At 68.5% G+C, this 57,671-nt stretch carries 46 protein-coding genes, 5 tRNA genes and 1 pseudogene (2 of these 52 cut by a window edge); 21 read left to right on the top strand and 31 right to left on the bottom strand.

What is annotated here, in order from left to right; all coding sequences use genetic code 11:
* From map to BG90_RS35105, 3 genes are all read left to right on the top strand, one after another.
* On the top strand, window positions 1–573 hold the 3' portion of the coding sequence (map, locus tag BG90_RS14790) for a type I methionyl aminopeptidase (RefSeq protein WP_010115925.1). 243 nt of this gene lie to the left of the window's left edge; the window shows 573 of its 816 coding nt (coding positions 244–816); its start codon lies off the left edge, out of view; its stop codon occupies window positions 571–573.
* A 107-nt stretch (window positions 574–680) separates the two neighbouring features.
* Window positions 681–3,257, top strand: coding sequence for a [protein-PII] uridylyltransferase (locus tag BG90_RS14785; protein WP_010115927.1), 2,577 nt, complete (start codon window positions 681–683; stop codon window positions 3,255–3,257).
* Between the two features lie 16 nt (window positions 3,258–3,273).
* The gene (locus tag BG90_RS35105; RefSeq protein ID WP_107950788.1) at window positions 3,274–4,932 is read left to right on the top strand and encodes a pseudouridine synthase; all 1,659 of its coding nucleotides are present in this window, start codon (window positions 3,274–3,276) and stop codon (window positions 4,930–4,932) included.
* A 108-nt stretch (window positions 4,933–5,040) separates the two neighbouring features.
* Here BG90_RS35105 and def read toward each other — a convergent pair whose 3' ends face one another.
* From def to BG90_RS14755, 5 genes are all read right to left on the bottom strand, one after another.
* Window positions 5,041–5,574, bottom strand: coding sequence for a peptide deformylase (gene def / locus BG90_RS14775; protein WP_010115937.1), 534 nt, complete (start codon window positions 5,572–5,574; stop codon window positions 5,041–5,043).
* Window positions 5,571–7,646 (bottom strand): NAD-dependent DNA ligase LigA, encoded by a 2,076-nt coding sequence (gene ligA / locus BG90_RS14770; protein ID WP_010115939.1) that lies wholly within the window; start codon window positions 7,644–7,646, stop codon window positions 5,571–5,573. Before ligA ends, def begins: the two co-directional genes overlap by 4 nt.
* A gap of 479 nt (window positions 7,647–8,125) precedes the next feature.
* Entirely contained in the window at window positions 8,126–9,388 is a 1,263-nt protein-coding gene (locus tag BG90_RS14765; RefSeq protein ID WP_038802676.1) for a cell division protein ZipA C-terminal FtsZ-binding domain-containing protein, read from the bottom strand.
* A gap of 81 nt (window positions 9,389–9,469) precedes the next feature.
* The gene (gene smc, locus BG90_RS14760) at window positions 9,470–12,982 is read right to left on the bottom strand and encodes a chromosome segregation protein SMC (RefSeq protein WP_045568317.1); all 3,513 of its coding nucleotides are present in this window, start codon (window positions 12,980–12,982) and stop codon (window positions 9,470–9,472) included.
* Between the two features lie 148 nt (window positions 12,983–13,130).
* Window positions 13,131–14,078, bottom strand: coding sequence for a DMT family transporter (locus tag BG90_RS14755; RefSeq protein ID WP_025989886.1), 948 nt, complete (start codon window positions 14,076–14,078; stop codon window positions 13,131–13,133).
* Between the two features lie 260 nt (window positions 14,079–14,338).
* Here BG90_RS14755 and dapC point away from each other — a divergent pair, with 260 nt between their 5' ends.
* The 7 genes from dapC to BG90_RS14720 all read left to right on the top strand — a co-directional run bounded on the left by dapC (window position 14,339) and on the right by BG90_RS14720 (window position 20,926).
* Window positions 14,339–15,577 (top strand): succinyldiaminopimelate transaminase, encoded by a 1,239-nt coding sequence (gene dapC / locus BG90_RS14750; RefSeq protein WP_010115953.1) that lies wholly within the window; start codon window positions 14,339–14,341, stop codon window positions 15,575–15,577.
* 56 nt (window positions 15,578–15,633) lie between these two features.
* Complete coding sequence (gene dapD / locus BG90_RS14745) at window positions 15,634–16,461, top strand: 2,3,4,5-tetrahydropyridine-2,6-dicarboxylate N-succinyltransferase (RefSeq protein WP_010115955.1); 828 nt, start codon at window positions 15,634–15,636, stop codon at window positions 16,459–16,461.
* Window positions 16,461–16,829 carry an ArsC family reductase gene (locus BG90_RS14740; protein ID WP_010104655.1) on the top strand — a complete coding sequence of 123 codons (369 nt, stop codon included), beginning with the start codon at window positions 16,461–16,463 and terminating at the stop codon, window positions 16,827–16,829. The genes dapD and BG90_RS14740 overlap by 1 nt, the downstream gene beginning before the upstream one ends.
* An 82-nt stretch (window positions 16,830–16,911) precedes the next feature.
* On the top strand, window positions 16,912–18,051 hold the full coding sequence (dapE, locus tag BG90_RS14735) for a succinyl-diaminopimelate desuccinylase (protein WP_010115957.1): 1,140 nt from the start codon (window positions 16,912–16,914) through the stop codon (window positions 18,049–18,051).
* Between the two features lie 13 nt (window positions 18,052–18,064).
* Window positions 18,065–18,988 (top strand): 50S ribosomal protein L3 N(5)-glutamine methyltransferase, encoded by a 924-nt coding sequence (gene prmB / locus BG90_RS14730; protein ID WP_010104659.1) that lies wholly within the window; start codon window positions 18,065–18,067, stop codon window positions 18,986–18,988.
* 137 nt (window positions 18,989–19,125) lie between these two features.
* Window positions 19,126–20,565 (top strand): cardiolipin synthase, encoded by a 1,440-nt coding sequence (cls, locus tag BG90_RS14725; RefSeq protein ID WP_010104660.1) that lies wholly within the window; start codon window positions 19,126–19,128, stop codon window positions 20,563–20,565.
* A 106-nt stretch (window positions 20,566–20,671) separates the two neighbouring features.
* The gene (locus BG90_RS14720) at window positions 20,672–20,926 is read left to right on the top strand and encodes a YciI family protein (protein WP_232238999.1); all 255 of its coding nucleotides are present in this window, start codon (window positions 20,672–20,674) and stop codon (window positions 20,924–20,926) included.
* 310 nt (window positions 20,927–21,236) lie between these two features.
* Here BG90_RS14720 and BG90_RS14715 read toward each other — a convergent pair whose 3' ends face one another.
* Window positions 21,237–21,716: a glutathione peroxidase gene (locus tag BG90_RS14715; RefSeq protein ID WP_010104664.1), complete on the bottom strand. Its 480-nt coding sequence runs from the start codon at window positions 21,714–21,716 to the stop codon at window positions 21,237–21,239.
* A 146-nt stretch (window positions 21,717–21,862) separates the two neighbouring features.
* On the opposite strand from BG90_RS14715, the gene BG90_RS14710 reads away from it, so the two are divergent.
* Window positions 21,863–23,800 carry an ATP-binding cassette domain-containing protein gene (locus tag BG90_RS14710; RefSeq protein ID WP_010104666.1) on the top strand — a complete coding sequence of 646 codons (1,938 nt, stop codon included), beginning with the start codon at window positions 21,863–21,865 and terminating at the stop codon, window positions 23,798–23,800.
* A 64-nt stretch (window positions 23,801–23,864) separates the two neighbouring features.
* Here BG90_RS14710 and BG90_RS14705 read toward each other — a convergent pair whose 3' ends face one another.
* The 3 genes from BG90_RS14705 to alr all read right to left on the bottom strand — a co-directional run bounded on the left by BG90_RS14705 (window position 23,865) and on the right by alr (window position 26,756).
* Window positions 23,865–24,131 carry a DUF2866 domain-containing protein gene (locus tag BG90_RS14705; RefSeq protein WP_010104668.1) on the bottom strand — a complete coding sequence of 89 codons (267 nt, stop codon included), beginning with the start codon at window positions 24,129–24,131 and terminating at the stop codon, window positions 23,865–23,867.
* A gap of 164 nt (window positions 24,132–24,295) precedes the next feature.
* Entirely contained in the window at window positions 24,296–25,675 is a 1,380-nt protein-coding gene (gene radA / locus BG90_RS14700) for a DNA repair protein RadA (RefSeq protein ID WP_010115959.1), read from the bottom strand.
* Between the two features lie 10 nt (window positions 25,676–25,685).
* On the bottom strand, window positions 25,686–26,756 hold the full coding sequence (gene alr / locus BG90_RS14695; RefSeq protein WP_010104672.1) for an alanine racemase: 1,071 nt from the start codon (window positions 26,754–26,756) through the stop codon (window positions 25,686–25,688).
* Window positions 26,757–26,967: 211 nt separating this feature from the next.
* Between alr and lplT the strand changes: the two genes are divergently transcribed.
* Entirely contained in the window at window positions 26,968–28,275 is a 1,308-nt protein-coding gene (gene lplT, locus BG90_RS14690; protein ID WP_025989887.1) for a lysophospholipid transporter LplT, read from the top strand.
* Between the two features lie 76 nt (window positions 28,276–28,351).
* Complete coding sequence (gene thiD, locus BG90_RS14685) at window positions 28,352–29,161, top strand: bifunctional hydroxymethylpyrimidine kinase/phosphomethylpyrimidine kinase (protein WP_010115962.1); 810 nt, start codon at window positions 28,352–28,354, stop codon at window positions 29,159–29,161.
* Between the two features lie 386 nt (window positions 29,162–29,547).
* On the opposite strand, the gene BG90_RS14680 is transcribed toward thiD, so the two are convergent.
* The 4 genes from BG90_RS14680 to tsaB are packed head-to-tail and all read right to left on the bottom strand — an operon-like array spanning window position 29,548 to window position 33,038.
* Window positions 29,548–30,522: a DUF1853 family protein gene (locus BG90_RS14680; protein ID WP_010115965.1), complete on the bottom strand. Its 975-nt coding sequence runs from the start codon at window positions 30,520–30,522 to the stop codon at window positions 29,548–29,550.
* On the bottom strand, window positions 30,519–31,787 hold the full coding sequence (locus tag BG90_RS35100) for a uracil-DNA glycosylase (RefSeq protein WP_045568192.1): 1,269 nt from the start codon (window positions 31,785–31,787) through the stop codon (window positions 30,519–30,521). Before BG90_RS35100 ends, BG90_RS14680 begins: the two co-directional genes overlap by 4 nt.
* On the bottom strand, window positions 31,774–32,271 hold the full coding sequence (rimI, locus tag BG90_RS14670; RefSeq protein ID WP_010104696.1) for a ribosomal protein S18-alanine N-acetyltransferase: 498 nt from the start codon (window positions 32,269–32,271) through the stop codon (window positions 31,774–31,776). Before rimI ends, BG90_RS35100 begins: the two co-directional genes overlap by 14 nt.
* Window positions 32,268–33,038 (bottom strand): tRNA (adenosine(37)-N6)-threonylcarbamoyltransferase complex dimerization subunit type 1 TsaB, encoded by a 771-nt coding sequence (gene tsaB / locus BG90_RS14665; protein ID WP_038801979.1) that lies wholly within the window; start codon window positions 33,036–33,038, stop codon window positions 32,268–32,270. The genes rimI and tsaB overlap by 4 nt, the downstream gene beginning before the upstream one ends.
* 158 nt (window positions 33,039–33,196) lie before the next feature.
* Between tsaB and BG90_RS14660 the strand changes: the two genes are divergently transcribed.
* The 3 genes from BG90_RS14660 (at window position 33,197) to aceA (ending at window position 37,137) form a co-directional block, all read left to right on the top strand.
* Window positions 33,197–33,466 carry an acyl-CoA-binding protein gene (locus BG90_RS14660; protein ID WP_010104699.1) on the top strand — a complete coding sequence of 90 codons (270 nt, stop codon included), beginning with the start codon at window positions 33,197–33,199 and terminating at the stop codon, window positions 33,464–33,466.
* A gap of 441 nt (window positions 33,467–33,907) precedes the next feature.
* A complete protein-coding gene (locus BG90_RS14655) occupies window positions 33,908–35,437 on the top strand; it encodes a DEAD/DEAH box helicase (RefSeq protein ID WP_010104705.1) in 1,530 nt (509 codons plus the stop codon).
* Between the two features lie 392 nt (window positions 35,438–35,829).
* On the top strand, window positions 35,830–37,137 hold the full coding sequence (gene aceA, locus BG90_RS14650) for an isocitrate lyase (protein WP_010104709.1): 1,308 nt from the start codon (window positions 35,830–35,832) through the stop codon (window positions 37,135–37,137).
* Window positions 37,138–37,370: 233 nt separating this feature from the next.
* Here the strand turns inward: aceA and BG90_RS14645 are convergent, their stop codons facing one another.
* Window positions 37,371–37,805, bottom strand: a complete 435-nt coding sequence (locus BG90_RS14645; RefSeq protein WP_010104711.1) for a universal stress protein — start codon at window positions 37,803–37,805, stop codon at window positions 37,371–37,373.
* A 228-nt stretch (window positions 37,806–38,033) separates the two neighbouring features.
* Window positions 38,034–38,936 (bottom strand): LysR family transcriptional regulator, encoded by a 903-nt coding sequence (locus BG90_RS14640; RefSeq protein ID WP_010104713.1) that lies wholly within the window; start codon window positions 38,934–38,936, stop codon window positions 38,034–38,036.
* A gap of 138 nt (window positions 38,937–39,074) precedes the next feature.
* Here BG90_RS14640 and BG90_RS14635 point away from each other — a divergent pair, with 138 nt between their 5' ends.
* Both BG90_RS14635 and aceB read left to right on the top strand, forming a co-directional pair.
* Entirely contained in the window at window positions 39,075–39,851 is a 777-nt protein-coding gene (locus BG90_RS14635; protein WP_010115972.1) for a haloacid dehalogenase type II, read from the top strand.
* Window positions 39,852–39,918: 67 nt separating this feature from the next.
* Window positions 39,919–41,511, top strand: coding sequence for a malate synthase A (gene aceB / locus BG90_RS14630; RefSeq protein ID WP_010104717.1), 1,593 nt, complete (start codon window positions 39,919–39,921; stop codon window positions 41,509–41,511).
* 341 nt (window positions 41,512–41,852) lie between these two features.
* On the opposite strand, the gene BG90_RS14625 is transcribed toward aceB, so the two are convergent.
* Together BG90_RS14625 and rraA are read right to left on the bottom strand one after the other, a co-directional pair.
* Entirely contained in the window at window positions 41,853–42,260 is a 408-nt protein-coding gene (locus tag BG90_RS14625; protein ID WP_010104719.1) for a gamma-glutamylcyclotransferase family protein, read from the bottom strand.
* 51 nt (window positions 42,261–42,311) lie between these two features.
* Window positions 42,312–42,809 carry a ribonuclease E activity regulator RraA gene (gene rraA, locus BG90_RS14620; RefSeq protein WP_010115973.1) on the bottom strand — a complete coding sequence of 166 codons (498 nt, stop codon included), beginning with the start codon at window positions 42,807–42,809 and terminating at the stop codon, window positions 42,312–42,314.
* Window positions 42,810–42,940: 131 nt separating this feature from the next.
* Here rraA and BG90_RS14615 point away from each other — a divergent pair, with 131 nt between their 5' ends.
* Window positions 42,941–43,804, top strand: a complete 864-nt coding sequence (locus BG90_RS14615) for an AraC family transcriptional regulator (protein WP_010104722.1) — start codon at window positions 42,941–42,943, stop codon at window positions 43,802–43,804.
* Window positions 43,805–44,176: 372 nt separating this feature from the next.
* On the opposite strand, the gene BG90_RS14610 is transcribed toward BG90_RS14615, so the two are convergent.
* The 7 genes from BG90_RS14610 to gltX form a co-directional block, all read right to left on the bottom strand.
* Complete coding sequence (locus tag BG90_RS14610; RefSeq protein ID WP_010104723.1) at window positions 44,177–44,647, bottom strand: GNAT family N-acetyltransferase; 471 nt, start codon at window positions 44,645–44,647, stop codon at window positions 44,177–44,179.
* A 160-nt stretch (window positions 44,648–44,807) separates the two neighbouring features.
* Window positions 44,808–44,884: transfer RNA gene (locus tag BG90_RS14605), tRNA-Asp, on the bottom strand.
* A gap of 82 nt (window positions 44,885–44,966) precedes the next feature.
* Window positions 44,967–45,042 (bottom strand) — tRNA-Glu (locus BG90_RS14600).
* Between the two features lie 64 nt (window positions 45,043–45,106).
* A tRNA-Asp gene (locus BG90_RS14595) sits at window positions 45,107–45,183 on the bottom strand.
* Between the two features lie 78 nt (window positions 45,184–45,261).
* A tRNA-Glu gene (locus BG90_RS14590) sits at window positions 45,262–45,337 on the bottom strand.
* 150 nt (window positions 45,338–45,487) lie between these two features.
* Window positions 45,488–45,563: transfer RNA gene (locus BG90_RS14585), tRNA-Ala, on the bottom strand.
* A 160-nt stretch (window positions 45,564–45,723) separates the two neighbouring features.
* Complete coding sequence (gltX, locus tag BG90_RS14580; RefSeq protein ID WP_010115979.1) at window positions 45,724–47,133, bottom strand: glutamate--tRNA ligase; 1,410 nt, start codon at window positions 47,131–47,133, stop codon at window positions 45,724–45,726.
* Window positions 47,134–47,602: 469 nt separating this feature from the next.
* On the opposite strand from gltX, the pseudogene BG90_RS14575 reads away from it, so the two are divergent.
* A pseudogene (locus BG90_RS14575) lies at window positions 47,603–48,684 on the top strand (patatin-like phospholipase family protein).
* 162 nt (window positions 48,685–48,846) lie between these two features.
* Here BG90_RS14575 and BG90_RS14570 read toward each other — a convergent pair.
* From BG90_RS14570 to BG90_RS14550, 5 genes are all read right to left on the bottom strand, one after another.
* On the bottom strand, window positions 48,847–49,551 hold the full coding sequence (locus BG90_RS14570) for a C40 family peptidase (protein WP_025989888.1): 705 nt from the start codon (window positions 49,549–49,551) through the stop codon (window positions 48,847–48,849).
* 135 nt (window positions 49,552–49,686) lie between these two features.
* Entirely contained in the window at window positions 49,687–51,321 is a 1,635-nt protein-coding gene (locus BG90_RS14565; RefSeq protein ID WP_045568191.1) for an ABC transporter ATP-binding protein, read from the bottom strand.
* On the bottom strand, window positions 51,318–52,415 hold the full coding sequence (locus BG90_RS14560; RefSeq protein WP_010116001.1) for an ABC transporter permease: 1,098 nt from the start codon (window positions 52,413–52,415) through the stop codon (window positions 51,318–51,320). Before BG90_RS14560 ends, BG90_RS14565 begins: the two co-directional genes overlap by 4 nt.
* Before the next feature lies 1 nt (window position 52,416).
* Entirely contained in the window at window positions 52,417–53,457 is a 1,041-nt protein-coding gene (locus BG90_RS14555) for a microcin C ABC transporter permease YejB (RefSeq protein WP_010104742.1), read from the bottom strand.
* Between the two features lie 97 nt (window positions 53,458–53,554).
* Window positions 53,555–55,510, bottom strand: coding sequence for an extracellular solute-binding protein (locus BG90_RS14550; protein WP_038802681.1), 1,956 nt, complete (start codon window positions 55,508–55,510; stop codon window positions 53,555–53,557).
* Between the two features lie 119 nt (window positions 55,511–55,629).
* Between BG90_RS14550 and fabI the strand changes: the two genes are divergently transcribed.
* Window positions 55,630–56,421, top strand: coding sequence for an enoyl-ACP reductase FabI (fabI, locus tag BG90_RS14545; protein WP_010116012.1), 792 nt, complete (start codon window positions 55,630–55,632; stop codon window positions 56,419–56,421).
* Between the two features lie 225 nt (window positions 56,422–56,646).
* Here fabI and BG90_RS14540 read toward each other — a convergent pair whose 3' ends face one another.
* Both BG90_RS14540 and BG90_RS14535 read right to left on the bottom strand, forming a co-directional pair.
* Window positions 56,647–56,997: a hypothetical protein gene (locus tag BG90_RS14540; RefSeq protein ID WP_010104749.1), complete on the bottom strand. Its 351-nt coding sequence runs from the start codon at window positions 56,995–56,997 to the stop codon at window positions 56,647–56,649.
* A 551-nt stretch (window positions 56,998–57,548) separates the two neighbouring features.
* On the bottom strand, window positions 57,549–57,671 hold the 3' end of the coding sequence (locus BG90_RS14535; RefSeq protein ID WP_025989889.1) for a molybdopterin-dependent oxidoreductase. It continues 2,211 nt past the right edge of the window; the window shows 123 of its 2,334 coding nt (coding positions 2,212–2,334); the start codon falls outside the window, past its right edge; the stop codon is at window positions 57,549–57,551.

Genomic DNA, 57,671 nt, shown 5'->3' with positions numbered 1-57,671 from the left:
ATCTGCCACGGCATCCCGGGCGACAAGACGCTCAAGAACGGCGACGCGCTCAACATCGACGTCACCGTCATCAAGAACGGCTATTTCGGCGACACGAGCCGGATGTTCATCATCGGCGAAGGCTCGATCCTCGCGAAGCGCCTCGTGCAGACCACCTATGAATGCATGTGGCTCGGCATCGACCAGGTGAAGCCCGGCGCGCATCTCGGCGACATCGGCCACGCGATCCAGAAGCACGCGGAGGCGCAAGGCTACAGCGTCGTGCGCGAATACTGCGGCCACGGGATCGGCACGGTGTTCCACGAGGATCCGCAGGTCGTCCACTACGGGCGGCCGGGCACCGGCATCGAACTGAAGCCTGGCATGATCTTCACGATCGAGCCGATGATCAACGCCGGCAAGCGCGACATCCGCACGATGCCCGACCAGTGGACCGTCAAGACCCGCGACCGCAGCCTGTCCGCGCAGTGGGAGCACACGATCCTCGTGACGGACACGGGCTACGACGTGCTGACGGTGTCGGCCGGCACGCCCGCGCGCCCGACGTTCGCCGCGCCGGCCACTGCGGTCTGAGCGCCGCCCGCGCGCCGCGTCCCGTTCCGTCCGCTTTGCCCGTTTAGCCAGGTAGCCGCTCGCGTCGCCGCGCGCCCCCGTTCAACCGCCCAATCCGATTGCCGTCCATGAGCGCTTCCGTCGCCGCGCCGCCTCCCGCGCTGTCGCACAAAGCCGAATTCAAGGCCGCGAAGGCCGAGCTGCTCGCGCGCTTCAAGGCCGCGGCCAACGTCACGCCGCTGATGCACGCGCTGTCGCGCACGACCGACGACGCGCTGCGCCACCTCTGGCAAGCGTGCGGGCTGCCCGCGACGCTCGCGCTCGTCGCGGTCGGCGGCTACGGGCGCGGCGAGCTGTCGCCGCATTCGGACGTCGACATTCTCGTGCTCCTGCCCGACTCGCACGCGAGCGAGCTCGACGAGCGGATCGAGCGCTTCATCGGGATGGCGTGGGATCTCGGGCTCGAGATCGGCAGCAGCGTGCGCACGGTCGATCAGTGCATCGAGGAGGCGTCGCAGGACGTCACCGTGCAGACGTCGCTGCTGGAGGCGCGCCGCATCGTCGGCAGCACCGCGCTCTTCGAGCGCTTCACGCTGCGCTATCGCGAGGCGCTCGACGCGCGCGCGTTCTTCCAGGCGAAGGTGCTGGAGATGCGCCAGCGCCACGCGAAATTCCAGGACACCCCGTACAGCCTCGAGCCGAACGTGAAGGAAAGCCCCGGCGGCCTGCGCGATCTGCAGACGATCCTCTGGATCGCGCGCGCGGCGGGCTTCGGCAGCAGCTGGCGCGAGCTCGACACGCGCGGGCTCATCACCGATCGCGAGGCGCGCGAGCTGCGCCGCAACGAAGGCTTCCTGAAGACGCTGCGCGCGCGGCTGCACGTGATCGCCGGGCGCCGGCAGGACATCCTCGTGTTCGATCTGCAGACGCAGGCGGCCGAGAGCTTCGGCTACCAGCCGACGCACGCGAAGCGCGCGAGCGAGCAGCTGATGCGGCGCTACTACTGGGCCGCGAAGGCGGTCACGCAGCTCGCGACGATCCTGATCCAGAACATCGAGGCGCAGCTCTTCCCGGCGACGAGCGGCGTCACGCGCGTGCTGTCGCCCGGGCGCTTCGTCGAGAAGCAGGGGATGCTCGAGATCGCCTCGGACGACGTGTTCGAGCGCCACCCGGACGCGATCCTCGAGGCGTTCCTGCTGTACGAGGCGACGCGGGGCGTGAAGGGCCTGTCCGCACGCACGCTGCGCGCGCTCTACAACTCGCGCGACGTGATGAACAACGCGTGGCGGCGCGATCCGCGCAACCGCCACACGTTCATGCAGATCCTGCAGCAGCCCGAAGGCATCACGCACGCGTTCCGCCTGATGAACCAGACAAGCGTGCTCGGCCGCTATCTGCTGAACTTCCGGCGGATCGTCGGCCAGATGCAGCACGACCTGTACCACGTGTACACGGTCGATCAGCACATCCTGATGGTGCTGCGCAACATCCGCCGCTTCGCGGTCGCCGAGCACGCGCACGAATATCCGTTCTGCAGTCAGCTGATCGTGAACTTCGAGCGGCCGTGGGTGCTGTACGTCGCCGCCCTCTTCCACGACATCGCGAAGGGCCGCGGCGGCGACCACTCGACGCTCGGGATGGCCGACGCGCGGCGCTTCTGCCGCGAGCACGGGATCGACGGCGACGACGCGGCGCTCGTCGTGTGGCTCGTCCAGCATCACCTGACGATGAGCCAGGTCGCGCAGAAGCAGGACACGAGCGATCCGGAGGTGATCAAGCGCTTCGCCGACCTCGTCGGCAGCGAGCGGCGCCTGACCGCGCTCTATCTGCTGACCGTCGCCGACATCCGCGGCACGAGCCCCAAGGTGTGGAACACGTGGAAAGGCAAGCTGCTCGAGGATCTCTATCGCTCGACGCTCGCGGTGCTGGGCGGCGCGCAGCCCGATGCGCATTCCGAGCTGAAGACGCGGCAGGAAGAGGCGCTCGCGCTGCTGCGCCTCGAAACCGTGGCGCCCGACGCGCACCGCGCGCTTTGGGATCAACTCGACGTCGGCTACTTCCTGCGCCACGACGCGGCCGACATCGCGTGGCAGACCCGCGTGCTGTATCGGCACGTCGAAGCCGATACGGCGATCGTCCGCGCGCGGCCGTCGCCCGTCGGCGACGCGCTGCAGGTGCTCGTCTACGTGAAGGACCGCTCGGACCTGTTCGCGGGGATCTGCGCGTACTTCGACCGCAACGGGCTGTCGGTGCTCGACGCGCGCGTGAACACAACGCGCCACGGCTACGCGCTCGACAACTTCATCGTCACGCAAACCGAGCACGACGTGCAGTACCGCGACATCGCGAACCTCGTCGAGCAGCAGCTCGCCGCGCGCCTCGCCGAATCGGCGCCGCTGCCCGAGCCGTCGAAGGGCCGGCTGTCGCGGCTGTCGCGCACGTTCCCGATCACGCCGCGCGTCGACCTGCGGGCCGACGAGCGCGGCCAATACTACATTCTGTCCGTGTCCGCCAACGACCGGCCGGGTCTTCTTTATTCGATCGCGCGCGTGCTGGCCGAGCACCGGGTCGGCGTCCATGCGGCGCGGATCAATACGCTCGGCGAACGCGTCGAGGACGTCTTCATGCTCGACGGTAGCGGCTTGTCCGACAACCGTCTGCAGATCCAAGTCGAAACCGAGTTGCTGCGCGCGATCGCAGTGTGAGTGTGTTCCAGCGTTTATGCGCACAAAATTGACCGTCAAGAATCCGCGGCCGGCGACGCCCGGCCGCGCCCCCGTCCGCTCCGGCAGCCTCACCGCGCGCAAGGTCGCGCGGCCCGACGCGAAAGCGGCCGGCGCGAAGCCCGCAGCGCCGAAGTCCCCAGCGCCGAAGTCCGCGGCCAAATCCGCGAAACCCGCCGCGAAGCCGTCGGCGCCGCGAGGCGCGGCGGCCGCCGCGCCGAAGCGCGCGGGCACGCCGTCGCGTCCGGCTGCGGCGTCCGAAGGCAAACGCTTCGCGAAGCCGCGTACCGCGAATGACGCGGGCCGCCCGAGCGGCGAGCGCGCGTCGGCCAGGCGCGCCGGCGCGCCCGGCGCGGCGGCCGGCGAAGGCGCCCGCCGTATGGACGCGAAGTTCGAGCGCCGCCCCGCCGATCGCGGCGGGCAACGCGACGAACGGCCGTCGCGCAGCACGGACGCGCGTTCGTTCGATCCGGGCGCGCGCGGCAAAGGCCGCGCGGAGCGCGACGCGGCGAAACCCGCCGGCACGCGCGGCGCGGCGGGCGCCAAGTTCGGCGGCACGTCCCGGACCACGTCGCGCCAGTCCGACGACCGCGCGCCACGCACGAACGGCCGCACCGCACGCGATCCAGCGCCCTCGTCGTTCGCGGGCAAAGGCGCGGCAGGCGGCAAGCGTGCGCCGCAGCGCGCCGACGACCGCTACGGCGCACCCGCCAAACGCGCGCCTTCGCGCAGCACCGCACGCTCCGACGAACGCAAGGCGCCGCGCGCGCGCGCCGCCGACGAGCGCCGCCCCACCGCTCGGGCAACGACGGGCCCCGCGCTGAAAGTCGCCCAGCCGATCAAGCGCCGCGCGACCGACTCGGGCGCATCCGCCGCACCCGTCGACCGCGGCGACGAAACGGGCCTCGTGCGCCTGTCGAAGCGCATGTCGGAGCTCGGCCTCTGCTCGCGCCGCGAGGCGGACGAATGGATCGAGAAAGGCTGGGTGCTCGTCGACGGCGAGCGCATCGACACGCTCGGCACGAAGGTGCGCGCCGACCAGCGCATCGAGATCGACTCGAACGCGCGCGCCGCGCAGGCGGCGCAAGTGACGATCCTGCTGCACAAGCCGGTCGGCTATGTGTCGGGCCAGGCGGAAGACGGCTACGCGCCCGCCGTGACGCTCGTCACGCGCGAGAACCACTGGAGCGGCGACCGCTCGCCGCTGCGCTTCTCGCCGCAGCACCTGCGCGCGCTCGCACCCGCGGGCCGGCTCGACATCGATTCGACAGGCCTCCTCGTGCTGACGCAAAACGGCCGCGTCGCGAAGCAGCTGATCGGCGAGCAATCCGACATCGACAAGGAATATCTGGTGCGCGTGCGCTTCGGCGAGCGCATGGCCGACATCGACCAGCATTTTCCCGCCGAGTCGCTCGCGAAGCTGCGCCACGGCCTCGAGCTCGACGGCGCGCCGCTCAAGCCCGCGATGGTCAGTTGGCAGAATGGCGAGCAGTTGCGCTTCGTGCTGCGCGAAGGCAAGAAGCGCCAGATTCGCCGGATGTGCGAACTCGTCGGCCTCGAAGTGATCGGCCTGAAGCGCGTGCGGATGGGCCGCGTGATGCTGGGGGCGCTGCCGCAGGGCGAGTGGCGCTACCTCGGGCCGGACGAGTCGTTCTGAACGAAGCGGCTGCCCGGCTCACGCCACGAGGAAACGCCCGCCAAACCGCGGGCGTTTTCGTTTCCGCTGCCGTCTTCGCGACGCCGCGGCGCGCGCCGCTTTGCGGTGTCAGTCGTCCGACTGCGCGTCGAGCCCCGGGAACAGCACGTCGGTGAAGCCGAACTTCGAGAAATCGGTGATCCGCATCGGATAAAGCTTGCCGATCAGGTGGTCGTACTCGTGCTGGACGACCCGCGCATGAAAGCCCTCCGCGACCCGCTCGAGCTTCTCGCCGAACTGGTCGAAGCCGCTGTAGCGCACGCGCCGGTAGCGGCTCACGACGCCGCGCAGCCCCGGCACCGACAGGCAGCCCTCCCAGCCCTCTTCCATGTCGGGCGGCAGATATTCGACCGTCGGATTGACGAGCACGGTCTCCGGCACGGGCGGCGCCTCCGGATAGCGCTCGCTGCTGCCAAAGCCGAAGATGATCACCTGCAGCCCGACGCCGAGCTGCGGCGCGGCGAGCCCCGCGCCGTTCGCGTGATGCATCGTCTCGAACATGTCCGCGACGAGCGCGTGCAGCTCGGGCGTGTTGAATGCCTCGACCGGCCTGGCGACTTCCAGCAAACGCTGATCGCCCATCTTCAGAATCTCGCGAATCATCGCGCGTGGCCCTCCAGAAGTTTGTGCATGCCCTCTTCGTCCAGCACCGGAATGCCGAGTTCCTCGGCCTTCGCGAGCTTGCTGCCCGCATCGGCGCCGGCGACGACGTAATCGGTTTTCTTCGACACCGAGCCCGCGACCTTCGCGCCCGCCGCCTCGAGCATCTCCTTCGCCGCGTCGCGCGTGAGCGTCGGCAGCGTGCCCGTCAGCACGACGGTCTTGCCCGCGAGCACGCCTTGCGGCGCGCGCGGCGCGGGCGGCCCTTCGGGCCACGTGACGCGGCCCGGCGCGCGCAGCTGCTCGATCACCGTGCGATTGTGCTCCTCGGCGAAGAACTGATGGATCGATTCGGCGACGATCGGCCCGACGTCGTTGACCTCGAGCAACGCTTCGATCGACGCGTCCATGATCGGATCGAGCGAGCCGAAATGCTTCGCGAGATCCTTCGCCGTCGACTCGCCGACGTGCCGGATCCCGAGCGCGTAGATGAAGCGCGAGAGCGTCGTGTGCTTCGCCTTGTCGAGCGAATCGATCAGGTTCTGCGCGGACTTCTCCGCGAAGCGGTCGAGCTCGACGAGCGTCGAGAAGCCGAGGTTGAACAGGTCCGCCGGCGTGCGCACGAGGTTCTGCTCGACGAGCTGGTCGATGATCTTCTCGCCGAGCCCGTCGATGTCGAGCGCGCGGCGCTGCGCGAAGTGCCACAGCGCCTGCTTGCGCTGCGCGGGACAGAAGAGCCCGCCCGTGCAGCGCGCGATCGCCTCGTCCGGCAGCCGCTCGATCCGCGATCCGCATTCGGGGCATGCCGTCGGCATCACGAATTCGCGCGCATCCGCCGGTCGGCGGTCGAGCACGGCCGACACCACCTCGGGAATCACGTCGCCCGCGCGGCGCACGATCACCGTGTCGCCGATCCGGATGTCCTTGCGGCGCACCTCGTCTTCGTTGTGCAGCGTCGCGTTCGTGACGGTCGCGCCGCCGACGAACACGGGCTCGAGGCGCGCGACCGGCGTGATCGCGCCCGTGCGGCCGACCTGCACGTCGATCGCGACGAGCTTCGTCAGCGCCTCCTGCGCGGGGAACTTGTGCGCGAGCGCGAAGCGCGGCGCGCGCGACACGAAGCCGAGCCGCTCCTGCTCGTCGCGACGGTTCACCTTGTAGACGACGCCGTCGATGTCGTACGGCAGCGACTCGCGCCGCTCGCCGACCGCGTGGAAGAAGTCGAGGAGGCCCGCCGCGCCGCGCACGACCGCGCGCTCGCGGTTCACCGGCAGCCCGAGCGTCTCGTACCAGTCGAGCAGGCCGCCGTGGGTGTCCGGCATGTCGACGCCGTCGAGCACGCCGATCCCGTAAGCGAAGAACGACAGCGGCCGCGACGCGGTGATCTTCGAATCGAGCTGCCGGAGGCTCCCCGCCGCCGCGTTGCGAGGATTCGCGAACTCGCGCTGACCCGCCGCGCGCTGACGTTCGTTCAGGCGCGCGAAATCGCGCTTGAACATCAGCACTTCGCCGCGCACGTCGAGCACGCGCGGCACGTGCTTGCCCTTCAGCTTCAGCGGGACCGAGCGGACCGTGCGGATGTTCCGGGTGACGTCCTCGCCCGTCGTGCCGTCGCCGCGCGTCGACGCCTGCACGAACCGGCCGTCCTCGTAGCGCAGCGAGATCGCGAGGCCGTCGAACTTCAGCTCGCACGCGTATTCGACGGGATCGGTCACGGTGCCGGCGAGGTCGGTCGCCTTGTCGAGGCCGTCGGCGACGCGCTTGTCGAACGCGACGACGTCTTCGTCGGAAAAGCCGTTGTTGAGCGAGAGCATCGGCGTGTCGTGCACGACGGGCGTGAAGCCGCTCGCGACTTCGCCGCCGACCCGCTGCGTCGGCGATTCGGGCGTGACGAGATCGGGGTGCTCGGCCTCGACTTGCTGCAGCTCGACGAAGAGGCGATCGTACTCGGCGTCGGGCAGCTCCGGCTGGTCGAGCACGTAATAGGCGTAGTTCGCCCGCTCGAGCTCGGCGCGCAGCCACGCGGCGCGCTTGGCCGGCTGGCTGGCGGGCGGTTCAACTGGGGATCGGGCCATGCTGGCGGCACTTTCTCGTGAGGATAATCAGGCGATGATTATCTCAGTTCGAGCCCTTTTCGGCATCGGCTGAATGGCCGAACGAAGGCGAAGAGCGGATGGGATCGGGAATTCGAATCCCCTGGCTGCCGCCGGCGGCCTTGCGGTGCCGCAAGACAATCGGACGAACGGCCGGAGGCAGCAGGCCGAGGCCGTTCGTCCGACGCGGTTGCAACGCAATGGGCCTTCGAGCCGGCGGCTCGACGACCGAGCCGAGTATCGCAACCGCGATCGAAGCCTCGCCGGACGCACATCGCTTCGCACCGCAAAAACCGGAGTGAAACGCAAACCGGCACGATTCGACTGATTGCGTCCGGTCGATTCAAATGACGCGACGCAGCGCGACAACGCGATCGCAAGCTGCGATCGTGGGCGCCGCCGCGACGCGGCTCGCATCAATCACGCCGCCCCGCAACGGAAACGAAACGCCGCGCTTACTCTTACTGGCTGAACAGCCGCCGCGTGACGGGCGACCCGGCCGGAATCCCGGCTTCCTCGAGCCGCGCGTACAGCTTCATCAGCTGCTGCTCGATCGCGAGCAGCGTCGATTCCGGCAGCGGCCGGCGCTGGTCGTCGACGACGCGCGCACCGATCCGCTCCGACAGCGACTTCGCGTAGTCGCACATCAGCCTGAACGGCAGGATGTCCTCGTCGGCGACGGGCACGTCGAGCACGAGCGTGATCAGGTTGCCGCCCTTGTACGTGAGGTCGTCGCGCAGGAAGTTCGTGTCGCCGAACTGCAGCATGAAGACGGGATTCTGCTTCGCGTCGAGCTTCACGAAGCGCGTGCCGTCGCGCGACAGCAGGAGCCCGTCCTGCGACGCGACCGCCTGCACGTAGTTCGCCGACCACGGCGCACCGTCCGACATCACGTTGATCGACAGCTGCGCGTCGCACTGCGCGGCGAAGCCGTCTAGCTCGCGCGCCATCGACACCGTTTCCATCATGTCCGGGAATTCCGGCGCGCCGTCGATCGCGTCCGCGAACTGCTGGACGCCCGTCACGAATTCGGAGAACTCGAGCTCGTTGAGCGGGCCGCCGCGGTTCGCGAGCTGCGCGGCCGCGCGCAGCTCTTCGTAGCGCACGCCGCTCTGCAGCAGCTCCCACGCGCCGCCGCCTTCCGGCTTGCCTTCGATGTGCACCGGCTTGCTGCCCGCGCGGCGCAGCCGCTGCGCGGCGGGCAGGATCTTGTCGCCCGCGAGCGGGCCCGCGAGGCGGATCGGCACGATGCAGTCGATCCGGCGATCGACGATCGCGGGCGGCGCCGCGGAAATCGTCGTCGCGGCGGGCAGCACCGGCTCGACCGGCTCGTCGTGCGCGGGGACGGAAGCGGCCGCTTCGCCGCCGCTCGTCTCGACGGCGGGCTCGACCGCGCCGTTCGCAACCGTCGCCTCGGCCTGCAGATCGGCCGGCGTGTCGGCGGGCGCCGCGCCGCCGAACGTCGGCTCGACGCGCGCCGCGTCGTCGCCCTGCGCACCCGCCGCGCCGCCCGCCGCGGCCTCGCGGCGCGCCGGCTGCCGCACCGGCTCGATGAAGGGCGCCTCGTCGTCGCGCTCGTGCCGCGCGGCGGCTTCGGCCGCCTCGGGCGGCATCGGGCGCGGCATCCTGCGACGCACCTTCGCCCCCTGCCACGCGTTGTAGACCACGACGCCGCCCACCACGACGGCGCCCGCGCCGATCAATCCGAGTGTCAACTCGTCCATGCACGCTCCATCAAATTCTTTTTCATGGGACTCGCGGACGGGCGCCCATGCGCCGCGCGCCCGCGGGCCATTCGTCAAACGTCAATTCTGCGCAAAACCCGCGGCAGTTTCCATGTCCACCGCGACGATCCGCGACACGCCCTGCTCCTGCATCGTCACGCCGATCAGTTGCTGCGCCATCTCCATCGCGATCTTGTTGTGCGAGATGAAAAGGAACTGCGTCTTGTCCGACATCGCGCGCACGAGGTTCGCGAAGCGCTCGGTGTTCGCGTCGTCGAGCGGTGCGTCGACCTCGTCGAGCAGACAGAACGGCGCCGGGTTCAGTTGGAACATCGCGAACACGAGCGCGGTCGCCGTCAGCGCCTTCTCGCCGCCCGACAGCAGGTGAATCGTCGCGTTCTTCTTGCCGGGCGGCTGCGCCATCACCTGCACGCCGGCGTCGAGGATCTCGTCGCCCGTCATGATGAGCTTCGCCTGGCCGCCGCCGAAAAGGCGCGGGAACAGATCGCTGAAATGGCGGTTCACTTCGTCGAAGGTCGCCTGCAGCAGCGTGCGGGTTTCCTGGTCGATCTTGCGGATCGCGTCCTCGAGCGTCTCGATCGCGTTCGTCAGGTCGGCCGATTGCGCGTCGAGGAACACCTTGCGCTCGCTCGCCGCCGCGAGCTCTTCGAGCGCCGCCATGTTGACGGGGCCGAGCGCGCTGACCGCGTTGTTGATCCGCGTGACCTCGCCCTGCAGGTACGACGGCTTCATGTCCGGCGTGAGCTTGTCCTTCAGCGCGGCCTCGTCGACCTCGGCCGCCGCGAGCTGCTCGGCGAACTGCTCGCCCGTCATCCGCGCCGCCTGCTCCTTCAACTGCAGCTCGGTGATGCGGTCGCGCAGCGGCTGCAGCGAGCGCTCGGCCGCCAAGCGCGTCTCGTCGGCCGCGCGCAGCTTCGCGGTCAGGTCGTCGAGCTCCGCGCGCGCGGCGCCGAGCGCCTGCTCCTTCGCCGCGCGCACTTCGAGCGCGTCCTGCAGGCCGGTGTGCGCGGTCTGCTCGTTGATCGTCTCGAGCTCCGCGCGCGCGTCCTCGAGCGACGCGGCGACGCGCTCGCTCTGGTCGTGCGCGACCTGGATCGTGCGCTTCAGCTCGTCGATCCGGTTCGCCGACTGGCGCGCGGCGAAGCGCGCATCGGTGGCCGCGCGCTCGAGCTCGCGCGCTTCCTGGCGCGCGTTCGTCAGCGATTCGTCGAGCGCCTCGAACGCGAGCTGGTTGTCCTCGAAGCGTGCCTGCAGCTCGGCGAGCTCGGCGTCGTGACGCTCGAAGTTCGCCTCCGACTCCGCGCGCAGCGCGCGCTGCTCTTCGATCTGCGCGCCGATCTCCTCGAGCTCCTCGCGAATCTGCGTGCTGCGCTGCGTGTAGCGCTCGTGCGCTTGCGCGAGCTTCAGCACGTCCATCTGCAGCGCGTGCACGCGCTGCGTCGCGCGCTCGGCCTGCGCGCGCACTTCGGTCAGCGCCTGCGACGCCTGCGTGTGCGCCGCTTCCGCGCGGATCGCCGCCGCCTTCGCTTCGTCCGACAGGAGCGCCTGCGCGCGCACCTGCCGCGCCAGATTCTCGATTTCCTGCTGGCGCGCGAGCATCCCCGCCTGCTCGGAATCGGCCGCATACAGCTGCACACCCGAGCGCGTGACGACGTGGCCCGCCTTCACGACGAACGCGCCGCCCTGCGGCAGCTGCGCGCGCGCGGCAAGCGCCTGCGCGAGATCGTCGGCGATGAACGCCGTGCCGAGCCAGTCGTTGAGCACCGCGCGCAGGCCCGCGTCGTCGATCCGCACGAGCGACAGGAGCGGCCGCAGCGCGCCCGGCGCAGCGAGCGGCTCGCCCGCGGGCGGCGGCGCGTAAAACGCGAGCTTCGCCGGCGGCGCGTCGGTCGCGAACGCCTTCACCCAGTCGAGATTCGACACTTCGAGCGCCGCGAGCCGCTCGCGCAGCACCGCTTCGAGCGCGGTTTCCCAGCCGGCCTCGACGTGCAGCTTCTTCCACAGACGCGGCAGCGCGCCGAGCTCGTGCTTGTCGAGCCACGGCTGGATCTTGCCTTCCGTCTGCACGTTTTCCTGCAACTGCTTGAGCGCGGCCAGGCGCGCTTCGAGCTGATGGATCTGCGCGCTCTCGGCCTGCACGCGCTCGTGCGCCGCACGGCGCTCCGCGTCGAGGCGCGGCAGCGTCTCCTGCGCGTCGGCGAGGCGCGCCTGCGCCTCGGCAAGAATCTCTTCGTGCTCGGCGAGCTGCATCCGCAGCTCTTCGAGCTGCGCCTCGTCGGGCGCGTCGAGGCCGCCCGCCTCGGTCTTCAGACGCTCGTGGCGCTGCTGGAGCTGCTGGAGCTGCTGATCGGCATTGCGCTGGTGCGCGGCTTCGAGCTTGAGCGCCTGCTCGGTCTGCGCGATCCGGCCGCGCTCGTCGTTCAGTCCGGTCTGCGCATCGCGCCAGCGCGCCTCGAGCGCGGGCAGCGCGTCGTGCTTCGCGGCCGCGTCGTCCTCGGCGAGCGCCGCCTTCTCGTCGGCGACCGCGCGTGCTTCTTCCGCTTCCTCGATGTCGCCCTGCGCCTTGTCGGCCTGCGCGCGCCACTGCTCCTGCTGCGCGACGAGCGCCGCGATCTGCGATTGCACGCGGTTGCGCGACTCGACGATGAACTTGATCTCGGCCTCGAGGCGGCTCACCTCGGCGTTCGCTTCATAGAGCGCGCCCTGCGCGCCCTGCATCGCGTCGCTCGCCGAATAGTGCGCGACGCGCAGCGTCTCCAGTTGCGCCTCGACTTCGCGCAGCCTCGCGGTCTGCGCGTCGAGCTCGATCTGCGCGTCGCCGATCGCGCGGCGCTGCCTGTCCTGCTCGGCCGCCGCCTCGTTCTTGCGCAAAAGCCACAGCAGGCGTTGCTTCTCCTCGCCGTCGGCGACGAGCTCCTTGTACTTCGTCGCGACGACCGCCTGCGCTTCGAGCTTCTCGAGATTCGAGCCGAGCTCGCGGACGATGTCCTCGACGCGCGTCAGGTTCTCGCGCGTGTCGTGCAGGCGGTTCTCGGTCTCGCGGCGGCGCTCCTTGTACTTCGACACGCCCGCCGCCTCTTCGAGGAACACGCGCAGCTCTTCGGGCTTCGCCTCGATGATCCGCGCGATCATCCCCTGGCCGATGATCGCGTACGCGCGCGGGCCGAGACCCGTGCCGAGGAAGATATCCTGGATGTCGCGGCGGCGCGCGGGCAGATTGTTGATGTAGTAGCTCGACGTGCCGTCGCGCGTCAGCACGCGCTTCACGGCGATCTCGCCGTACTGGCCCCACTGGCCGGCCGCGCGGCCGTCGGAGTTGTCGAACACGAGCTCGACGCTCGCCCGGCTGCCGGGCTTGCGGGCCGTCGAGCCGTTGAAGATCACGTCCTGCATCGACTCGCCGCGCAGCTCGGACGCGCGCGATTCGCCGAGCACCCAGCGCACGGCGTCGATGATGTTGGATTTGCCGCACCCGTTCGGCCCCACCACGCCGACCAGTTGACCTGGGACCTGGAAGTGCGTGGGATCGACGAAAGATTTGAAGCCAGCGAGTTTGATCGAGCTCAGACGCACGGCGGTATCGGTGGTAAAGAGTGTGAAACGGTTCGGAACGTGCGTTGCGCGCCGCGATTCGGCCGCGAGGCCCGCGCGCGCGCCGCACGCCCAAGATTCGAAAAACGGGGCCGTGCTGTCAAGCAGTCGGCCCCGCGAATGGGGCCAATCATACCATCGCGCGCGCGCCGTCCCGCGGCTCGCGCGGTTCGTCGTCCGCCGGCCGGCCACGGTGCACGCGGCTCGACAGCAGGGTCGCGACGACGATGCAGAAGCCGCCCGCCCATTCGCGCGCGGTCGGCACTTCGTTGGCAAAAAGCCACGCCGACAGCGCGGTGACGACGATCTCGAACAGCATGACGATCGATGCGCGGTTCGCCGGCACGCGCGCCAAGCCGTGCTGGACGAGCATGTTGTTCGCCGCGACCGTCACGCCGATCCCGACGACGAGGAGCGCCGCGAAGCCCAAGTCGCCGCCCGCCGGCATCGGCGGCAGGCCTTCGACGAGCGACGCGACGACGCCGAGCGCGGCCGCGCCGCCGAAGAGCGTCGCCGTGCGCATCTCGGGCTTCATTCGCGGCAGCTCGCGGCTCGCCTTGACGACGAGCACGTTGCTCATCGCGAAGCTCATCCCCGCCGCGAGCCCCGCCCATTCGGCCGGGTTCGACGGCAGCGGCACGCCGAGCCGCGGCGACCACAGCATCAGCATCGCGCCGGCGAGCGACAGCGCGGCGAGCGCCGCGCCCGCGAGCGTGAGCCGCTCGTGCAGGATGAAGTGCGCGTAGATCGCGGTCCACGCGGGCGTCAGATAAAAGAGCAGCATCACGCGCAGCACTTCGCCGTGAATCGTGCCCCAGACGAAGCCGAGATTCGTCACGCCCGCCGCGACGCCGAGCGCGGGCAGCAGCCAGTGCCAGCGCACCGTCGCGATCGACCTGCGCCGCACGATCAGCACGAACGCGCAGGCGACGACGCTCGTTGCGGCGCTCGCCGCCGTGCCCGTCACGCCGAGCGCCGCCAGGAGACGCAGCGGATACCAGATCAGGCCCCATACCGACGCGCCGATCAGAATCGCGAGCGTCGGCCAGCCGGCGCTCCCTCGTTCATTCATTTGCAAACCGAACCTCTTTTTCCTTCATCGCACGGCGCCGCGGCGCGTTCGCCGCGCGTTCCGCCGTCCGATGTCACGCTATAATCGAGCGCCGTCGCCGCGCCCAACAGGCCGGCACGGGCCGGTAACGCCGGCATCCCGCGCGCCATCCGCCGCGCCCTTCTTCGCCCGCGCCCGGCGGCGCCTGCCGCGCCCCTGTTTCGCGCCCGTTTCGCTTAAACCGGCCCGTCCGATCGGCCATCTACCGGCTCCGCCCGTCCAAGCCCGTGAATCCTCGTCTCGATACGCTTCAGCCCTATCCGTTCGAAAAGCTCCGCGCGCTCTTTGCCGGCGTGACGCCGAGCGCGCATCTGCCGCCGATCAGCTTCGGCATCGGCGAGCCGAAGCATGCGACGCCCGCGCTGATCCGCGACGCCGCCGCGGCCGCGCTGGACGGCCTCGCGTCGTATCCGGCGACGGCGGGCACCGATGCGCTGCGCGAGACGATCGCCCGCTGGCTCGAGCGCCGCTACGGGCTGCCCGCGATCGACGCCGCGACGCAGGTGCTCGCCGCATCGGGCTCGCGCGAGGCGCTCTTCTCGCTCGCGCAGGCGGTGATCGATCCGGCCGCGGGCAAGCGCGGCGAGAACGCCGGCCAGAACGGCGAAAGGCCGATCGTACTCTGTCCGAATCCTTTCTATCAAATTTACGAAGGCGCGGCGCTCCTCGCGGGCGCCGAGCCGTACTTCGTCAACAGCGACCCGGCGCGCAACTTCGCGCCCGACTATTCGGTCGTGCCGGACGACGTGTGGGCGCGCACGCAGCTCGTCTACGTGTGCTCGCCCGGCAACCCGACGGGCGCCGTGCTGACGCTCGACGACTGGCGCGAGCTGTTCGCGCTGTCGGACGAGCACGGCTTCGTGATCGCGTCCGACGAATGCTATTCGGAGATCTACTTCGACGAGTCGAAGCCGCCGATGGGCGGCCTCGAGGCCGCGCACGAGCTCGGCCGCGGCTTCGAGCGCCTCGTGATGCTGTCGAGCCTGTCGAAGCGCTCGAACGTGCCGGGCATGCGCTCGGGCTTCGTCGCGGGCGACGCGGCGCTCATGAAGCGCTTCCTGCTGTACCGCACGTACCACGGCGCGGCGCTGTCGCCCGTCTGGCAGAAGGCGAGCGTCGCCGCCTGGGGCGACGAGGCGCACGTGCGCGAGAACCGCGCGCTCTACGCGCAGAAATTCGCGGCCGTCACGCCGATGCTCGCCGACGTCGTCGACGTGCGCCTGCCCGACGCCGCGTTCTACCTGTGGGCGAACGTCGCGAGGACCGGCCTGTCGGATACCGAGTTCGCCCGGCGCCTCTTCGCCGACTATAATGTGACGGTCCTGCCCGGCTCGTATCTCGCCCGCGACGCGCATGGCGCGAATCCCGGCCGCGACTTCGTCCGGATCGCGCTCGTCGCCGGCACGGCCGAATGCGTCGAAGGCGCGCAGCGCATCGTCGACTTCTGCCGCGGCCTCGCCCGCTGAACGCGCTTCGAGCGCCCCCGATTCATCCATCATCCACGTCCAGCATAGCCACGAACATGTCGCAACAACTTCAGCAAATCATCGATAACGCCTGGGAAAACCGCGCCGAGCTGTCGCCGAAGGCCGCGTCCGCGGAGATCCGCGAAGCCGTCGCGCACGCGATCGAGCAGCTCGACCGCGGCGCGCTGCGCGTCGCCGAGAAGATCGACGGCGAATGGACCGTGCACCAGTGGCTGAAGAAGGCCGTGCTGCTGTCGTTCCGCCTGGAAGACAATGCGCCGATGCCGGCGGGCGGCTACTCGCAGTTCTACGACAAGGTGCCGTCGAAGTTCGCGAACTACACGGCCGAAGACTTCGCCGCGGGCGGCTTCCGCGTCGTGCCGCCCGCCATCGCGCGCCGCGGCTCGTTCATCGCGAAGAACGTCGTGCTGATGCCGTCGTACACGAACATCGGCGCGTACGTCGACGAAGGCACGATGGTCGATACCTGGGCGACGGTCGGCTCGTGCGCGCAGATCGGCAAGAACGTGCACCTGTCGGGCGGCGTCGGCATCGGCGGCGTGCTCGAGCCGCTGCAGGCGAACCCCGTCATCATCGAGGACAACTGCTTCATCGGCGCGCGCTCGGAAGTCGTCGAAGGCGTGATCGTCGAGGAGAACTCGGTGATCTCGATGGGCGTGTACCTCGGCCAGAGCACGAAGATCTACGACCGCGAAACGGGCGAAGTGACGTATGGCCGCATTCCGGCCGGCTCGGTCGTCGTCGCGGGCAACCTGCCGTCGAAGGACGGCACGCACAGCCTGTACTGCGCGGTGATCGTGAAGAAGGTCGACGCGAAGACGCGCGCGAAGGTCGGCCTGAACGAACTGCTGCGAGGCGACTGATGGCGAAGCCTCGCACCGTGGTCGTGTACGGCATTCCGAACTGCGACACCGTGAAGAAGGCCCGCGTGTGGCTCGACGAGCACGGTGTCGAGTTCGAATTTCACGATTTCAAGAAAGCCGGCGTCAGCGCGCCGCTGGTCGAGGACTGGCTGAAGGACGTGTCGCTCGACGCGCTCCTGAACCGGCGCGGCACCACGTGGCGCGGCCTGGCCGACGACATGAAGGCGGCCGCCGAAACGCCGGCCGGCGCGATCGCGCTGATGATCCACAAGCCGTCGGTCATCAAGCGTCCGGTGCTGGTCGTCAACGGCCGCGTGAAATCGCTCGGCTTCGCGGCCGACCAGTACACGGCGCTGTTTGCCGCGTAGCGGCCGCCTGCGCTGAACGCGCCAGAAGCCTCATCGCTGCCGGCCACCGCGCCGGCATTTTTTATCGAAAGTGGTCCGAACCATGTCCGCCACCCTAGCCCTTACCGAACAACTGATCGCGCGCGCGTCCGTCACGCCCGACGATCAGCACTGCCAGCACCTGATGATCGAGCGCCTCACCGCGCTCGGCTTCGAATGCGAAACGATCGCGTCGCACGGCGTGACGAACTTCTGGGCCGTCAAGCGCGGCACGGCCGGCCGCGACGGCAAGCTGCTCGCGTTCGCAGGCCACACCGACGTCGTGCCGACCGGCCCGCTCGAGCAGTGGAGCTCCCCGCCCTTCGTGCCGACGCATCGCGACGGCAAGCTGTACGGCCGCGGCGCCGCCGACATGAAGACGTCGCTCGCGGGCTTCGTCGTCGCGGCCGAGGAGTTCGTCGCCGCGCATCCGCAGCACCGCGGCTCGATCGGCTTTCTGATCACGAGCGACGAGGAAGGGCCCGCAACGGACGGCACCGTGAAGCTCGTCGAAGCGCTCGGCGCGCGCGGCGAGCGGCTCGACTACTGCATCGTCGGCGAGCCGACGTCGACGGCGACGCTCGGCGACGTCGTGAAGAACGGCCGGCGCGGCTCGATGTCGGGCGAGCTCGTCGTCAAGGGCGTGCAAGGCCACATCGCCTATCCGCATCTCGCGAAGAACCCGATCCATCTGCTCGCGCCGGCGCTCGCGGAGCTCGCGGCCGAGCAATGGGACGAAGGCAACGAATATTTCCCGCCGACCACCTGGCAGGTATCGAACCTGCGCGCGGGCACCGGCGCGACGAACGTGATCCCGGGCCACGCGGATCTGCTGTTCAATTTCCGCTTCTCGACGGCGAGCACCGTCGAGGGCCTGCAGGCGCGCGTGCACGCGATCCTCGACAAGCACGAGCTCGACTACGCGCTGAACTGGTCGGTGAGCGGCCTGCCGTTCCTCACGCCGCGCGGCGAGCTGTCGAACGCGCTCGATGAGGCGATCCGTGCGGAAACCGGCGTTTCGCCCGAGCTGTCGACGACGGGCGGCACGTCCGACGGCCGCTTCATCGCGCGCATCTGCCCGCAGGTGATCGAATTCGGCCCGCCGAACGGCAGCATCCACAAGATCGACGAGCACATCGAAGTGCGTTTCGTCGATCCGCTGAAGAACGTGTACCGCCGCGTACTCGAACAACTGATCGCCTGACGAAGACCGCTCGATGACCACATCCCCCTCCCCGTTCAAGACCGTCCGCGACCTCGTCCGCTACGCGGTGTCGCGCTTCTCGAAGGCGAAGCTCGCGTTCGGCCACGGCTCGGACAACGCGTTCGACGAAGCCGTCTATCTCGTGCTGCACACGCTGCATCTGCCGCTTGACACGCTCGAGCCGTTTCTCGACGCGCGCCTCGCGCCCGACGAGATCGACGCGGTGCTCGCCGTGATCGAGCGACGCGCGACCGAGCGCGTGCCCGCCGCGTACATCACGCACGAAGCGTGGATGCACGGCCATCGCTTCTACGTCGACGAGCGCGTGATCGTGCCGCGCTCGTTCATCGGCGAGCTGCTCGACGACGGCCTGCAGCCGTTTGTCGAAGATCCCGCGCTCGTCGGCTCGGTGCTCGAGCTGTGCACGGGCTCCGGCTGCCTCGCGATCCTCGCGGCGCTCGCGTTTCCGAACGCGAGCGTCGACGCGGTCGACCTGTCGGCCGACGCGCTCGAAGTCGCGAAGATCAATCGCGGCGACTACGGGCTCGACGAGCAGATCGCGCTCCATCACGGCGACCTGTATGCGCCGCTGCCGCCATCCAGGTCGCTCGATCCGGAGCAGCGCTACGACGTGATCATCACGAATCCGCCGTACGTAAACGCGGATTCGATGGCCGAGCTGCCCGCCGAGTACCGGCACGAGCCGGAGATGGCGCTCGCGGGCGGCGCGGACGGGATGGACATCGTGCGCCGCATCATCGGCGAAGCGCGCCGGTGGCTGAAGGACGACGGCGTGCTCGTCGTCGAGATCGGCAACGAGCGTGCGAACGTCGAGGCGGCGTTCGGCGGCCTCGATCTCGTTTGGCTGTCGACGAGCGCGGGCGACGACGGCGTGTTCCTGATCCACGCTAGCGACCTGCCCGCCGTCGCCGGCTGAAGCCGCGCTCGTCCGTGCGAGCCGGCCCGTCCGGTTCGTACGGAGTGGCCGCTCGCGCGCACGCTTCGGTAAGATGCGCGTAAGCGGCGCCCGGTCGCGGCGCGCCGCGTGGCCTCCTTCAGGAATCCAACGCGCTCATGACCCTCGATTGGCTCCATCTCGGCACCTTCATCGGCCTCGCGCACGTGCTCGGCGTGATCGCGGCCTGCCATGCGATCCTGAACACGCGCACGTCGCAAGGCGCGATCGCATGGGCGGTGTCGTTGACGGCGATGCCGTACCTGACGCTGATCCCGTATCTGTTCCTCGGCCGCAGCAAGTTCTCCGGCTACGTCGACGCGCGCCGCCACGAGACCGAGGCGCTGCGCACCCGCGCGCATCCGGCGCCGTGGGATGCAGAGGGCTCGACGCTCGGCGCGCCGAAGGAAGCGCTCGGCCTCGCGCGCGTGCGCGCGCTCACGCGCCTCGTCGGGATGCCGTTCGTCGCCGGCAACGCGGTGCGCACGCTCGTCAACGGCGACGCGACGTTCTCCGCGATCCTCGCGGCGATCGACGCCGCGCGCAGCTACGTGATCGTCCAGTTCTTCATCGTCCGCGACGATGCGCTCGGCGCGATGCTGCGCGATGCGCTGATCGCGCGCGCGCAAGCGGGCGTGCGCTGCTATCTGCTGTACGACAGCATCGGCAGCTTCGATCTGCCGTCGAGCTACGTGCACGCGCTGCGCGAAGGCGGCGTCGAAGTGCATCCGTTCGCGACCAACAAGCAGTTCGTCAACCGCTTCCAGCTCAACTTCCGCAACCACCGCAAGATCGTCGTCGTCGACGGCGAGCGCGCGTTCGTCGGCGGACACAATGTCGGCGTCGAATATCTCGGCGGCAATCCGCGGCTGTCGCCGTGGCGCGACACGCACATCGAGGTGCGCGGTCCTGCCGTCGCGAACATCCAGTACGTGTTCGCCGAGGACTGGCACTGGGCGACGCAGTCGCTGCCGCCGCAGGCGCCGCCGCCCGCGCCCGCTCCCGACGCCGACATGCACTGCCTCGTCGTGCCGATGGGTCCCGCCGACAAGCAGGAGACGGGTTCGCTCTTCTTCGCGGAGGCGATCAACGCGGCGCGCGAGCGCGTGTGGATCACGACGCCCTACCTCGTGCCCGACGAGGCGGTGATCTCCGCGCTGAAGCTCGCGGTGATGCGCGGCGTCGACGTGCGGGTGCTGATTCCGAGCCGGCGCGATCACTACGTCGTGTTCGAAGCGTCGAAGCTCTATGCGCGCGATCTCGTCGACGCGGGCGTGCGGATCTTCCGCTACCGGCCCGGGTTCCTGCATCAGAAGGTCGTGCTGATCGACCGCGCGGCGGCCGCCGTCGGCAGCGCGAACCTCGACAACCGCTCGTTCCGGCTGAATTTCGAGATCATGGTGCTGACGGTCGACGAAGGCTTCGCGACCGAAGTCGAAGCGATGCTCGAACGCGATTTCAACGATGCGTTCGAAGTGGATCTGAGCGAGTACCGACGCTCGCCCGCGTGGCGGCGCGTCGCGATGCATATCGCGCGGCTGTTCGCGCCGATTCTCTGACGGGCGCATAGCGCGCACGCGCGCGCCGTCGGCACCGCGCCTAAACCAACCTCGCCGGCCCGATTCCGGCCCGACAAATGACGGGGGCTTCCCGATGAAATGCGTGATGTTCTATCAGATGGCGCCGGACGGCCTCGGGAAGGCCGCCACGCTCCGCGCCGCGCACGTCGCGCGGCTGCGCGAATTCCATGCGCGCGGCGTGTTGCTGATGGCAGGTCCGTTCGCCGATCCTGCGCAAGGCGCGCTCGGCATCTTCGCGAGCCGTGAAGCGGCGGAAGAATTCGCGAGCGGCGATCCATTCGTGACGGGCGGCGTCGTGAGCAATTGGACGCTTCAGGAATGGCAGGAAGTGCTGACGTAGCCGCCCACCGCGGGGGGGAACATGCGCCGGCGCGCGCGTGGCGTCCACGACTGCTCGGATCGCGGCGCCGGAACGCGTTCCCTCATGGGCGAGCCGCCCCGCTCGCCCACTTCGCCGCATTCGAACGCGACATCATCGAACGCGATGTCCGCGGCGCCGACCGAAAATGCGCTCGTCGTGCGACCCGCTCGGACGCCGCACCGCTACACCATCGCGCCGGCGCGCCAGGAAGCGCAACCGGCCTTCATCGGCCGCCCGCCCTTTCAGCTCCGGCGCACCCGGCTCGCGCCGCGGCGCGCCGCCGCCCGGCTCAGAGCAGCTTCTCGACGTCCTCGGCGATATCGTCGGGCTTCGTCGACGGCGCGTAGCGCTTGACGATCTCGCCCTCCCGGCTCACGAGAAATTTCGTGAAATTCCACTTGATCGCCTTGAGGCCGAGAATGCCGGGCGCCTCCTCGGTCAGATAGCGGTACAGCGGATGCGCATTCGCGCCGTTCACGTCGATCTTCGCGAACATCGGAAACGTGACGCCGAAGTTCTTCTCGCAGAACGCGCCGATCTGCGACGCGTCGCCCGGCTCCTGCTTGCCGAACTGGTTGCACGGAAAGCCGAGCACGACGAGCCCGCGTTCGCGAAAGCGGTCGTACAGCTGCTGCAGCCCCCCGTATTGCGGCGTGAACCCGCACTCGCTCGCGGTGTTGACGATGAGGAGCACCTTGCCCCTGTACTGCTCGAGCGGCACCTCGCCGCCCGTGAGCGCCTGCGCGCTGAATGAATAAAGTTCCGACATCGGCTCGTTCCTCCCTGTTTTGATAGGGTCATGCTGTCCGCCGAAGTCTAGGCGAATTCGGCGCCGTGCGCACACTCCGCCATCCGGACGATCCCCCGCTCGCGGCTCGCAGTCTAGAATAGCGGTTTTTCCGAGCTTTTTTCGCCGTGATCCGTTTCAATCAGTTCAGCCTCGCCCGCGGCACGAAGCCGCTCTTCGACGCGACCTCGTTCACGCTGAATCCCGGCGAGAAAGCGGGCCTCGTCGGCGCGAACGGCGCCGGCAAATCGACGCTCTTCGCGGTGCTGCGCGGCGAACTGCACGCGGACGCGGGCGACTTCGCGATGCCGCCGTCGTGGCGCATCGCGCACGTGTCGCAGGAGACGCCCGCCGTCGATCGCAGCGCGCTCGACTACACGCTCGACGGCGACGCCGCGCTGCGCGCGATCGAGGCGCGCATCGCGCAAGCGTCCGCCGCGCACGACGGCGCAGCCGAAGCCGAAGCGCATGCGGCGTTCGCCGACGCCGACGGCTACACCGCGCCCGCGCGCGCCGAAGCGCTGCTGCTCGGGCTCGGCTTCACGCTCGCGCAGACGCGCGAAAGCGTCTCGAGCTTCTCGGGCGGCTGGCGGATGCGCCTCAATCTTGCGCAGGCGCTGATGTGCCGCTCCGACCTGCTGCTCCTCGACGAACCGACGAACCACCTGGATCTCGACGCGATCGTCTGGCTCGAAGACTGGCTGCATCGCTATCCGGGCACGCTCGTCGTCATTTCGCACGATCGCGAATTCCTCGACGCCGTCTGCAGCGTGACGCTGCACCTGGAAAACCGCCAGGTGAAGCGCTATGGCGGCAACTACTCGCAATTCGAAGTGCTGCGCGCGCAGCAGCTCGAGCTGCAGCAAAGCGCTTACGAGAAGCAACGGAAGACGATCGAACATCTGCAGAGCTTCATCGACCGCTTCAAGGCGAAGGCGACGAAGGCAAAGCAGGCGCAAAGCCGGATGAAGGCGCTCGAGAAGATGGAGTTGATCGCGCCCGCGCACGTCGCGTCGCCGTTCACGTTCGAGTTCCGCACGCCCGACTCCGCGCCGAACCCGATGCTCGTGATGGAGGACGTGCGCTGCGGCTATCTTGCTGACGACGGCGGCGAGATTCCGATCGTCGAGCGCGTCGCGCTGTCGATCCAGAACGGCCAGCGGATCGGCCTCCTAGGCGCGAACGGCCAAGGCAAGTCGACGCTCATCAAGACGCTCGCGAGCACGCTCGCGCCGCTCGCGGGCGACGTGCGCACCGGAAAGGGCCTGACGATCGGCTATTTCGCGCAGCATCAGCTCGAGACGCTGCGCCCCGACGATTCGGCGCTCGCGCACCTCGCGCGCCTCGCGCCCGACACGCGCGAGCAGGAGCTGCGCGATTTCCTCGGCGGCTTCAACTTCTCGGGCGACATGGCGACCGCGCCGATCGCGCCGTTCTCGGGTGGCGAAAAGGCGCGACTCGCACTCGCGCTCATCATCTGGCAGAAGCCGAATCTGCTGCTCCTCGACGAACCGACCAACCACCTCGATCTCGAGACGCGCCACGCGCTCACGATGGCGCTCGCGCAATTCGAAGGCACGCTGATCCTCGTGTCGCACGACCGCCACTTGCTGCGCGCGACGACCGACCAGTTCATGCTCGTCGCGAAGCACCGGCTGCAGCCGTTCGACGGCGATCTCGACGACTACCGCGACTGGCTGCTGCAGCACGCGGCCGAGCAGCGCGCGGCGGCGAAGGGCGATGCGGGCTCGGCGAGCGACGTCAACGGCGCGACCGCGGTCAACCGCAAGGATCAGAAGCGCCAGGAAGCGGAAGCGCGCCAACGGCTGTCGCAACTGAAGAAGCCGCTGCAGACGCGCATCGCGAAGATCGAGAAGGAAATGGAGCGGCTCCACGCCGAAAAGGCGGAGCTCGATGCGTTCGTCGCCGATCCGGCGACCTACGCGGCGGAACAGAAGGCGCACCTCACCGATGCGATCCGCAAGCTGGGCGACGTCAACGGCCGCATCGAAGCGCTCGAAGCCGACTGGCTCGGCGCGCAGGATGAACTGGAGAAAATCGGGTAACGCGAGCGGCGAGCGGCGAGCGGCGCGCCGATGTCGGATCGCGCCGACGCCCCGCAGTCGGAAATCAGCGCCGCGGCAGCGTGTCGCGCGGCATCTGCTCGTCGTCGACCATCAGATAGCGACGGCCTTCGAGCGGCCGGCGGATCATCGCATAGACTTCCGCCTCGGTCACGTTGACGGCGGCGACGCGGCGGGCGATCCGCCCGTCTCCGCTGACCCATTCGACGATCCGGCAACCGCCGCCCCACGGCGCGCCGATCGGCTCGGACACGCGGCAACCCCGCACGTTGTACGTGCGCTTTTGCGCACCTGAATGATGAGATCGTTTCAACACGCTTCCCTTTTTCCGCGTCATGCGGCAGACAACCTGGGCAAGCATAGAAAAAAACAGGCTGCAAAAGGGTTACATCAGCGTACCAAAACGTTACATGGTTTTACGCCCCCGATCGGAGCGCGAAAGGCGCGGGGCCGGAACCCGCCGGCTCGCCGCCGCGCTCATTCGAGCACGCGAATCTGGTCGATCGCCTGCTCGATCCGCTCGACCGCATGCACGCGAAGCCCGTCGATCGGCTGTTTCGGCGCATTCGCCTTCGGAATCAGCGCGGTCGTGAAGCCGAGCTTCGCCGCTTCGCGCAGGCGTTCCTGCCCGCGCGGCGACGGCCGGATCTCGCCCGCGAGCCCGACTTCGCCGAATACGATCAGACCCTTTGGCAACGGTTTGTTACGCATCGACGAATGAATCGCGAGCAGCACCGCGAGGTCGGCGGCCGGCTCGGTAATCTTGACGCCGCCGACCGCGTTCAGGAACACGTCCTGATCGAAGCACGCGATCCCCGCGTGCCGGTGCAGCACGGCGAGCAGCATCGCGAGCCGGTTCTGCTCGAGGCCGACCGCGAGCCGGCGCGGATTCGGCACGTTCGCGGTGTCGACGAGCGCCTGCACCTCGACGAGGAGCGGCCGCGTGCCTTCCTGCGTGACGAGCACGCACGAACCCGGCACGACCTCCGTGTGCTGCGACAGAAACAGCGCGGACGGATTCGCGACGCCGCGCAGGCCGCGCTCCGTCATCGCGAACACGCCAAGCTCGTTGACCGCGCCGAAGCGGTTCTTGAACGCGCGCACAAGGCGAAACGACGAATGCGTGTCGCCTTCGAAATACAGCACGGTATCGACGATGTGCTCGAGCACGCGCGGGCCCGCAAGGTTGCCCTCCTTCGTCACGTGCCCGACCATGATGATCGCGGTGCCCGATTGTTTCGCGATACGCGTCAATTGCGCCGCGCATTCGCGCACCTGCGCGACCGAGCCGGGCGCCGACGTCAGCGCTTCCGAATAAATCGTCTGGATCGAGTCGATGACCGCGACGTCGGGCCGCTCGGCGTCGATCGTCGCCTGGATCTTCTCGAGCTGGATTTCGGCAAGGAGCTTCAGATCGGCCGCGCTCGCGCCGCTGCCGTCGAGGAGCGCGAGCCGCTGCGCACGCAGTGCGATCTGCGCGCCCGATTCCTCGCCGCTGATATAGAGCGCCGGCCGCTCGCTCGCGATCTGCGCGAGCGACTGCAACAGCAGCGTCGACTTGCCGATCCCCGGATCGCCGCCGATCAGCACGACGCCGCCCGCGACGAGCCCGCCGCCCAGCACCCGGTCGAATTCGCCGATCCCGGTCGAAAAGCGCGGCACGTCGGCCGCCTCGATGTCCGCGAGCCGCTGCACCGGCGCCTGCTTCGCGAGCGACTTGAAGCGGTGCGCGGACGGCGAGCTCTCGACCGACTCGACGAGGGTGTTCCATGCCTGGCACGACGGGCATTGCCCCTGCCACTTCGGCGTCTGCCCGCCGCATTCGGTGCAGACGAATACCGTCTTTTGCTTCGCCACGCGCGCGCCCTTATTCAGCACGCACCGGCACGCGCGGCGCGACCGCGCACATCAGCTCGTAGCCGACCGTCCCGCATTGCGCGGCGACGTCGTCGATGGGGAGCGTCTCGCCCCACAGTTCGACGCGCGAGCCGACGCCCGCCTGCGGCACGGGCGTGAGGTCGACGGTGATCATGTCCATCGACACGCGGCCGACGATCCGCGTGCGCACGCCGTCGACGACGACGGGCGTGCCCTCGGGCGCGATTCGCGGATAGCCGTCCGCGTAGCCGCACGCGACGACGCCGATGCGCATCGTGTCCTGCGCGGCGAACATGGAGCCATAGCCGACCGTCTGCCCTTTCGCGAGCGTCTGCACGGCGATCAGCTCGGACGCGAGCGTCATCGTCGGCTTCAGCCCCTTGTCGGCGATGTCCGCCGAGCGCCCGGACGGCGACGCGCCGTACAGCATGATGCCGGGCCGCACCCAGTCGAAGTGCGTCGACGGGTGCCAGAGCACGGCGGCCGAGTTCGCGAGGCTGCGCGCGCCGGCGATCCCTTCCGCGCCGCGCTCGAACGTGGCAATCTGGTCGGCGACGCCGCGTTCGCTGTCGGCGTCCGAAAAATGGGTCATCAACGTGATCTGGCCGATGCCGGGGCATGCGCGCGCCCGCTCCCACGCGGCGCGGAACTTCTCCGGCGTGTAGCCGAGCCGGTTCATCCCGCTGTTCATCTTGAGCTGGACGTTGACGGGCTTCGACAGCCGCGCGGTTTCGAGCATCCGCATCTGCTCGTCGTTGTGCACCGCGGTCGTCAGGCTGTAGCGGTCGATCACGTCGATGTCGGTCGAGCGGAAGAAGCCTTCGAGCAGCAGGATCGGACCCGCCCAGCCGAGCTCGCGCAGCTTCACGGCCTCGTCGAGGTCGAGAAGGCCAAAGCCGTCGGTGCCGCGCAGCCCGGGAAAGACCCGTGCGAGGCCGTGCCCGTAGGCGTTCGCCTTGACGATCGCCCAGACCTTCGAGTGGGCGGCGTGGCGGCGCACGACGGTAAGATTGTTCGCGAGGGCTGCGGTGTGGATCGTGGCGGAAATCGGGCGCGGCATAGGAAATTTCAGTAAAGACGCTTGCGAATCATCAGCTTATCGCGCCTTTTGGGCGCGATGCGAACAATGCGCGGAACGTTCGGGGAATCTTGCTAGTCCGAATTGACGTATTTTCGTGATATAAAGCCGTGCGCACAACCCATTTCGAACGGAATAAGTCCGATTGCACGGCCCGCGCGGCCGAGCCGCCGCGAGGAAAGCATCGCTTCAGATGAAAAAAGGTTTTTACTCCATCATGGCCGCGCAGTTTTTCTCGTCGTTGGCCGACAGCGCTCTTCTCATCGCCGCAATCGCCCTGCTCAAAGATCTCCACGCGCCGAACTGGATGATACCGCTCCTGAAGCTGTTCTTCGTCCTGTCGTACGTGGTGCTCGCCGCATTCGTCGGCGCATTCGCCGATTCCCGCCCGAAAGGGCACGTGATGTTCATCACCAATTCGATCAAGGTCGTCGGCTGCCTCATCATGCTGGTCGGCGCGCACCCGCTCATCGCGTACGGGATCGTCGGCTTCGGCGCCGCCGCCTATTCGCCCGCGAAGTACGGCATTCTGACCGAGCTCCTGCCGCCCGAGCGGCTCGTCGCCGCGAACGGCTGGATCGAAGGCACGACGGTCGGCTCGATCATCCTCGGCACGGTGCTGGGCGGCGCGCTCATCAGCCCGAAGATCGCGTCGCACGTGATCGCGCACACGCCGCCTTCGATCAACACGCCCGCCGAAGCGGCGATGCTCGTCATCATGGCGATCTACGCCACGGCCGCGCTCTTCAATCTGCGCATCCCCGACACGGGCGCGCGCTATCCGAAGCAGCAGCACGGCCCGCTCAAGCTCGTCACCGATTTCGCCGACTGCTTCGTCACGCTCTGGCGCGACAAGCTCGGCCAGATCTCGCTCGCCGTCACGACGCTCTTCTGGGGCGCGGGCGCGACGCTGCAGTTCATCGTCCTCAAGTGGGCGGAAGTGTCGCTCGGCATGTCGCTGTCCGAAGGCGCGATCCTGCAGGCGGTGGTCGCGCTCGGCGTCGCGGCGGGCGCGATGATCGCGGCGAGCCAGATCCCGCTGCGCAAGTCGCTGACCGTGCTGCCGGTGGGCATCATCATGGGCATCGCGGTGATGCTGATGGCGTTCTACACGCGCGAGCTGTTCCCCGCGCACTGGGCGCTGCACATCGGGCGCATGCACGTGCCCGTCTACCTGCTCGTCGCGTACGTGTTCCTGATGTTCGTCGGCGCGCTGTCGGGCTTCTTCGTCGTGCCGATGAACGCGCTCCTCCAGCATCGCGGCCACGTGCTGCTGTCGGCCGGACATTCGATCGCGGTGCAGAACTTCAACGAGAACCTGTCCGTGCTCGTGATGCTCTGCCTGTATGCGGCGCTCGTGTGGCTCGACGTGTCGGTCGGCGTCGTGATCGTGCTGTTCGGCACGTTCGTCTGCCTGACGATGTGGCTCGTGATGCGGCTGCACGTCGCGAATCAGCGCCGCTTCGATTCGGTCGCCCTGATCGGCGAATCGAAACACTGATGCGCGGTGCGGGCGCGTATTCGCCGCGCCGCCGCCCGCGCCTTCCGCCCGCGTTTTTCATCGACGCATCCCGCCCATGACCCGACCGATTCCCAACGCGCTCACGATCGCCGGCTCCGACTCCGGCGGCGGCGCAGGCATCCAGGCCGACCTGAAGACCTTCTCCGCGCTCGGCGCGTACGGCGCGAGCGTGATCACCGCGCTCACCGCGCAGAACACGCGCGGCGTGACGGGCGTGCACGCGCCCGACGCAGGCTTCGTCGCCGCGCAGCTCGATGCCGTGTTCGACGACATCCGCATCGACGCGGTGAAGATCGGCATGCTCGCGAACGCGTCGATCGTGCGCACGGTCGCGGCGGCGCTCGCACGCTACGCGCCGCGCCACGTCGTGCTCGACACGGTGATGATCTCGAAGAGCTCGCACGCGCTCCTCGCGCCCGACGCGGTCGACGCGCTGCGCAACGCGTTGCTGCCGCTCGCCGATCTCGTCACGCCGAATCTGCCGGAAGCCGCCGAGCTGCTCGGCGTCGCGATCGCGACGACCGAGGACGAGATGGTGCGTCAGGGCGAAGCGCTCATCGCGCGCGGCGCGAAGGCGGTGCTGATGAAGGGCGGCCATCTCGGCGCCGAGCACGAGAGCCCGGACTGGCTGATTCACACGGGCGGCGCGCAGCGCTTCCCGGGCACGCGGCTGCCGGTCGCGAACACGCACGGCACGGGGTGCACGCTGTCGTCGGCGATCGCCGCGCTGCTGCCGCAGCGGCCGACGCTCGCGGACGCGATTGCCGACGCGAAAATCTATCTGACGGGCGCGATCGGCGCGAGCGGGCGGCTCGACGTCGGGCATGGCGTCGGGCCGGTCCATCATTTCTATCGGTGGTGGTGAGCGGGCCGCGATCGATGCAAAAGGCGCGGGAGGCGCGGCTTTCGCATCGCCCGGTGGCGGGTTCTCGCCGATCGGCGCGCCTGCCTCTCGTTTTTCACGCGCCGCACTGTGCCGTCGCGATAACGCGCGCGTCGCGCTCGGGCATCATGCTCGGATCGATCGGATCGCGCGCCGGTGCGACGTATTGCGCGCGCCGTGCGTCGCGGCGAGCGAGCGAGTCGTCGAGCACGGCTTCGACGCGCGCAAATAGGCAAATAGGCAAATAGGCGAACGAGCGTCGCGCATCTAGCGCTCGATAACGAGCACAAGCGTCGCGCGCAACTGGGCAACTGGATTCCGCACGAAGCGCTCCAGCGACCGGATGCCCGCCCCGCCCCCACCGCGCATCAACGCGCAGCAAACGCCGCCGCACGTTCCGGCCAATCGTCGGGCACGATGAAGCCGCGCGTGATTTCGCGCCACATCGCGTCGTCATCGCGCGCGAGCGCCGCGACGAGCGACGGCCCCGCCTGCTCCGCGACCTGCGCGAGAACCGCATCCGCCGCGAGCAGCGCACCAGGGCCCTGCGTCGCCGCCGCCTCGTCGATCGCGCGCGGCGCGAGCCACGCGAGACGCGGCAGCACCGCCCACGCGACGTCGCCCCGCTGCGCGCCGGCGAACGCCGGCCACGCGTCGCGCGTGACCCAGAAGCCGCGCGGATGATCGGCTCCGACTTCGGGCGGATCGGCGATCCCGCCGTTCGCCCGCGCGTCGCCCGCGCGATAGAACAGCCACCCTTTCACGAGCATCTGCGCGCGCCACGGCCCCGCGTGACCGAGCGACGCGAACTCGTCGCGCCGCGTCAGCAGCAGCTGATGATCAATGAGCCGCGCGCGCTTCAGATCGAAGCGGTCGGCAAGATTCGGTCCGACGAAGTCGACGAGCGATGCGGCGCCCGACGTCGCGACGCACAGATAGCATTTGACCGCGAGCTCCCAATGCAGGCGCTCGCCGCGCGCGGTCTCGATCAGGAAATCGCACTCGCCGAGCGTGCGGCCGTTGAGGCGCAGCGGCAGGTTCGCGGCGACGAGGCGCAGCGACGGCGCATGCCCGACGAAATAGCCGAGCAGGCATTCGGCGTAGCGGCCGAGCCGCACCGGCCGCGCCTGCGCGAGCGCGTCGTGCAGCGGCGCGGGCTGCGCGTCGAGCGCGACGAGCCACGCCGCCGTCCGCGCCGCATCGGCGACGCTTGCCCAAGGCTGCGCAAGCGGCGCGCCCGCCGACGGCGCGAGCAGGCTCGCGCTCGACAGCAGCCATGCGAGATCGCGCACGGCCGCGTCGCGCAAAGCGCTCAGCGGCACGGGCGACGCCGCGGCGTTCATTGCGGGTCGGCGGCGGGCGCGGCGTTCCGGTAGGCATCGTTCGCGAGGCACAGATCGGACCAGGCCTTCGCCTTGTCCTGCAGGCTGCGCAGCAGATACGCCGGATGGTACGTGACGATCACGGGCACGCCCTCGTATTGATGCACGCGCCCGCGCATCGAAGCGATGCTCGCGTCGGTCTTGAGGAGCGTCTGCGCGGCGAAGCGGCCGAGCGCGACGATCAGCTTCGGCTTCACGAGTGCGACCTGGCGCTGCAGATACGGCTCGCAGCGCGCGACTTCATCCGGCTCCGGATTGCGGTTGCCGGGCGGGCGGCACTTGATCACGTTCGCGATGTAGACGTTCTCGCCGCGCTTGAGCGCGAGCGCACGCAGCATGTTGTCGAGCAGCTTGCCCGCCTGGCCGACGAACGGCTCGCCCTGCTTGTCCTCGTTCTCGCCCGGCGCCTCGCCGATCAGCATCCAGTCCGCGCGCTCGTCGCCGACGCCGAACACCGTGTTCGTACGCTTCTCGCAGAGGCGGCAGCGCCGGCAGTCGGCGACTCGCGCGCGCAGCTCGTCCCAGCCGAGCTCGGCGACGGACGGCTCAGACGCGGCCGCGGGCTTCGCGGCGACGTCCGGCAGCGCGGGCTCGAACACCGGCTCGAGATCGAACCACGACGTGTCTTCGCCGGGTTCCGCCGTGTCCGGACCGTCGGCCCGTACGGATGGCGCGTGTGCCGATGCGGCGCTCGCGTTCGCCGCGGCACGCGGTGCGCCGGCTTCTTGCGGGAAGCCGGCGGAATCGGGCGAGCCGCCGCGCGTCGGCGCGCGCCGCTCGTCGCGCGCGGCTGGCTGCCCGGCCGCCATCGCACGCTCGACCATCGAATCGTGTACGCCCGGCGCGCTCTGCCCGGACGACGCAATCATCGCCTGCGCGTCGGCATCGGCCGCGACCGCTTGCACCTGTGCGTCGGCCGCCAGCGGCGCGCGCGCCGCGCGACCGCCAGCCGACGACGCCGGCTCGGCCGCATCCAGTGCGCGCGCCGCGGCACGCGTCGGCTCGGCGGCCGGCGCCGCCGCACCCGCGACGTCGCGCGCCTTCTCACGCGGCGCGCTTTCGCGCGCCGTGCCGTACGCGGCGTCGGACACCGCTTGCGCAGCCGCTGCCGCGCCGTGCCCCGCCGTCGTCGCGTCCTGCTGCACGTCCTCGGCGCGCGCGACCCCGCGCCGCACCCAGGCGGGCGCGAGCCCCAGCTCTTCGAGCGCCGCTTCAACCAACGCCATGCACGCCTCCTTCCTTCGTCAATGCGAGACGCATCACGATTGCGTCCTCCCGGCTCCGATGCTTGGCCGGATAGTAGTTCCTGCGCCGCCCGATCGACACGAAGCCGAAGCGCTCGTACAGATGAATCGCACGCGGATTCGACGGCCGCACTTCGAGCAGCACGCCGTCGAGCCGCTCGGCACGCGCGATCCGCACCGCCTCGCGCAGCAGCGCGAGGCCGACGCCCGAGCACTGCGCGGCGGGCGCGACGCACAGATTCAGCAGATGCATCTCGTCGACGACGGGCATCAGCACGCAATAGCCGACGAGCACGCCCGTCACGTGGCGCATGCAGACGCCGAAGTAGCCGTTGCGCAGCGAGTCCTCGAAATTGCCGCGCGACCACGGGAATTCGTACGCGGCGCGCTCGATCTCGACGACTTCGTCGAGATCGGCGTCCGTCATCGGCGTCAGATAACGATCGGTCATCAGCACGCCGCTCATCGGCCGCCTCCGTCAGCGCGCGCGGCGAGCCGCTCGGCGGTGGTCTGCGCGACCTTGTCGCGCACGTATTCGGGCGCCGCGCGATCGGCGGGCACGACACGGCCCGCGCGGTAGGCGCGCAGCGCGACGTGCGCGATCGGCAGCGCATGCGGAAGCGCATTCGAATCGATCGCCTGCGCGCGCGCGCAGGCGGGCAGGCGATCGCCGAACGCGTGCGCCGCATTGCCGGCGAGCACGAACGGCGCGTCGGGCACCCGCATGTCGGCGGGCGCGGCAAGCGACGCCGGCGCGATCTCGCGCCATTCGCCCGCCGCATCGTCCCACGCGTAGTCGGCCCAATAGACCTCGTCCATCCGCGCATCGAGCGCGGCGAGCACGCGCGTCACGCGGCCGGCCGCGTCGCCCGCGTTGAGCCGCGCCGCCTCCGCGCACGCGACGAGCGTGCCGACCGGCACGACGGGCAGCGCGCGCCCGAACGCGAGCCCTTGCACGACGCCCGTCGCGGTGCGCAGCCCGGTGAACGAGCCGGGGCCCGCGCCGAACGCGATCGCGTCGCAGTCGTCGAACGCGAGCCCCGCTTCGTCAAGCACCTCGCGCACGGCGGGCAGCACGCGCGTGCTCGACACGGCGCCCGTCCGCTCGTGGCGGACCCAGGTTCGGATGGAAGGAGCGTCGTCGGCCGCGGCGGCCGCGACGAGAAGCGCGACCGAGCAGAACTCGGTCGACGTGTCGATGGCGAGGAGCACTGTTTGCGTCATGGCCGACATTGTAATGCGACGCCCAGCCCGCACGGGCGATCCGGTCCGATTCGCGCGCGCTTTCGTGCGCGGATCGGTTTGGAAGGAACGCTCGACCCGCCGCCCGCCCTCGCTTGCTAAGATCGTCGGCCTGGAAAAGCCAGCCTGGAAACCTTACGGAGACACCCATGAGCGACATCACCGCCCAATTCGAGCAAGCGCAGATCGACGTGAAGCAGCTGACCGAGCGCCCCGGCAACCTGACGCTGCTGCGCCTCTACGCGCTCTTCAAGCAGGCGACCGACGGCGACGTGCACGGCGACAAGCCGGGCTTCACCGACATCGTCGGCAAGTACAAGTACGACGCATGGGACGCGCTGAAGGGCACGGCGAAGGACGATGCGAAAAAGCAATACGTCGAGCTCGTCGAATCGCTGAAGAACGGCACCGCGTCCTGACGCGGCGCACGCTGCGCGGCCGGTTCGCGAGCCCGCGCCGGCCGCGCCCGATCGTCGAGCGCGGCGCGCGCCGCCCGCAACGGGCGAAATCGATGCTGGCGCAGCGCAGCAAAAAAATGTAGAATGTGCGCTGCGCGTCGCGACGGGCGGCCTTTCCGGTTCATGCCGGCAGTCCTCTTCGCCAGCGTTCCATAGCGTTTCGCTCCAATCCAGTTTAGAACCTGTCCCTTCCTGCGTAGCCCCTTGCGGGCTGTCAAGTCTCAGGCTGGCGGCATGTGCATCGGTTGCACGCCGCACCCAAAACAGCTTCTAACGAAATTGTTGTCCGCACGTCCACGACATGCGGACAATCGCCACGTTTCCCGAATTGCTCGATGAATCCGTCGACTTGGGTATGCGCGATTGGCGCGGCGTTCAACCCACTGTGTTTCAAGGATTGACATGACTTCGAGCAATTCCCTCAGCCCGCTCACCGCGATCGTCGAACAGACGCTCGGCCTCGACGCCGCCGCACCGCAGCCCGCCGACGACGACCGCCGCGAGCCCGCGTCGGACGAACCGACGTTCGCGTCGCTCGGCCTGTCGCCTGAGATCGTCTCGGCGCTGCAAGCGGCCGGCTACGCGAAACCGACGCCCGTCCAGCAGCGCGCGATTCCGGCCGGCATCGCGGGCCGCGACCTGCTCGTGTCGAGCCCGACGGGCTCGGGCAAGACGGCTGCGTTCATGCTGCCCGCGATCGAGCGTTTCGCGCAGCTTCAAAAGACGCAGGCGCAGCAGCCGCGCGAACCGCAGCAAGGCGAGCGCCGCGGCCGCCGTCCGCAGCCCGTCGCGCGCCCCGGCCTCCTCGTCCTCACGCCGACGCGCGAACTCGCGATGCAGGTGACGACGGCCGCCTCGACGTACGGCAAGCACCTGCGCCGCCTGCGCACCGTCAGCATCCTCGGCGGCGTCGCGTACGGCCAGCAATTGATGCTGCTCGCGAAGAACCCCGAGATCCTCGTCGCGACGCCGGGGCGCCTGCTCGACCACCTCGAGCGCGGCCGCATCGATTTGTCCGAACTGAAGATGCTCGTCCTCGACGAAGCTGACCGCATGCTCGACATGGGCTTCATCGACGACATCGAAACGATCGTCGCCGCGACGCCCGCGACGCGCCAGACGATGCTGTTCTCGGCGACGCTCGACGGCAAGATCGGCTCGCTGACGGGCCGCCTGCTGAAGGATCCGGAACGCATCGAGATCCAGCAGCGCCTCGAGTCGCGCACGAACATCGCGCAAACGGTGCATTACGTCGACGACCGCGATCACAAGGATCGCCTGCTCGACCACCTGCTGCGCGACACCGCGCTCGACCAGGCGATCATTTTCACGGCGACCAAGATCGACGCCGACCAGCTCGCCGGCCGCCTCGCGGATGCGGGCTTCGAATCGGCCGCGCTGCACGGCGACCTGCCGCAGGGCGCGCGCAACCGCACGATCCGTGCGCTGCGCGAGCGCCGCGTGCGCGTGCTCGTCGCGACCGACGTCGCCGCGCGCGGCATCGACATCCCCGGCATCACGCACGTGTTCAACTACGACCTGCCGAAGTTCGCCGAGGACTACGTGCACCGGATCGGCCGCACGGGCCGCGCGGGCCGCTCGGGCACCGCGGTGAGCCTCGTCCATCACGCCGAGCAAGGCGCGCTCAAGCGGATCGAGCGCTTCGTGCGCGCGCCGCTGCCGGTGAACGTCATCGAAGGCTTCGAGCCGCGCAAGGCGCCGCCGCGCAACGATCGCGGCAACGGCCGCGGCCGTCCGGGCGGTAACGGCAACGGCGGCCGCCGGTTCGGCGGCAAGCCGGGCAGCGGCAACGGCGGCGGTCGCTCGGGCGGCTGGAGCGGCAAGCCGAGCGGCGGCAGCCGCGAAGGCTACGGCGCGCGCCGCGGTGACGGCCAGCGCGGCGGCCCGCGACGCGGCAATTCGGCGGCGTAAGCGGCCGCCCGGGGGCATGCCCGCGATGCGGGCGTCGCCCCTTCCCCTCCTCGAGAACCGGCGCATATGCGCCGGTTTTTGTTTGCGCTCGAGATTTCACGATGCGAAAAAATCTTTTGCGTCGTAAAAAATCATGTTGCGTGGCACAACCGAGACCATTGCAGCATAGAAAACCGCATTCCACAATAAGAAATTCAAGGCACAAGCAATTGATTTATATAAAATAATTTTTTTACAGCTTCGTGAAAAAGCCCTGTCTCGACGCAGTCGATTTGCCTAAACTCTTATACAAGACTTCACGAACCGAATCGCCGAATCCGAACCGCGCGGCCCGTTTCGTGAAATCACAGATTTCTTCTCTTCAGGCAACGACCACTCAAGGAGTACGCATCATGTCGCGTCAACAACAGGCTCAGGAACTGCAAAAGCAATGGGAAACCGATCCGCGCTGGAACGGCATCAAGCGCGCGTACACGGCTGAAGACGTCGTGCGCCTGCGCGGCTCGATCCAGGTCGAGCACACGCTCGCGAAGCGCGGCGCGGAAAAGCTGTGGAACCTCGTGAACAACGAGCCGTTCGTCAACGCGCTCGGCGCGCTGACGGGCAACCAGGCGATGCAGCAGGTGAAGGCCGGCCTCAAGGCGATCTATCTGTCGGGCTGGCAAGTCGCGGGCGACGCGAACGTCGCGGGCGAAATGTACCCGGACCAGTCGCTGTACCCGGCGAACTCGGTGCCGCTCGTCGTCAAGCGCATCAACAACACGCTGACGCGCGCCGACCAGATCCAGTGGTCGGAAGGCAAGAACGAAGGCGACGAAGGCTACGTCGATTTCTTCGCGCCGATCGTCGCTGACGCGGAAGCCGGCTTCGGCGGCGTGCTGAACGCGTTCGAGCTGATGAAGGCGATGATCGAAGCGGGCGCGTCGGGCGTCCACTTCGAAGACCAGCTCGCTTCGGTGAAGAAGTGCGGCCACATGGGCGGCAAGGTGCTCGTGCCGACGCGCGAAGCGGTGGCGAAGCTGTCGGCGGCGCGTCTCGCGGCCGACGTGATGGGCACGCCGACCGTGCTGGTCGCGCGGACCGACGCCGAAGCGGCCGACCTGATCACGTCCGACGTCGACGACAACGACAAGCCGTTCCTGACGGGCGAGCGCACGGTCGAAGGCTTCTTCCGCACGAAGCCGGGCCTCGAGCAGGCGATTTCGCGCGGCCTCGCGTACGCGCCGTACGCCGACCTGATCTGGTGTGAAACGGGCAAGCCGGATCTCGAGTACGCGAAGAAGTTCGCGGAAGCGATCCACAAGCGGTTCCCGGGCAAGCTGCTGTCGTACAACTGCTCGCCGTCGTTCAACTGGAAGAAGAACCTCGACGACGCGACGATCGCGAAGTTCCAGAAGGAACTCGGCGCGATGGGCTACAAGTTCCAGTTCATCACGCTGGCCGGCTTCCACGCACTCAACTACTCGATGTTCAACCTCGCGCACGGCTATGCCCGCACGCAGATGAGCGCGTTCGTCGAGCTGCAGCAAGCCGAGTTCGCGGCGGCCGACAAGGGCTTCACCGCGGTCAAGCACCAACGCGAAGTCGGCACGGGCTACTTCGACGCGGTGACGCAGACGGTCGAGCGCGAAGCGTCGACGACCGCGCTGCACGGTTCGACCGAAGACGAACAGTTCTTCGACGGCCAGAAAGTCGCCTGACCTCCGACGGGCGCAGGCGCGCCGCGCGGCCACGAGCCGCCGCGGCGCGCATCCGGCAAGACCAAGACCCTATCAGGAAGAATTCACCCGTCGCGCGCATGGTTGCGCCATGCCTGCCCAGGTGCGCGGCGTCTCGCGACGTCGCTGACATTGAAGCGCGCCGGTCCCTGCCCGGCGCGCCTATTTTTTTTCGCGTGCGCATCGCGGCCGTTCGTCCGGCCGCGCGCGGCACGCTATCGATAGACGATCACGGGAATCTTCGTATGGGTCAGCACGCGCTGCGTCTCGCTGCCGATCAACAGGCTGCCGAGCCCGCGCCTGCCGTGCGACGCCATGAAGATCACGTCGCAGCCGCCCCGCTCGGCGGCCTCGATGATGCCGAGATACGGCGAGGGATGCACGCTCGTGGACGACTCGCACGCAACGCCCGCGCGCCGCGCAGCCGCCTCGACCTCGGCCAGATGCGCGCGCGCCTCGCGCTCGCTGCGCTCGCGAAAATCGGCGGGCGGCTCGATCACGACTTCGGAAAACGGCGAGTACGGATATTGCGGCAGGCACGCGTAGGCCGTCACGCGCGCGCCGACCGCCTGCGCGAGATCGATCGCGCCGTCGATCGCTTTCCTCGACAGCTCGGACCCGTCGGTCGGAACCAGGATGTGCTTGAACATGGCGACCTCCGTCGGCAACTGCGGCGCGTCCGGACGCGGGCGTACCCGCGACGGGCGGCCGATGCCGGGCTGCCCGCGCGGACGCTGTGTGATTCGATTGTAGTGCGCGAAATCGCGCCGCCGCACGCGCTAGAGGGTTCGCCCTCATATCGGAAACGTGCGCAATCGCACGCCGGCGCCATGCCAGTCGATGCGGCGCGCGCGGCCGCCTTGCGCGCTGCGACCACGTCAGCCCCAGTAGCCGGGCCGCTCGTACGTATGCTTCAGGAAATCGAGAAAGAGCCGGACCCTGAGCGGCAAGTGCCGGCGCTGCGGGAACACCGCGTGAATGCCGATCGGCGGCGCGGCGAATGCGTCGAGCACGCTCACGAGCCGGCTTCCCGCGATGTCGGCGCCGACCTCCCACCACGAGCGCCACGCGAGCCCGTGCCCGTCGAGGCACCATTCGTGCAGCACCGCCCCGTCCGAACATTCCATCGTGCCCGACACGCGGATCGACACGACCTTGCCGTCATCGACGAACGCCCAGCCGCGCTGCTGGTTCGCGTTCGCCGCGAGCGCGAGACAGTTGTGGCGCGCGAGATCGGCGAGCGTCTCGGGCGTGCCCGCGCGCGCGAGATAGGCGGGCGACGCGACGCACACGCGCCGATTCTCGCCGAGCTTGAGCGACACGAGCGACGAGTCGGGCAACTCGCCCAGGCGCACCGCGCAATCAAAGCCCTCGTTGACGAGATCGACCATCCGGTCGGACAGATCGAGCGTGACCGACACGTCCGGATGCGCGCCGGTGAACGCGGGCACGAGCGGCGCGACGTGGCGCCGGCCGAAGCCCGCGGGCGCCGACACGCGCAAGTGCCCGCTCGCCTTCACGCCGCCCGCCGACACGCTCGCCTCGGCGTTCTGCATGTCGTTGATGATCCGCTGGCAATCCTCGAGGAACGCCGAGCCTTCGAACGTCAGCGTGAGCTTTCGGGTCGTGCGCACGAGAAGCTTCACGCCGAGCCGCTCCTCGAGCGCGTCGAGCCGGCGGCCGATGATCGCGGGCGCGACCCCTTCCGCGTGGGCGGCCGCCGACAGGCTGCCTTTGGCGGCGACCGCGGCGAACGTTTCGATTTGTTTGAAGCGATCCATCCCGTGTGCGGACGGCACGCGCCGCCCGCCCCGTTGAGCATGAAAGCGCTCCAGATTAGATATCGAAAAGTAAAAGATCAAGTGATGATTACTGTCTTTTTTAGTTCAAGCCATCACTAATAGAATCGACTTCGACCTTTGAACGTGGAGCGCAACGTCATGCCCGGCACCCCGCCCGCCTTCCCGAAGGCGATTCTCTTCGACGCGTATGGCACGCTGTTCGACGTGCACGCGGTCGTTGCCGCGGCGGAGCAGATGTTTCCCGGCCGCGGCGAGTCGCTGTCGCAGCTCTGGCGGCGCAAGCAGATCGAATACTCGCAGCTGCGCACGCTCGCCGATCCGGCTGGCGCGCGCTATCGGCCGTTCTGGGACGTGACGCTCGACGCGCTGCGCTTCGCCGCGCGCGCGCTCGGCCTCGCGCTGTCCGCCGCCGCCGAAAAGCGGCTGATGGACGAATACGCCTGCCTGTCGACGTACCCGGACACGGCGCCGACGCTGCGTGCGCTGCGCGCGCGCAAGACGCCGCCGAAGCTCGCGATCCTGTCGAACGGCAATCCGCAGATGCTCGACATCGCGGTCAAGAGCGCCGGGATGAACGGCCTCTTCGATCGCGTGCTGTCCGTCGACGCAGTCCGCGCGTACAAGCCGTCGCCCGCCGCGTACGCGCTCGGCACGGCGGCGTTCGACGCGGCGCCCGCCGACATCGTGTTCGTTTCGTCGAACGGCTGGGACGTCGCGGGCGCCGGCTGGTTCGGCTACCGGACCTTCTGGCTGAACCGCACGGGCGCGCCGTTCGAGGAGCTCGGCGCGCCGCCCGCGGGCACGGGCGCCGGCATGAACGACCTGCTCGCCTTTCTCGATTCGCCGCCCGCCGCGAAGCCTGCCGGGCGCGCGCGCCCGGCTCCGGGCGCCTGACGCGGCGCGCCGCCCGTTTTCACCGTAACTGCACCACTGACGTAACTGACCGACCAAGGAGAAACTGATGACCACGACGCTGAAGCTGCCGCAAGGCATGGCGATCACGGGCGAGATCAAGCCCGGTTACGAAGCGATTCTCACGCCTGAAGCGCTCGAACTCGTCGCGAAGCTGCATCGCCTGTTCGAGCCGCGCCGCCGCGAGCTGCTGGCCGCGCGCGTCGAGCGCACGAAGCGCCTCGACGCCGGCGAGCGCCCCGATTTCCTCGCCGAGACGAAATCGATCCGCGAAGGCGACTGGAAGGTCGCGCCGCTGCCCGCCGACCTGCAATGCCGCCGTGTCGAGATCACGGGCCCGGTCGAGCGCAAGATGATCATCAACGCGCTGAACTCGGGCGCGGATTCGTACATGACGGACTTCGAGGATTCGAACGCGCCGAGCTGGACGAACCAGATCGACGGCCAGATCAACCTGCGCGACGCGGTGCGCCGCACGATCTCGCTCGAGCAGAACGGCAAGTCGTACAGGCTCAACGACAAGATCGCGACGCTGATCGTGCGTCCGCGCGGCTGGCATCTCGACGAGAAGCACGTGACGGTCGACGGCGAGCGCGTGTCGGGCGGCGTCTTCGACTTCGCCCTCTTCCTGTTCCACAACGCAAAGGAACAGCTCGCGCGCGGCTCGGGCCCGTACTTCTATCTGCCGAAGATGGAAAGCCACCTGGAGGCGCGCCTCTGGAACGACATCTTCGTCGCCGCCCAGGAAGCAGTCGGCATCCCGCGCGGCACGATCCGCGCGACCGTGCTGATCGAGACGATCCTCGCCGCGTTCGAGATGGACGAGATCCTCTACGAGCTGCGCGAGCACAGCTCGGGCCTGAACGCCGGCCGCTGGGACTACATCTTCTCGGCGATCAAGAAGTTCAAGAACGACCGTGAGTTCTGCCTCGCCGATCGCTCGAAGATCACGATGACGGTGCCTTTCATGCGCGCGTACGCGCTCTTGCTGCTGAAGACCTGCCACAAGCGCAACGCGCCCGCGATCGGCGGGATGAGCGCGCTGATCCCGATCAAGAACGATCCGGAAGCGAACGACAAGGCGATGGCGGGCGTGCGCGCGGACAAGGCGCGCGACGCCGGCGACGGCTACGACGGCGGCTGGGTCGCGCACCCGGGCCTCGTGTCGCTCGCGATGGAAGAGTTCGTTAAGGTGCTCGGCGACAGGCCGAACCAGATCGGCAAGCAGCGCGACGACGTGCGGATCGAAGGCAGGAACCTGCTCGACTTCCAGCCGGAAGCGCCGATCACCGAAGCGGGCCTGCGCAACAACATCAACGTCGGCATCCACTACCTCGGCTCGTGGCTCGCGGGCAACGGCTGCGTGCCGATCCACAACCTGATGGAAGACGCGGCGACGGCCGAGATCTCGCGCTCGCAGGTCTGGCAGTGGATCCGCTCGCCGAAGGGCGTGCTCGACGACGGCCGCAAGGTCACGGCCGAGCTCGTGCGCGAATACGCGAAGGTCGAGCTCGATAACGTGAAGAAGGTGGTCGGCGGCGACACGGCGCCTTACGACCGTGCCGCGGTGATCTTCGAGCAGATGTCGACGTCGGAGAACTTCACCGAGTTCCTGACGCTGCCGCTCTACGAAGAGATCTGAGCGGACGGAGGCGGCGCGCGCAGACGTGATGCGCCGCCGCTTTCGTGCATCGATCGTTTCGGCGGCGCTTGCCGGCCGCTGAAGCCGTAAAAGCAAAAGGCGCCCTCGAGGCGCCTTTTGTCGTCGATCGTTGGCTTAAAGCTCCTTGCCGCCGAGGCATTCGCTCGGCGTAGCGGCATCGTCAGGCATCACGCATTGGCGCTCGCCGTTCGTCCTTTCTCTTTCGACAACACCGGCCGTTGATCGTCGACGGTCGAGCGTTGACAGCCGGCTTTCGCGCGCCGCGCGGCTCGCACGCCACAGCGCCAATCGCGCATCGCATGCGCGCCCCGCCCGCCGCATCACGCGACACGCGCGCGGCGATGCTGCACCCAATCGCCCGACTCGATCCGCGGCTTGTCCGCAACCGAATGCGCGGCGACCGGATAGTACAGGCACTCGTACCGGCGCCCGCCGAGCTCGACCAATGCCTGCTGCTGCACGAACAGCCCCTCGATGCCCGGATAGACCTCCTCGATCTCGTCGAGCACCGGCACGAGCGCTTCGTCGATCGCATAGACGTCGCCCCAGACGAGATCGCGCCCGCTCTCGGCGACCATCCCCGGATAGCTGCCGAAGTCGTACAGCCGCCCCGACACCGCCACGGCGCCAATCAGCATCGGCGCCGCGATGCCGTGCCTCGCCGCCGCGCGGCCGATATCGTTGATCTCGCCCGCCCTCAGGGTCCCGTAGCAGAATATGTAGCGCATCGCATTTCCTTCGTCGTTTCAGTCGTGCCGTCAAACCGGCACGCCGCCGCGTCACTCGAGCAGCGCGTCGTCGCTGACGAGGACGCCGTCGGCGTCCGCGTAGATCCAGTCGCCCGGCACGATGCGCGCGCCGCGCACGTCGACGGGCACGTCGCTCACGCCGACGCCGCGCTTGTCGCTCTTGCGCGGATGCGCGGCGAGCCCGAGCACGCCGACCCGGCACTCGGCCAGCTCGTCCGAGTCGCGCACGCAGCCGTTTACGACGATGCCGGCCCAGCCGTTCTTTTCGGCAAGCGCGCCGAGGTTGCCGCCGACGAGCGCGCAGCGCAGGCTGCCGCCGCCGTCGACGACGAGCACGCGCCCCGCGCCGTCCTGCTCGAGCGCCGCGCGCACGAGCGTGTTGTCCTCGAACAGCTTGAGCGTCGCGGCGGGCCCCGCGAAGCGCCGCACGCCGCCGAACGAGCGGAACACGGGCTCGAGCACGCGCAGCGTGCCGGCCGCGAGGCGGCCCTCGTTCGCGTCGCAAAGATCGGTGGTGGCGAACATCATGTCGAAGTCTCCTGGATGGTTCGTGTGGTGTCGATCCGGCATTATCGGCGAAGAAAAAATCCCGCTGCGGCGGATAGAAGGCTCGCCCTACAATAGCCGGACGCACCGCCCGCCCCCGTCTTCGATCACCGATGAGCTCGTCCGTTCCCCTTTTTGCGCAGCCGCCCGCCGCCACGATCGACGTCCCGTCCGAATTCGCGCCGACGCCCTCGCATCCGATGCGCGTGCGCGCCCGCTCGATCGCGGCCGGCATGCGCGTGCCGCAGCACTCGCATGCGTGGGCGCAGCTCGCGTACGCGTCGCGCGGCGTGCTGCGGCTCGCGACGGCCGGCTCGTCGTGGATGGTGCCGCCGTCGCGCGCGATCTGGGTGCCGCCGCGGATTCCGCATGAAGTCGTGATCGTCGAGGACGCCTATCTGCGCACGCTGTACGTCGACGAATCGGCGGTGCCGGACGGGCTCGACGCGTGCCGGGTCGTCGAGGTGTCGGGGCTGCTGCGCGAGCTGATCGTCGCGCTCGAGGCGCGCCCGCTCAATCGTGCGCGCGAGCGGCTCCTCGCCGCGCTCGTGCTCGACGAGCTCACGCGCGCCGAGCCGTTGCCGCTCGCGGTGCCCATGCCGACCGAAAAGCGGCTGCGCACGCTGTGCGAAGCGGTGCTCGCGCATCCTGCGCAAGGCGAATCGCTCGAGCACTGGGCGGCCGGCGTCGGCGCGAGCACGCGGACGATCGCGCGGCTCTTCAAGCAGGAGCTCGGCGTGAGCTTTTCGCAATGGCGTCAGCAGGCGCTTCTCGCACGCGCGATTCCGCTCCTGAATCAGGGGCGGCCGCTGTCGCACATCGCTCGCGAGCTCGGCTATCAGAGCCAGAGCGCCTTCTCCGCGATGTTCCGGCGCGCATTCGGCGCGAGTCCGCGCGCGTTCATTCAGCGCGGCGACATGCATGCGGCGACGGAAATTGCATCGGCCGACGACGGGGACGCCGGACCGCTGCTGTGACGGCGGCCGACGTTCGATTCGGCCGCCGGGACGTCGCGCGCGAATCCGGCTGCGGGCGACGCGGCTGAACGAAAGCGCCGCGATTGATCGATCCCGATCTCCGGCCGTGGGCGGCGCGACCAATCGAAGGCGACGCAATTGATCGAACCGGTTCGCCCGGCAAGCCGCGACGGGTTCGCGCGCTCGTTCGGACTGCAAGCCGTTTCGACTCTTCGCACGGTGCGACGTCGGGACCTTCATCGCCTCCGCGTCGGCGAGCCCATTGCGTGCATCGCGCTCGATCGCGCGCATGCAAACCAGCCGGCCGCCTCGCTTCGTCTGCTTCATCGGCATTGCTCCGGCGCCCGCCGCGGTCCTGCCGCACGCAAGGCATCACGACGACACGAGCCGCACCATGTGCCGGATCGAGCCGAACTGCGCGAGACGCGGCCCTGCGAGCCGGTATCCCATTCGCAGATAGAGACGTGCGGCCGGATTGTCGACGAACACGCGCAGTTGCGTCTCTCGCAATCCGCGCGCCTTCGCGAAGCGGTGCGACGTCTCAAGCAGATAAGTGCCCGCGCCGCGCTGCCGGTATTCCGGCGCGATCTGCACGTCGCGGATGTGCAGCGAATCGCCCTCTTCGGTAATCCTCAATAGGCCGATCGGCGTGCCGTCGAGCTCGAGGATGAAATTCTCCGAGTCCCGCCAGCTCGCGAAAAAGAGATCCGCGCGCCATTTGAGGCCATGGCGCCGGTAGTACGCATTCATGTTGCCGTGCGTGAGCGCTTCCGCGAACTCGAAGTCGCCCGGCTCGGCGGAGCGCAGCAGATAGACGAGAGGAGCGGCGGTTGAATCGGACATGGCGTGTTCGTAAAACCTGCGTCACCGCCACGATAGCGCAGCCGGCGCGCGTTGCAATGCCAATTTGCACGCATGCGGCGGCAACCCGCCGGGAAATGGCGGCGAGACATGCCGCGAAAAACAAAAAGCCCGTTCAGGCATGCCTGAACGGGCTTCGATTTGGCGGAGCGGACGGGACTCGAACCCGCGACCCCCGGCGTGACAGGCCGGTATTCTAACCGACTGAACTACCGCTCCAGTCTTGCTGCATGCCTGGCAGGCGTCGGTTGCCTCCTGCCGGCGCGTCATTTCGACGATTCGTTCGAACGACGCCTTGTCTTGGCGTCCCCTAGGGGATTCGAACCCCTGTACTCACCGTGAAAGGGTGATGTCCTAGGCCTCTAGACGAAGGGGACAACGTACTGCTTACACCTTTAACGAAAAAGCCCGTTCACATGCAGCCTGAACGGGCTTTCGATCTGGCGGAGCGGACGGGACTCGAACCCGCGACCCCCGGCGTGACAGGCCGGTATTCTAACCGACTGAACTACCGCTCCACTTCCTGCACCTGATCGACAAGCGTCGGTTACGCTCCTGCCGACCCGCTTCGTTTCTACCGAAACGCCGCTGATGTTTGGCGTCCCCTAGGGGATTCGAACCCCTGTACTCACCGTGAAAGGGTGATGTCCTAGGCCTCTAGACGAAGGGGACAAAATCTTTTCAGACCTGTCTTGCTGCTTTGTTCTCACTGTTAATTTTCATCAACAGCAGAGAACGAAATTCTAACTTCTTTCATTCCGTTTGTGAAGCATTTTTTCTGTCACTCGATGCTTCGCAAACTTCATTCGCTCTGCGTTCAGCTGGTGGAGGTAAGCGGGATCGAACCGCTGACCTCTTGCATGCCATGCAAGCGCTCTCCCAGCTGAGCTATACCCCCGTGTCTCGTTGACTGCTGAACAACAGAGAAGCGAGATTGTAGAGACGGTTTCGAGGTTTGTAAATACCCTATTTGCGCTTCGAGCCAATTTTTTGCGAAGCCGCGCGTTCGGCATGACGAGCCATTCGAACGACGCGGCTTCGCGATCGACGCGGCACGCTTACGCGAGCGCCGCCTCGAGACGCGACACGACGACGTCGCGGCCGAACAGCCACAGCACCGCGTCGATCGACGGCGTGTGCGTCGTGCCCGCGACGAGCAGGCGCACCGGCATCGCGAGCTGCGGCATCTTCAGCTTGTGCGCGCCGAGCGTCGCCTTCAGCGCGGCCGCGATGGCCTCCTTCGTCCACTCGGCCGCCTTCAGCGCCGCCGCGAATTCGGCGAGCGCCGGGCGCACCGCGTCGGTGACGTGCTGCGCGAGCGCGGCGGCGTCGGGCGCGGGCATCCGATAGAACATCGCCGAGGTTTCCGCGATCTCCTTCACCGTCGACGCACGGTCCTTCATCAGCCCGATCACGCCGAGCAGATCCGGGCCCTTCGCGATGGTGTCGGCGTCGATGCCGAGCGCCGCGAAGAACGGCTTCGCCAGCTCGGCCAGGCACGCGTCGTCCGCTTCCTTGATGTAGTGGTTGTTGAGCCAGTTCAGCTTGTTGTGATCGTACTGCGCGGGCGACTTGCCGAGATGCTCGAGATCGAACCATTCGACGAACTGCTCGCGCGTGAAGATTTCCGCGTCGCCGTGCGACCAGCCGAGGCGCGCGAGATAGTTGAGCACCGCTTCCGGCAGGTAGCCCGCGTCGCGGTAGCCCATCACGCTCATCGCGCCGTGGCGCTTGCTCATCTTCTCGCCCTGCTCGTTGAGCACGGTCGGCAGGTGCGCGTACACCGGCACTTCGCCGCCGAGCGCACGCAGGATGTTGATCTGGCGCGGCGTGTTGTTCACGTGGTCGTCGCCGCGGATCACGTGCGTGATGCCCATGTCGAGATCGTCGACGACGACGCAGAAGTTGTACATCGGCGTGCCGTCGGGGCGCGCAACGACGAGGTCGTCGAGCTCCTCGTTCGAGATCTCGACGCGGCCCTTCACCGTGTCGTCCCACACGACCGAGCCCGTCAGCGGATTGCGAAAGCGCAGCACGGGCTTCACGCCGGCGGGCGGCTCGGGCAGCACCTTGCCCGGCTCGGGGCGCCACGTGCCGTCGTAGCGCGGCTTCTCGCCCGCCGCTCGCTGGCGCTCGCGCAGCGCGTCGAGCTCTTCGGTCGACATGTAGCACGGATAGACGAGGCCCTTGTCGAGCATCTGCGCAAGCACTTCGCGATAGCGATCCATCCGCTGCATCTGGTAGTACGGACCTTCGTCGTAGTCGAGGCCGAGCCACGCCATGCCTTCGAGAATCGCATCGACCGCCTCCTGGCTCGAACGCTCGACATCGGTGTCCTCGATCCGCAGCACGAACGTGCCCTTCATCTTGCGGGCGAAGGCCCACGGATAAAGCGCGGATCGGATGTTGCCCAGATGGATGAAGCCCGTGGGGCTCGGCGCGAAACGGGTGCGTACAGGACGGGTCATAAACGATAGCTCGAACGCCTCAAGCGGCGCATCAATTGAAACGACGCGGCGGCGCACGCCGCACGGCGGAGCCGGGTGCGCACGCGACCGGAACGGAAAGAGCACGAATTATACTCGCCGCGCGGCGGTTCCTCGTCGCGCGGCGCACGGCTTGCGCGGCCTGCCGCGGCGTTCCGCCTTCCGACCCCGATCTTCGCGTCTTCGCGTCTTCGCGTCTTCGCGTCTTCGCGTCTTCGCGTCTTCGCGTCTTCGCGTCTTCGCGTCTTCGCGTCTTCGCGTCTTCGCTCCGCGTTGCGGCATATGCGCACGCCGGTCCACACCCGACCGCCTCCGCGTCCAGATGGCCTCGCCGCCGCACCCGGGCTCGGCACTCCGATATCTTCCCGCACGCTCGCCCGAATCGCCCATTGCCCTTTCGGCCAACGATCGCGCAATCACGCGGCGGGAGCTTTCGCGCGCGCGTCGCCAGTTGCTTTATGATGTGCGCGCCGCGGTCGCCATGCCGGCGCCGCGCACGGCCCGCCCACGACCATCGGCGCGGCCGCCGGAATTTCGCCGCGCGGCGCGCCTGTCGAGGCCGCGCGCGGTTCGTCGCTGGAGATCGAGTCGATGTCGTCCCCCCGTCTGTCCCGCCGCACGTTCACGCTCGCCTGCGCGTCGGCCGTCCTCGCCGCCTGCACGTCGACCGGCACGAAGCCGACGACGTCGGGCGCCGCCACGCCCCCCGCGAACCCGCCGCAGCCGCGTGAAAAGCCGATCAGGATCGGCATAGCGCTCGGCGGCGGCGCGGCGCGCGGCTTTGCGCACGTCGGCGTGCTGAAGGCGCTCGAGGCGCGCGGGATTCCGGTCGAGCTCGTCGCCGGCACGAGCGCGGGCTCGGTCGTCGGCGCGCTGTACGCGTCGGGAATGAACGCGCTGCAGATCAACAAGCTCGCGCTCGCGATGGACGAAGCGTCGATCAGCGACTGGGCGACGCCGTTCCGCTCGCGCGGCCTGCTGCAGGGCATCGCACTGCAGAACTTCATCAACAAGACGCTCAACAACCGGCCGATCGAGAAGATGACGAAGCCGCTCGGCATCGTCGCGACCGACCTGAAGAGCGGTCAGCCGATCCTGTTCCAGCGCGGCAACACGGGGCTCGCGGTGCGCGCATCGTGCAGCGTGCCGTCGGTGTTCGAGCCGGTGCGGATCGGCGATCGCGAGTACGTCGACGGCGGGCTCGTGAGCCCCGTGCCCGCATCTTTCGCGCGCAAGATGGGCGCCGACTTCGTGATCGCGGTCGACATCTCCGCGCGCCCCGAGGGCAGCACGACGCAGAACCCGATCGAGATGCTGCTGCAGACGTTCACGATCATGGGGCAGACGATCAAGACCTACGAGCTCGACAAGTACGCCGACGTCGTGATCCGCCCGAACCTCGCCGCGATGGGCGGCAGCGACTTCAATCAACGCAACGCCGCGATCCTTGCGGGCGAGGAAGCGGTCGCGCGGATCATGCCGGAGCTGCAGCGCAAGCTCGCGGCCGCGCGCGCGACGGCGGCGACCGCCTAAGCCCGCACGCGCCGCAGCGCGCACCGGCATGAGCGCGCCGCACGCCGGCGCCCGCATTCCTTGGCAGCGCCGAAAACGTCGCACCAAAGCAAAAGCCCCGCTTCCATCGGATAGCGGGGCTTCGACGCAGCCGGCATCCGCCGGCGCTAAGCGATGCGCGACTCAGTTGCCGCCGTTCGCGCTCGGGTTGACGCTGCCGTCGCCGATCGTCGCCTTCACGCGCTGGCGCAGATCGTCGGGCTTCATCGAGAACTGCGTCTCGATCCGGCGGGCGCCGGTGAAGCGCTTTTCCCAATAGCCGCTGTCGAGATCGTCGACGCGGATCGTGCTGCCCGTCGACGGCGAATGCACGAACTTGTTGTCGCCGATGTAGATGCCGACGTGCGAGAACGTGCGGCGCATCGTGTTGAAGAACACGAGGTCGCCCGGCTTCAGCTCGCTCATCCGGACCTTCTCGCCGACGCGGCTCATTTCTTCCGCGCGACGCGGCAGCGACATGCCGAGCGTGTCCTGGAACACATAGCGGACGAAGCCGCTGCAATCGAGCCCCGAATCCGGCGTGTTGCCGCCCCAGCGATAGCGCACGCCGATCATGTTCAGCGCGCCGACGACGACGTCGCCCGCCTTGCCGGCCATGCCGGACAGGAACGCCTTTGCACCGCCCTGGCTCTTCGCGGGCGTGGCTGCGCTGACCTGCTGGAGATTCTGAGAGGAGGAAGCCGACTCGGCTTGAGTCGAACTGACGGCATTCTGACTGGAACTGCTGACTTCATCGGCGAACACGCCGGGAGCTGCAGCGATCAGGACGCCGACGAACATCCCGGCGACGACGCGCGTGCAAGCCTGGGTCAGATATCGGTGCTGCATTGGTCGATGGATTTGCGCTGGAAAATCAGCTGATTAGCGGAAAAATTTCGGTCGATACTAGCCACGAAGTATTTGTTTGTCAAAAGGAATTGATAATTTCAATCAAACTTCCTGCACCATTCGGATTCATCAGACTTAACGAACGGCTTTCAGCAGTTTTTGCGTGTAAGGATGCACCGGATCGGTGAAGATCCGCTCGACGTCGCCCGTCTCGACGATCTCTCCGCCCTGCATCACCGCGACCCGATGCGCCATCGCGCCGATCACTTCCAGATCGTGGCTGATGAACACGTAGCCGAGGTTGTATTTGCATTGCAGATTCGACAGCAGCTTCAACACTTGTTGCTGGATCGACACGTCGAGCGCGCTCGTCGGCTCGTCGAGCACGAGCACGCGCGGCTCCAGCACGAGCGCGCGCGCGATCGCGATCCGCTGACGCTGGCCGCCCGAGAATTCGTGCGGATAGCGATGCAGCACCGCGCGGTCGAGGCCGACTTCGCGCAGCACCGCGATCACCTTGTCGCGGCGCGCGTCGGCGGATAGTTGCGGGCGATGCAGCTCGAGCCCCTCGGACACGATGCGCTCGATCGTCTGCCGCGGCGAAAGCGAACTGAAGGGATCCTGAAATACCACCTGCATGTTCGCGTGCAGCGCGGTCCGCTCGCGACCGCGGTAGCTCGCGAGCGAGCGGCCTTCGAACTCGATGTCGCCGTGCGCGACCTTCTGCAGCCCGAGAAGCGCCATCGCGAGCGTCGACTTGCCGGAGCCCGACTCGCCGACGATCCCGAGCGTCTCGCCCTGCCGCACCGACACGCTCGCATCCGACACCGCGGTGAAGCGCCCGGACCGGAACCAGCCGTCGAAGCCCGGCAGCTTCTGCTTGAACTGCACCGTGACGCCGCGCGCGTCGAGCACGACGGGCGCGATCGGCAGCACGGGCGACACCGTGCGCTGCGGCCGGCTGTGCAAAAGACGCTGCGTGTACGGATGCTCGGGCGCGTCGAAGATCCGTTCGACCGGCCCGCATTCGACGAGCTTGCCCTTCTCCATCACCGCGACCCGCTCGGCGAAGCGCCGCACGAGGTTGAGATCGTGCGTGATGAGGAGCACCGCCATCCCCCGCTCGGCCGCCGCGTCGCGCTGCAGCTCGAGCAGCAGCTCGACGATCTGCGCGCGGATCGTCACGTCGAGCGCGGTCGTCGGCTCGTCGGCGAGCAACAGGCGCGGCCGGCACGCGAGCGCCATCGCGATCATCGCGCGCTGCCGCTGGCCGCCCGACAACTGGTGCGGATAGCTGTCGACGCGCGCCTCCGGCTGGTCGATTCCGGTGCGCGCGAGGAGCGCGATCGCCCGCTTGCGCGCATTGCGCTTCGACACGCCGTCGTGCAGCTCGATCGTCTCGCCGATCTGCTCGCCGACCGTGTACAGCGGATTGAGCGCCGTCATCGGCTCCTGGAAGATCATCGCGATGTCCGCGCCGCGCAGCCCGCGCATCTGACGCTCGCTCCGGTCGGCGAGGTTCTCGCCCGCGAAGCGGATCGTTCCGCTCACGTCGGCGTCGCGCAAGAGCCGCAGGATCGACAGCGCGGTCACGCTCTTGCCGGAGCCGGACTCGCCGACGAGCGCGACGCGCTCGCCGCGGCTGATCGCGAGCGACACGTCGTCGACGGCGAGCGTGTCGCCGAAGCGCACGCGCAGCCGATCGATCGACAGGAGCGGCTCGCGGGGCGTCGGCGCGGCGCCGCCGCCCGCCGTCTGCGCCGCGCTCATCGGATGCCTCCCGCCGCGCGCGTCGTATCCGCGATCCGCGTATCGAGCGCGTTGCGCAGCGCGTCGCCCATGAAGGTCAGGAGCAGCAGCGTCGCGACGAGCACCCAGAACGTCGCGAGCGAGATCCACCATGCGTCGAGGTTCGCCTTGCCCTGCGCGAGCAGTTCGCCGAGGCTCGGCGTCGGTGGCGGCACGCCGAGCCCGAGGAAGTCGAGGCTCGTGAGCGCGAGGATCGCGCCGCTCATCCGGAACGGCAGGAACGTGATGACGGGCGTCAGGCTGTTCGGCAGCACGTGGCGCCAGATGATCTGCCAGTTCGACAGCCCCATCGCGCGCGCCGCGCGCACGTAGTCCTGCGTGCGGTTGCGCAGGAATTCGGCGCGCACGTAGTCGGACAGCCCGATCCAGCCGAACAGCGACAGCAGCACGATCAGCAGCACGAAGCTCGGCTCGAACACCGACGCGAAGATGATCAGCAGATACAGCTCCGGCATCGAGCTCCAGATCTCGATCAGGCGCTGCCCGACGATGTCGATGCGCCCGCCGAAGAAGCCCTGCACCGCGCCCGCGGCGATGCCGAGCAGCGTGCCGATGAACGTCAGGACGAGTGCGAACTCGACCGACACGCGGAACCCGTAGACGAGCCGCGCGAGCAGGTCGCGCCCCTGCGCGTCGGTGCCGAGCCAGTTCTCGCGCGACGGCGGCACCGGATTCGGCCGCTTCGAGAAGTAATTGAGCGTGTCGTAGTAATAGCGGTTCGGCGGATACAGCGCGAAGTTGCCGGGCGTATCGAGCTTCTTGCGCACGTACGGATCGAGGTAGTCGGCGGGCGTCGGGAAATCGCCGCCGAACGTCGTTTCCGGATAGCTGTTGAAGAGCGGAAAGTAATAGTGGCCGTCGTAGCGCACGACGAGCGGCTTGTCGTTCGACCACAGCGGCGCGGCGAGGCTTGCCGCGAACGCGATCACGAAGACCACGAGGCTCCAGTAGCCGAGGCGCTGCTCCTTGAAGCGCAGCCACACGCGCCGAGCGGGCGACGGCGACACGCGCGCGCGCGCGGCGTCGATCCGGGAAGAGACGGCGAGTCGGCTCAAGTCAGCGCTCCAGTTGCTCGAATTGAACGCGCGGGTCGACCCACACGTAGCACAGATCGGACACGAGCTTCGTCGCGAGCCCGATCAGCGTGAAGATGTACAGCGTGCCGAGCACGACCGGGTAGTCGCGCCGGATCACCGATTCGTACGACAGCAGGCCGAGCCCGTCGAGCGAGAACAGCGTCTCGATCAGCAGGCTGCCCGTGAAGAACGCGCCGATGAACGCGGCCGGAAAGCCGACGACGAGCGGCAGGAGCGCATTGCGGAACACGTGCTTCCACAGCACGCTGCGCTCGGACAGCCCCTTCGCGCGCGCGGTCAGCACGTATTGCTTGCGGATCTCGTCGAGGAACGCGTTCTTCGTCAGCATCGTGATCACCGCGAAGCTGCCGACGACCGACGCGATGATCGGCAGCGCGATGTGCCACAGGTAATCGGCGATCTTGCCGGCGACGGAGAGCTGCGCGAAATTGTCGGACGTGAGGCCGCGCAGCGGGAAGATCTGCCAGAACGAGCCGCCGCCGAACAGCACGAGCAGCAGCACGCCGAGCACGAAGCCCGGAATCGCGTAGCCGACGAGGACGACGAGGCTCGTCGCGAAATCGAACGGCGAGCCGTTGCGCACCGCCTTCGCGATACCGAGCGGCACCGAGATCAGATACGTGAGCAGGAAGGTCCACACGCCGATGCTGATCGACACGGGCAGCTTCGACACGACGAGCGACCACACGCTCTGGTGATGGAAGTAGCTGTCGCCGAGATCGAAGCGCGCGAAGCGCTTGAGCATCAGCCAATAGCGTTCGACGGGCGGCTTGTCGAAGCCGTACAGCGCCTTCAGCTGCGCGAGCTGCTGCGCGTCGACGCCCGTGTACGAGCGCATCCCGAACGGCGTGCTGCCCCGCTCGGCGCCCTTGCGCAGCTCCTGCACCGCCTGCTCGACCGGGCCGCCCGGCACGAACTGGATCACGGCGAACGTGATGGTCAGCACGCCGACGAGCGTCGGGATCATCAGCAGCAGACGTTTGAGGATGTAGCTCCACATAGGCGCATCCGGGCGTGTTCGAACGGTTTCGTCAATCGGCGGGCGTCGGGCGCGGCGGCCGCCTGGCCGGCGCGGCAAGCAGCGCGCGCGGCGGCCGTCACGGCTCGGCGGCCGCGCCGTGGCCGGGCTTCGCCCACCATGTCGACGCGACCCAGCCTTCCGCCGAATAGTACAGCGGCAGCGTCGACGGATAGGCGAGCGTGCGCTTGAACGCGATCCGGTGCGTCGTGCTGTACCACTGCGGCACCGCATAGTAGCCGTGCATCAGCACGCGGTCGAGCGCGTGCGTCGCATCGAGCAGTTCCTCGCGCGTCTCGGCCTGCGTGAGCGCCTTCAGGATCGCGTCGACCGCGGGCGACTTGAGCCCCGTCAGGTTGTCCGAGCCCTGCTGGTCCGCGTAGCGGCTCGAAAAGCGCGTCACCTGCTCGGCGCCCGGCACCTGGACGCCCGGGTAGCGAACCGTCGTCATGTCGTAGTCGAACGCGTCGAGGCGCTTTTGCAGCAGCGCGTAATCGGCCGTCCGGTACTTCGCGACGATCCCGAGCTTCGCGAGATTGCGGATGTACGCGGTCACGACCGCGTCGAACGCCGAGCCCGAATCGTCGAGGATCTCGAACGTGAACGGGTCGCCCTTCGCGTTGCGCAGCGCGCCGTCGCGGTAGATCCAGCCGGCGTCCGCCAGCAGCGCGCGCGCCTTCAGCAGGTTCGCGCGCAGCGACCCGGGCGGATCGGTGTCCGGCTGCACGGTCATCGGCCCGAACACCGCCGGGTCCAGCTCCGAGCGCAGCGGGTTCAAGAGCGCGAGCTCGCCCGCGCCCGGCACACCGGTCGCCTGCAGATCGGTGTCGGCGAAATAGCTGTTCAGGCGCGTGTAGCCGCCGTAGAAGAGCTGCCGGTTCAGCCATTCGAAGTCGAACGCGAGATCGAGCGCGCGTCGCACGCGCACGTCCTGGAACAGCGGCCGCCGCAGGTTCATGAAGAAGCCCTGCATCCCCGCGCCGTTGTGCTGGCGGAACTCGCGCTTGACGAGCTCGCCGCTGTCGAAGCGCTTGCCGACGTCGCGCCGCACCCAGTTGCGCGCGATGTACTCGACGAGCACGTCGTACTCGCCCGCCTTGAACGCCTCGAGCCGCGCGACGCCGTCGCCGTACAGCTTGTAGACGATGCGCTCGAAGTTGTTCGTGCCGATCCGCACCGGCAGCGCGGCGCCCCAGTATGCGGGATCGCGCCGGTACGTGATCGTGCGGCCGGCGTCGTAATGCTCGATCAGGTACGGGCCGCTGCCGATCGGCGGCTCGAACGCGAGCTGGTCGAACGGAATGCGCGAGCCGTCCGGCCGCACGCCCCATTTGCGCGAGAACACCGGAATGCCGCCCGCGATCAGCGGCAGCTCGCGGTTCTTGCGGCGGAATTCGAAGCGCACGGTCGCCGGATCGACGATCACCGCACGCGTGATGTCCGCGTAGTACGCCGGGTATTGCGGCGCCGCCTGCGGGCTCTTCAGCGTGTCGAACGAGTGCTTGACGTCCGCTGCGGTGACGGGATCGCCGTTCGAGAAGCGCGCGCGCGGATTCAGATGGAACGTGACCGACAACCCGTCCGGCGCGATGGCGATGTCGTCCGCGAGGAGGCCGTAGGCCGATGCGGGCTCGTCGGCGCTGCCCGTCGTCAGGCTCTCGAACAGCGAGTCGAGCCCGGGCGCCGCGTTGCCGCGCATCGTGAACGGATTGAACTTGTCGAACGTCGTGAGCCGGTTCGGATTCGCGAGCACGAGCGTGCCGCCTTTCGGCGCGTCCGGGTTCACGTAGTCGAAATGCCTGAAGCCGGGCGGATACTTCGGTTCGCCGTATTGGGCGATCGCGTAGACCGCGTGGGCCGCCTGCGTCGCGGCGAGCGCGAGCGCGAGGCCCGCCGCCGTCCGCCACGCGAGGCGCACGAGCGCGGCGCGCGCGGCGGCCGCCCGTTGCGGCGCGGCGGATCGCGCGGTCTGTTCTGGTGTCGCCGCGCGTCGCGGCGGTCGCGGCCGGCGGGCCCGGGGCGAACCGATCGTCATAGAGGCCTTGGCAGTCGTTCGAGGATGGCGATGTGAGAGAATTCTACCCACTCGCAACCGATTACAGCCAGCCGCCGCCCGCCGACGCGCGGGCGCGCGCGCCTCACATAGGAGAATTCATGGGCTTTCTCGACGGTAAACGTATTCTGCTGACGGGCCTCTTGTCGAACCGCTCGATCGCTTACGGCATCGCCAAGGCGTGCAAGCGCGAAGGCGCCGAGCTGGCGTTCACCTACGTCGGCGATCGCTTCAAGGATCGCATCACCGAGTTCGCGGCCGAGTTCGGCAGCGATCTCGTGTTCCCGTGCGACGTCGCCGACGATGCGCAGATCGATGCCCTCTTCACGTCGCTCAAAGAGCGCTGGGACACGCTCGACGGCCTCGTCCACTCGATCGGCTTCGCGCCGCGCGAGGCGATCGCGGGCGACTTCCTCGACGGCCTCACGCGCGAGAACTTCCGCATCGCTCACGACATCTCCGCATACAGCTTCCCGGCGCTCGCGAAGGCCGCGCTGCCGATGCTGTCGAGCGACGCGTCGCTCCTCACGCTGTCCTATCTCGGCGCGGAACGGGCGATTCCGAACTACAACACGATGGGTCTCGCGAAGGCGGCGCTCGAAGCGAGCGTCCGTTATCTCGCGGTGTCGCTCGGCGCGAAGGGCGTGCGCGTGAACGCGATCTCGGCCGGCCCGATCAAGACGCTCGCGGCAAGCGGCATCAAGAGCTTCGGCAAGATTCTCGATTTCGTCGAAAGCAACTCGCCGCTCAAGCGCAACGTGACGATCGAGCAGGTCGGCAACGCGGGCGCCTTCCTGCTGTCGGATCTCGCGAGCGGGGTCACGGCCGAGGTGATGCACGTCGACTCGGGCTTCAACGCGGTCGTCGGCGGGATGGCCGGCCTCGAAGAGTAAGCGCGACGCCGCGGCGGGGCTTGGCCCTCGCACTTTGACGCGGCCTCGCCCGGCGCCGAAAAAAACGAACCCCGCGCTCGCGAAAGCGCGGGGTTCGCCGGATGCTCGAACCGCCCGTTCCCCGGGCGGTTTTTTCATGGGGCCGTGGAGCCGATCGGCGGCGCGGCCATGCAACGCGCGGCGCGCCGCCCGCCGGCGCACGGACGGCCGCGCAGCCGGATGGAATCAGTGACGCCAGCCGTTGTGGCGGCCGTTGTCCCAGTGGCCGCGGTCCCAATCCCGGCCGCGATGGCGATACCATTCGTCACGTCCCCAATAGCGGCGGCCGTCCCAGTAACGGTCGCCATGCCAGCCGATCACGATCGACGGCGCGGGCGCATAGACGGGCCCCGGCATATAGACGGGCGCCGGCTGGTACACGACGGGCGGCGGCGGCGCGTAGACGGGCGCCGGAGCGACATAGACGGGCGCGGGCACGCCCACGTTGATGCCGACGCTGACGCCTGCCAACGCAGCGCCGGATGCGAGCAACGCGGCGAGGCCGGCCGCGAGCGAGGCAGTACGCAAGGTTTTCATGGACTCCCCTACTGGTTGATTCGTTGGGTTCGACTATAGCGGGAACCGTCGGCGCCGCATATTTCAAGTTTGTAAGAACTGATGCGCTGCATCGCAGCCGCATCGGCGGGCTAACTTTTGGTTACATTCGGGCCCGCAACGGCCAGGCGGCCGGCCCGTCGGCCACGCTGCTGAAACGCTGCGACGCGGCGGCGGCAAAGGCGGCGCGGCGAAAGGACTGACGAGACGGAAGGGAAAGATCGAGAACCAAACGGCAACGGGGCGGCAGCGTGGCCCGCCCGCCGGCGCAACGGCCGCGGCGAATCGACGAACGTCTTGCCAGCCCGCCCGGCCGGCATGCGCGAACGAACCGGCGGGCCGAGCGGGGAAATTGGAAGCGAACGCGGCGGCGCGCCGAACGCCGGGCGGCGTGGTGAATGCGTGACGCGTGCGCCACCGCCGCGCTTGCCGTCACCGCGCGGGTCGCGCCGCGCGCTTCGACGCGCGGACAGCCGCGCCCCACCCCGACATCCGCCGCAAGCAGACCGCCGCGCGCGGCGCGGCGCACGCAATCAGGCCGGCTCGGCCTCGGCGGTCGCCGGCGCGGCAACCGGCGTATCGACGACGCGCAAATGCACGGGCACGTACTTGTGATAAGGCGTGCGCGACAGCGGATCGCAATGCGCGCCCGACGT

This window comes from Burkholderia oklahomensis C6786 (assembly GCF_000959365.1).
Taxonomy (GTDB): Bacteria; Pseudomonadota; Gammaproteobacteria; order Burkholderiales; family Burkholderiaceae; genus Burkholderia; species Burkholderia oklahomensis.
Note: the sequence above shows the minus strand (reverse complement) of the source record. Positions and strands in the feature narration are given on the sequence as shown.

Bases quoted from the DNA above. Each gene is read 5' to 3' on its own strand.
- BG90_RS14680 (WP_010115965.1), bottom strand. From the start codon at position 30,522: ATGAACGCCGCGGCGTCGCCCGTGCCGCTGAGCGCTTTGCGCGACGCG.
- BG90_RS35100 (WP_045568192.1), bottom strand. From the start codon at position 31,787: ATGGCGTTGGTTGAAGCGGCGCTCGAAGAGCTGGGGCTCGCGCCCGCC.
- thiD (WP_010115962.1), top strand. From the start codon at position 28,352: ATGACCCGACCGATTCCCAACGCGCTCACGATCGCCGGCTCCGACTCC.
- alr (WP_010104672.1), bottom strand. From the start codon at position 26,756: ATGCCGCGCCCGATTTCCGCCACGATCCACACCGCAGCCCTCGCGAAC.
- gltX (WP_010115979.1), bottom strand. From the start codon at position 47,133: ATGACCCGTCCTGTACGCACCCGTTTCGCGCCGAGCCCCACGGGCTTC.
- cls (WP_010104660.1), top strand. From the start codon at position 19,126: ATGACCCTCGATTGGCTCCATCTCGGCACCTTCATCGGCCTCGCGCAC.
- BG90_RS14540 (WP_010104749.1), bottom strand. From the start codon at position 56,997: ATGAAAACCTTGCGTACTGCCTCGCTCGCGGCCGGCCTCGCCGCGTTG.
- BG90_RS14550 (WP_038802681.1), bottom strand. From the start codon at position 55,510: ATGACGATCGGTTCGCCCCGGGCCCGCCGGCCGCGACCGCCGCGACGC.
- rimI (WP_010104696.1), bottom strand. From the start codon at position 32,271: ATGAGCGGCGTGCTGATGACCGATCGTTATCTGACGCCGATGACGGAC.
- lplT (WP_025989887.1), top strand. From the start codon at position 26,968: ATGAAAAAAGGTTTTTACTCCATCATGGCCGCGCAGTTTTTCTCGTCG.
- BG90_RS14655 (WP_010104705.1), top strand. From the start codon at position 33,908: ATGACTTCGAGCAATTCCCTCAGCCCGCTCACCGCGATCGTCGAACAG.
- BG90_RS14625 (WP_010104719.1), bottom strand. From the start codon at position 42,260: ATGCGCTACATATTCTGCTACGGGACCCTGAGGGCGGGCGAGATCAAC.
- BG90_RS14615 (WP_010104722.1), top strand. From the start codon at position 42,941: ATGAGCTCGTCCGTTCCCCTTTTTGCGCAGCCGCCCGCCGCCACGATC.
- prmB (WP_010104659.1), top strand. From the start codon at position 18,065: ATGACCACATCCCCCTCCCCGTTCAAGACCGTCCGCGACCTCGTCCGC.
- BG90_RS14715 (WP_010104664.1), bottom strand. From the start codon at position 21,716: ATGTCGGAACTTTATTCATTCAGCGCGCAGGCGCTCACGGGCGGCGAG.
- aceB (WP_010104717.1), top strand. From the start codon at position 39,919: ATGACCACGACGCTGAAGCTGCCGCAAGGCATGGCGATCACGGGCGAG.
- BG90_RS14740 (WP_010104655.1), top strand. From the start codon at position 16,461: ATGGCGAAGCCTCGCACCGTGGTCGTGTACGGCATTCCGAACTGCGAC.
- fabI (WP_010116012.1), top strand. From the start codon at position 55,630: ATGGGCTTTCTCGACGGTAAACGTATTCTGCTGACGGGCCTCTTGTCG.
- BG90_RS14570 (WP_025989888.1), bottom strand. From the start codon at position 49,551: ATGCAGCACCGATATCTGACCCAGGCTTGCACGCGCGTCGTCGCCGGG.
- dapE (WP_010115957.1), top strand. From the start codon at position 16,912: ATGTCCGCCACCCTAGCCCTTACCGAACAACTGATCGCGCGCGCGTCC.
- BG90_RS14720 (WP_232238999.1), top strand. From the start codon at position 20,672: ATGTTCTATCAGATGGCGCCGGACGGCCTCGGGAAGGCCGCCACGCTC.
- BG90_RS14660 (WP_010104699.1), top strand. From the start codon at position 33,197: ATGAGCGACATCACCGCCCAATTCGAGCAAGCGCAGATCGACGTGAAG.
- aceA (WP_010104709.1), top strand. From the start codon at position 35,830: ATGTCGCGTCAACAACAGGCTCAGGAACTGCAAAAGCAATGGGAAACC.
- BG90_RS14765 (WP_038802676.1), bottom strand. From the start codon at position 9,388: ATGGACGAGTTGACACTCGGATTGATCGGCGCGGGCGCCGTCGTGGTG.
- tsaB (WP_038801979.1), bottom strand. From the start codon at position 33,038: ATGTCGGCCATGACGCAAACAGTGCTCCTCGCCATCGACACGTCGACC.
- BG90_RS14645 (WP_010104711.1), bottom strand. From the start codon at position 37,805: ATGTTCAAGCACATCCTGGTTCCGACCGACGGGTCCGAGCTGTCGAGG.
- BG90_RS35105 (WP_107950788.1), top strand. From the start codon at position 3,274: ATGCGCACAAAATTGACCGTCAAGAATCCGCGGCCGGCGACGCCCGGC.
- BG90_RS14640 (WP_010104713.1), bottom strand. From the start codon at position 38,936: ATGGATCGCTTCAAACAAATCGAAACGTTCGCCGCGGTCGCCGCCAAA.
- BG90_RS14565 (WP_045568191.1), bottom strand. From the start codon at position 51,321: ATGAGCGCGGCGCAGACGGCGGGCGGCGGCGCCGCGCCGACGCCCCGC.
- BG90_RS14610 (WP_010104723.1), bottom strand. From the start codon at position 44,647: ATGTCCGATTCAACCGCCGCTCCTCTCGTCTATCTGCTGCGCTCCGCC.
- BG90_RS14785 (WP_010115927.1), top strand. From the start codon at position 681: ATGAGCGCTTCCGTCGCCGCGCCGCCTCCCGCGCTGTCGCACAAAGCC.
- dapD (WP_010115955.1), top strand. From the start codon at position 15,634: ATGTCGCAACAACTTCAGCAAATCATCGATAACGCCTGGGAAAACCGC.
- def (WP_010115937.1), bottom strand. From the start codon at position 5,574: ATGATTCGCGAGATTCTGAAGATGGGCGATCAGCGTTTGCTGGAAGTC.
- ligA (WP_010115939.1), bottom strand. From the start codon at position 7,646: ATGGCCCGATCCCCAGTTGAACCGCCCGCCAGCCAGCCGGCCAAGCGC.
- rraA (WP_010115973.1), bottom strand. From the start codon at position 42,809: ATGATGTTCGCCACCACCGATCTTTGCGACGCGAACGAGGGCCGCCTC.
- BG90_RS14555 (WP_010104742.1), bottom strand. From the start codon at position 53,457: ATGTGGAGCTACATCCTCAAACGTCTGCTGCTGATGATCCCGACGCTC.